Source organism: Kitasatospora sp. NPDC057015 (assembly GCF_042673745.1).
Lineage (GTDB): Bacteria > Actinomycetota > Actinomycetes > Streptomycetales > Streptomycetaceae > Kitasatospora.
The window spans coordinates 14,206-71,876 of record NZ_JBHUSG010000034.1; the positions used below are offsets into that span (position 1 = coordinate 14,206).

Consider the following 57,671-nt stretch of genomic DNA (forward strand, 5'->3'; position numbering starts at 1 on the left):
CCGACCCGGCCCACCCCCCGCGGGCCCCCCCGCGCGCCCGCCCCGCCCCGCGCCCCCGCGGCCCCGGCGGCGCCCCCCCCGCGGCCCCCCCGCCCCCCGGGCCCCGCCGCGTCCGCCAGTCGGTGCCTGCGCACCCGACCGGTCAGCGCTTGCGCTTGCTCACGTAGTCGAACATGTTCTTCGCCTGGGCCTGCAGCGACGGGCCGGCCATCCAGGCGGCCGGCTTCGGGCCGATCGAGTTGACGCTGATCAGCGCCGGCTTGCCGTCCTTGGTGACGAACCAGCCGCCACCGCTGGAGCCGGGGGTCATCGTGCAGCCGATCGCGTACATGGTGGGACGGGCCGCGTCGAAGGACAGCTTGGCCGGCTTGATCGTGGAGTCGCAGTGCTCCAGCTCCCGGCCGTCGAACGGCGCGGCCGAGGGGTAGCCGTACGCGAAGGCCGAGCCGATCTGCTCGCGCGGGGCGTTGAACCAGACCGGGACGGAGCTGCCGACGGTCTCCTCCAACGACTTCCCGTCGCCGTTCATGTTGTGCACGTGGATCATCCCGAAGTCGTACTGGCTGACCGGACCGCCGTCGTGGCCGCCCTCCGCCGCCCACTGCGGGCTCACGTAGGCCTCGTCGGCCGCCCACCAGCCGTACGGGGCCAGCTCGGCCTCGCCGGCCTTCTTCCCGTTGCTGTAGGCCCCGCTCTTGTTGAAGGACGGGACGAAGGTCATCTTCTTGAAGAACGTGCCGCCCTTGCCCTCGTGCAGGCAGTGCGAGGCGGTGTACACCAGGTTGCTGCGGCCCGGGTTCGCCGGATCGCTCACCACGGTGGCGGAGCAGTAGCCGCCGCCGCCCTTGCCGTCCTCCAGGAACAGCTTGCCGAGCACCGCGGTCGCGGCGCTGTACGGGTGGGCCTGGGGCTTCGCCGGTATCGGGTTCGGCAGCTGGGGGTCGGTCTCGTTCTGGGCCGTCGCGCTCTGGGTGGTGAACTCGGGAGTGTCCCGGCCGGCGGCCGCCTCCATCTTCGCGGTGTCCCAGAAGCCCTTGACGACGTCGTTCTTCAGGATGTTGTCGTTGGCGAACTTCGCCCAGTCGTCCAGGCTCCAGTTCGCGAGGTCGGCGAGGCTGGTGGGCAGGCCGAGGCCCGGCTTGGCCGCCGCGGTCGTCGCCGTGGCGGCGCCCGCGGGGGCCGGACCCGCGTCGGTACTGCCGTTCTCCGGACCGCAGGCGGTCGCGGTGAGCGAGAGGGCGGCCAGGACCGCGGCGGACGCCAGGACGGCACGGCCGCGGAGCGGGCTTCGGCGGACGGTGTTCGACATGCTGTGGGTTCCCCGTTGTCGTCGTGTGTGGTGGTGGTGCGGGCAGGGGCCGGCCCGGCGCCGGGCCGAGGCCCCCGCCCACGCCCCGGAGTCGGCTACTTCTTGGAGATGTAGTCCAGCGCCTGCTTGGCGACGGTCTCCAGGTACGGGCCGCTCAGCGAGGTGTGCTCCTGGGTGCCGATCGAGGTGTTGCTGATCAGCGCGGTCCGCCCGTCCGGCATGGTGGCGAACCAGCCGCCGCCGCTCGACCCCTGGGTCATGTTGCAGCCGATGGTCATCATCGACGGGCGCTTGGGGTCGAAGGTCAGCCGGGACGGCTTGCCGCCGTCGCACCGGTACAGCTCCTGGCCGTCGAAGGGCTTGACGAGCGGGTAGCCCCAGGCCGCGACGGCGAGCGTCTCGCGCGGGGCGTCGAACCAGACCGGAACGGCCGAACCGACCGTCTCCTCCAGCGACTTGCCGCCGCCGTTCTGGTTGTGCACCCGCATCACGGCGAAGTCGTACTGGTTCGCCGCGTCGCCCGTGCCGCCGCCCTCGGCCGTCCACTGCGGGGAGGGCACGACCTTGTCGGCCCACCAGGTGCCCAGCGGTGCGAGCTGGTCCAGCGGGGCCTTCTTCCCGCCGCTGGAGGCACCGGAGTCGTTGTACGCGGGAACGAAGACCAGGTCCTTGTAGAAGCCGCCGCCCTTGCCCTGGTGGACGCAGTGGCCGGCGGTCCACACCAGGTTGCTCTTGCCCGGGTGGGCCGGGTCGGCGATCACGGTGGCCGAGCAGTTGCCCCGACCGCCCTCGGCGCTGAAGAAGACCTTGCCCGACGGCTGCTTGGTGTAGGGGCGGGCCACCGGGGTGGCCTTGACCACGGGCGGCTCGGGGTCGTTGGCCCCGCTGCCGGCGGCCGGCGGCGTGGCCGGCGGGGCCGGGTCGGCCGGCTTGGAGTCGCCCATCTTGTCCGGGTTCCAGAAGTCCTTGACCACGGGGTTGTTGAAGACGTGCTGGTTGGCCCAGTTGTCCCAGTCCTCGAACTTCCACTTCTTCAGGTCGTCCCAGGTCTTCGGCAGCCCGTCGAGCAGGCCGGACGGCAGCCCCGTGGGGAGCGTCAGCCCGCCGATCACTCCGCCGCCGCCCGCCGCGTTGGTGGCGGTCGACGGCGCGGCGGCCTTGTCATCGGAGCCGGAGCCGGGGCCGCAGGCGCAGGCGCCGACGAGGAGGGCCACCGCGAGGGCCGCGCCGACGGCGCTGCGGCGCGGCCGGCCCGGCCGGGCGGCCGCCCCGGACGTGCGGTCGGCGGATCGGCGGATCGGTGACATGGGCTTGGCTCCCCCTGTGGTGCGCGGTCCGGCGCCGACGACCGGCCGCCGGTGGTGCGCGACCGCCGGACCGCGGCCGCGTCGCGGGCATGGTGGAGTCTTCCACCGGCCATCAGGACGGTGGTGGCCGCCCCCCGGTTGCGGACCATGATGGAAGGTCACCGTTCCGTGACACAGCGCTCGCAGGGCCGCCCGGGCACCGGCCGCCGGTACCCCGCCGGCGAGCGGCGCGGCCCGTCCGGACGCACGGTCGCGACCTCGGGAGACGTCCCGCGGAGACAGCAGGAACTCCCCCCTGAGGGTGAGTAACCGCCGGTCTTCACCCCAACGAGTGATCCTTTCTTGTGATCACCCCTCAGGGATAGGTAACCCTTACCTGAAGCACGGTGAGAGGTGCCCGCCAGACATCCCCGACAGTGCCGCGCCCGGAGTCACCCCGCGCCCCAAGGAGCAGCCTTGAGCACCGCCCTCACCGGAGCCCCGACCGCAGTCCCGTACCTGCCGCAGCAGGCGACGGGCGACCAGGCCGGGGCGGAGCCGGCCGGCCAGGAACAGGCCGGCCCGGAGCGGGCGGCACCGGACCGGCCCGAAGCACGGCCCGAGCCCGCCGCGGCCCGCGACGCCGCCGAGCCTGACCGGCTGCTGCACCGGGATCCGGCCGTGGCCGCCGAACAGGCGGCGCTGGAGGCCCTGCTGCGCTGCTGGGCGCGGGAGACGGGGGCGAGCCCCGGCCCCGACGGCCTGCTGCGGATCGCCGTCCTCGGCGGCGCGGCCCGGCTCACCGTCCCGGTCCGCCACTGGTCGGCCTGCGGCTGGCACCGGTTCGGTGCGGCCACCCTCGACGGGCCGGCCCCGCTCGGGCCGGCCCCGCTCGGGCCGGCCCTGGCCGCGACCGTGCCCGGCACCCCGGCCGGGCCCGGTGCCGGCGAGACCCCCGTCGACGCGGTCACGGCCGCCGCCCTGCTCGCCGCGGCCGCCGCCGACCGGCCCGACCCCGGCCGGATCGCCGACCTCGCCGCCCGGGTCGCCGACTCCGTGACCCGCACCGCCGACATCCTCGCCCACCGGCGCGAGGCCCCCGCCCCGCCCGCCGGGCAACCCGCCTCGCCGTTCCTCGCGGCGGAGCAGGACCTGCTGCTCGGCCACCCGCTGCACCCCACCCCGAAGAGCCGCGACGGCCTCGGCCCGGCCCAGAGCGCCGCCTACTCGCCCGAGCTGCGCGGCTCCTTCCCGCTGCACTGGTACGCCGTGGACCGCGACCTGCTCGCCGCCGGATCCGCGCTGACCGAGAGCGCCGAACAGCTCACCGAAGGCCTGCTGGGCGCCCCGGGCCTGCTCCCGCCCGGCACCGCCGCCCTGCCGCTGCACCCCTGGCAGGCCCGCGAATTGGCACTGCGCCCGGCCGTCGCCGCGCTGCTCGCCGAGGGGCGCCTGCACGACCTCGGCCCGCACGGCGACCCGTGGTACCCGACCTCCTCCGTCCGGACCGTCTGCCGCCCGGGCACCCCCTGGATGCTCAAGCTCTCGCTGGGCCTGCGGATCACCAACTCCCGCCGGGAGAACCTCCGCAAGGAACTCCACCGGGGCCTGGAGGTGCACCGCCTGCTGGAGAGCGGCCTCGGTGACGAGTGGCGCGCCGCCCACCCCGGCTTCGACATCGTCCGGGACCCGGCCTGGATCGGGGTGGACCTGCCCGCCGCCCCCGGGCAGGACGGCCCCGCCGACCCCGGCGGCCTGGACACCGTGCTGCGCCGCCAGCCCTTCGGCCCCGACCAGCGCGCGCTCTGCGTGGCCGGCCTCGTCGCCGAGCAGCCGCTCGGTCAGGACGGCCCGGTCCGCTCCCGGCTGGGCGACCTCCTGCGGACGCTCTCCGGGCGCTGCGGCCGGCCGCTCCGGACGGTGGCCACCGAGTGGTTCCTCCGCTACCTCGACGCCGTCGTGCTGCCCGCGCTCTGGCTGGACGGCCGGGCCGGCATCGCCCTGGAGGCCCACCAGCAGAACAGCCTCGTCCTGCTGGACACCGCCGGCTGGCCGGTCGGCGGCCGCTACCGCGACAACCAGGGCTACTACTTCCGCGCCTCGCACGCCGAGCGGCTGCACGCCCGACTGCCCGGCCTGGGCGAGGCCAGCGACACCTTCGTCGCCGACGCCACCGCGGACGAGCGCTTCGCCTACTACCTCGGCATCAACCACGTGCTCGGCCTGATCGGCGCCCTGGGATCCCAGCGGCTCGCCGACGAACGGGTGCTGCTGGCCGCGCTGCGCCGGTTCCTGTCCGGCCCCCGGGCCCGCGCCACCGGCTCCACACTGCCCGCGCACCTGCTCGAATCGCCCACCCTGCGCTGCAAGGCCAACCTGCTGACCCGGTTGAACGGGCTCGACGAACTGGTCGGCCCGGTCGAGACCCAGTCGGTGTACGTGGACATCGCCAACCCGGTGGCCGCCGCATGACGGCCGCCTCCCGTACAGGGGCACCCGGGCGGTTCGCGCCCCCGGCGCCGCGCGCCCCCGCCGACCTGCTCGACGGCATCGCCCGCTGGGGCACCATGCCCACCGACGCGGGGGACTTCCGGCTGCGCCCCGTCCGGCTCGCCGCCGACCTGGAACTGCTCGCCGGCTGGATGAACGACCCCGAGGTGGCCGCCTTCTGGGAGCTCGACGGACCGCCCGCCACCACCGAGCAGCACCTGCGCGGGCAACTGGAGGGCGACGGCCGCAGCGTGCCCTGCATGGGCCTGCTGGACGGCAGCCCGATGAGCTATTGGGAGGTCTACCGGGCCGATCTCGACCCGCTCGCCCGGCACTACCCCGTCCGCCCCCACGACACCGGCATCCACCTGCTGCTCGGCCCCTCCCGGGCCCGCGGCCGGGGCCTGGGCACGCTGCTCCTGACGGCCCTGGCCGACCGCATCCTCCAGGTCCGGCCGCGCTGCCACCGGGTGGTCGCCGAACCCGACGTGCGCAACCTGCCGTCCGTACGCGCCTTCGAGCGGGCCGGGTTCGAGCTCGCCGCCGAACTGGACCTGCCCACCAAGCGCGCCGCCCTGATGATCCGCCAACGCCCGCCCGGCCGCCCGGCCCACGAGCCGCTGCCCCTCCCCTAGGACACCTCCTCCTCCATGGAAACGCCCACCCCCGACCCCTACGACCTGCTCGGCGTCGGCATCGGCCCGTTCAACCTCTCGCTCGCGGCGCTGGCGGAGCGCGTCGACGGCCTGCGCACGCTGTTCTGCGAGGCGCGGCCGGAGTTCCGCTGGCACCCGGGGATGCTGGTCGACGGCGCCCGGATGCAGGTGCCCTTCCTGGCCGACCTGGTCTCGCTGGTCGACCCGACCAGCCCCTGGTCCTTCCTCAACTACCTGCGCGAGCAGGACCGGCTCTTCCCGTTCTACTTCGCCGAGCGCTTCCAACTGCCCCGCCGCGAGTACGACCACTACTGCCGCTGGGCCGCCGAACGCCTCACCGCCTGCCGCTTCGGCACCGAGGTCACCGCACTGCACTGGTCCGACGGCCTGTTCCGGGCCGAACTCACCGACACCGCCACCGGGGAGCGGAGCACCGCGCTCGCCCGCAACGTCGTCCTCGGCGTCGGCACCCGCCCGGTCCTGCCGGAGGCCTTCGCCGCCCTCGAAGGGCATCCGCTGGTCTGGCACTCCGCCGACTACCTGGAGCGCCGCGCGGCCCTGGACGCGGCCCGCGACATCACGGTCGTCGGCTCCGGCCAGTCCGGCGCGGAGGTGTTCCTCGACCTGCTGCGCCGGCACGAGCAGGACGGCACCCGGCTGCGCTGGCTCACCCGCACCCGCGCGCTGGCCCCGATGGAGTACTCCAAGCTCGGCCTGGAGCACTTCACCCCGGACTACACCCGCTACTTCCACGGCCTGCCCGCCGACGCCCGCGACCGGCTGGTCGCCGCCCAGTGGCAGCTGCACAAGGCCGCCAGCGCGGAGACGCTCGCCGAGATCCACGACCACCTGTACGAGCGCACCATCGGCCGCCCGATCGACTCCGTCGCGGTGGAGATCACCCCCGGCACCGCCGTGGTCGAAGCCCAGGCCGGCCCCTGCGGGGGGCTTGAACTGCACTGCCGGCACGTCGACTCGGCGGTCGAGCACGTCCTGCGCACCGACGCGGTGGTGCTCGCCACCGGGTACCGGGCGGCGCGGCCGGCCGCCCTCGAACCGCTGGCCGCCCTGATCGACTGGGACGGCTCCGGGCGCTACCGCGTCGGGCTCGACCACCGTGTCGCCACCCTCCCGGAGTTGACCGGCGGCCTGTACGTTCAGAACGCCGAACTGCACACCCACGGCGTCGGCGCCCCCGACCTCGGGCTCGGCGCCCACCGGGCCGCCGTGATCCTCAACGCCGTCGCCGGGCGGACCGTCCACCGACTGCCCGGCCGCACCGCCTGGACCGGCTTCGCCCCACCCGGATCCGCGCCGCACGCCCCGGCGGCCGGCGCCGGTGCCGCCGCCCCGACCACCGCAGGCTTCCCGCGACCCCAGGAGTGGACCCGTGCCGCAGCAGCCAGCCGCTGAGCCGCCGCTGTACCTGCCCCCGCAGCTCACCCCGGAGCACTGGCAGCGGGCCCGCCGGGCGATGCTGGCCAAGATGCTCGGCGAGTTCGCGTACGAGGAGCTGATCACCCCGGTCGCGGAGGGCGACGGCGCGCACCGGCTCACCCTGTCCGGCGCCGTCACGTACCGGTTCACCGCCCGCCGCGGCGCGTACGGCAGCTGGCAGGTCGACCCGACCGGCCTGCACTGTTCGCACGACCCGGAGCTCGATCCGCTGCGCTTCCTCCAGTACGCCCGGCACGACCTCGGCCTCGGCGGCGACACCATCGGCCACCTGGTCCGCGAGCTCACCGCGACGCTGGTCGCCGACGCCCACCAGATCGCCACCGCGCCGACCGCCGCCGAGCTGGCCGACCTCGGCCACACCGAGCTGGAGGGCCGCCAGGGCGGGCACCCGTGGATCGTCCCCAACAAGGGCCGGCTGGGCTTCTCCGCCGCGGACGCCGCCCGCTGGGCGCCGGAGGCCCGCACACCCCGGCCGCTGCCCTGGATCGCGGTGCACAAGCGGCTCGCCACCTACCGCGGCACCCCGGGGCTGGAGCGGCCGGAGGAGCTCTACCGCGCCGAGCTGGACGACCCGGCGGCCCTGCGGTCGGTGCTCGGCGACCGGGCGGAGGACTACCTGCTGCTGCCCGTCCACCCCTGGCAGTGGGACGAGACGGTGGTGCCGCTGTTCGCCCCCTGGATCGCCAGCGGGGAGATCGTCCCGCTGCCCTCGGACGGCGACCTGCGGCTGCCCCAGCAGTCCATCCGCTCCTTCTTCAACGTCACCCGCCCCGAGCGCTGCACCGTGAAGCTGCCGCTCGCCATCCTCAACACCCTGGTCTGGCGCGGCCTGCCCACCGAGCGCACGCTGGTCGCACCGGCCGTGACCCGCTGGATCCACGGGCTGCGGGACGGCGACGCGTTCCTCCGGGACGAGTGCCGGGTGATCCTGCTCGGCGAGATCGCCTCCGTCACCGTGGACCACCCGGTCTACCGCGAGCTGCCCGAAGTCCCCTACCAGTACAAGGAGCTGCTCGGCGCGATCTGGCGCGAGCCGCTCGGCCCCTTCCTCGCCGAGGGGGAGCGGGCCCGGACGCTGGCCGCGCTGTTGCAGTGCGGCTCCGACGGCCGGGCGCTCAGCGCCGAGCTGATCGCCCGCTCGGGGCTGACCCCGGCGCAGTGGGTGGGCCGCCTGTTCGGCGCGATGCTGCCGCCGCTGCTGCACTTCCTCTACCGGTACGGCACCGTGTTCTCCCCGCACGGCGAGAACGCCATCGTGGTCTTCGACGCGGACGACGTGCCGGTCCGCCTGGCGGTGAAGGACTTCGTCGACGACGTCAACCTCAGCGACCAGGACCTGCCCGAGCTGCGCGGGATCCCCGCGGAGATCGGCGAGGTGCTGCTGCGGGACCGGCCGGACTACCTCTGCCAGTTCCTGCACTCCGGCCTGTTCATCGGCGTCTACCGCTACCTGGCGCCGCTGCTCGACGAGCAGCTCGGGCTGCCCGAGGCCGAGTTCTGGGCGCTGCTGCGGGCGGAGATCCTGCGCTACCAGGCGCGCTTCCCCGAGCTGGGCGAGCGCTTCGCGCTCTTCGACCTGTTCCGTCCGGCGATCGACCGGCTCTGCCTCAACCGCAACCGGCTCCTGCTGGACGGCTACCGGGACCGGCCCGAGCGCCCGCACGCCGCCGTCCACGGCGAGGTGCCCAACGTGCTGCACCCCGGTGTCCTGGCGGCGCTGCCCGGGCAGCGCACCCGGATTGTCAGTGCCGCGCCGTAGGGTGGGGGCGCGATGACGAACGACTCCGAACCCCAGCCCCTGCCCGGTGAAGACGACGCCGAGCCCGCCGCCCAGCCCGCGGTGAAGCGCTCGCGGCTTCCGGACCTGCTGCACGCGGCCGTCGCCGCGGTCGGCGGTGTGGAGCGCCCCGGCCAGGTCCGGATGGCCGAGGCCGTGGCCGACGCCGTCGACCACGGCGAGCACCTGCTCGTCCAGGCCGGCACCGGCACCGGCAAGTCCCTCGCCTACCTGGTTCCGGCGCTGGCCCACGGCGACAAGGTGGTCGTCGCCACGGCCACCCTCGCGCTCCAGCGCCAGCTGGTGGAGCGGGACTTGCCGCGGACGGTCGAGGCACTCCACCCGGTGCTCCGCCGCCGGCCGGAGTTCGCGATGCTCAAGGGGCGCTCGAACTACCTCTGCCTGCACCGGGCGCACGAGGGCACCCCCGGCGAGGAGGGCGAGGGCCTGTTCGACCCGGTCGAGGCGCTCGGCGGCCCCACCGGCAAGCTCGGCCGGGACGTCCTGCGGCTGCGCGAGTGGGCCGACGAGACCGAGACCGGTGACCGCGACGACCTCACCCCCGGCGTCTCGGACAAGGCCTGGGCCCAGCTCGCGGTCACCTCCAAGGAGTGCCTGGGCGCCACCAGGTGCGCGTACGGCCAGGAGTGCTTCGCCGAGAAGGCCCGCGAACGGGCCAAGCTGGCGGACGTCGTGGTCACCAACCACGCGATGCTGGCGATCGACGCCATCGAGGGCGCGCCGGTGCTGCCCGAGCACGCGATGCTGATCGTCGACGAGGCGCACGAGCTGGTGAACCGGGTGACGGGCGCCGCCACCGCCGAGCTGACGGTCGGCGCCGTCAACCGGGCGGTGAAGCGGGCCGCCAGGCTCGCCAACGAGAAGTCGGTGGACGCCCTGCAGGCCGCCGCCGAGAGCTACCACGGGCTGATGGAGACCGCGCAGCCCGGCCGGGTCGAGGAACTGCCCGAGTACCTCTCCTACGCGGTGTCGGCGATCCGGGACGCCGCCCGCCAGGTCATCACCTCACTGGGGGAGACCAGGGACAAGGCCCTCAGTGACGAGGACGCCGTGCGCAAGCAGGCGATGGCCTCCGCCGAGACCCTGCACGAGACGGCGGAGCGGCTGCTCGCGGAGTCCGAGTACGACGTGGTGTGGATCGAGCGCTCCGACCGGTTCGGGCCGGGCACCGCCTCGCTGCGGGTGGCCCCGCTGAACGTCGCCGGGCTGCTGCGGGAGAACCTCTACAAGGAGCGGTCGGTCGTCCTCACCTCGGCCACCCTCAAGCTCGGCGGCGACTTCAACGGCGTGGCCGGCTCGCTCGGCCTGCCCGGCGAGGGCCGGCTGGCGGACGTCCGCACCCCGCAGGACCCGGAGCTGGAGTTCGGCGAGGACACCCCGCCGTACTGGCGCGGGATCGACGTCGGCTCGCCCTTCGACTACCCCAGGCAGGGCATCCTGTACGTCGCCAGGCACCTGCCGCCGCCGGGCCGCGAGCCCGACCGGCCGGAGATGCTGGCCGAGCTGGAGGAGCTGATCGGCGCGGCCGGCGGCCGCACCCTCGGGCTGTTCTCCTCGATGCGGGCGGCGCAGGCGGCGGCGGAGGCGATGCGGGAGCGGCTCGACAACCGGATTCTGCTGCAGGGCGAGGACACCCTCGGCGAGTTGATCCGGGAGTTCGCCTCCGAACCGGAGGCCTGCCTGTTCGGCACCCTCTCGCTCTGGCAGGGCGTCGACGTCCCGGGGTCGGCCTGCCAGTTGGTGGTGATGGACCGGATTCCGTTCCCCCGTCCGGACGACCCGCTGATGAGTGCCCGGCAGAAGGCGGTGGAGGAGGCCGGCGGCAACGGATTCATGGCCGTCGCGGCCAACCACGCGGCGCTGCTGATGGCGCAGGGCGCCGGCCGGCTGGTGCGCGCGGCGGAGGACCGGGGCGTGGTGGCGGTGCTGGACCCGCGGCTGGCGACGGCCCGCTACGGCGGTTACTTCCGCTCGTCGATGCCGGAGTTCTGGTACACCACCGACCGCAACCAGGTGCGCCGGTCGCTGGCGGCCATCGACAAGTCGGCGCCCGAGCCGCGCCCGGTCGCGAAGCGCGGCTGAACGGCCCCTCCGGGCCCGTACCGGGCCGTCCTCGGCCGGGCGCGACCCGGGATCGGCCCACCGGTACGGCGGAGCGGCCACCGGCATGACCCACTGGCATGACAGAGGGGGCTCCGGCTGCGACCGGAGCCCCCTTCATCTGCAGTCGGGCTTCATCTGCACTCGGGCCCGAGGTGCTCGGCCGCGGGCCGGGCGGTTCCGCCGTCGGCGGGTCAGAGCCGGCGCAGCACCGCCACGACCTTGCCCAGGATGGTCGCGTTGTCACCGGGGATCGGGTCGTACGCGGCGTTGTGCGGCATCAGCCAGATCCGGCCGTCCTCGCGCTTGAGGCGCTTGACGGTGGCTTCGCCGTCGATCATCGCGGCCACGATGTCGCCGTTCTCGGCGACCGGCTGGCGGCGGACGGTGACCCAGTCCCCGTCGCAGATGGCGGCCTCGATCATCGAGTCGCCGCGCACGGTGAGGGCGAAGAGCTCGCCCTCACCGACCAGCTGACGGGGGAGCGGGAAGACGTCCTCGACGGTCTGCTCGGCGAGGATCGGGCCACCGGCGGCGATCCGGCCGACCAGCGGCACGTAGGAGGTGGAGGGCCGGCCGGCCGTCTCGGCGGTGTTGGGGCGGGCGACCTCGACCCCGCGCACCTCGTAGGCACGCGGGCGGTGCGGGTCCCGGCGGAGGAATCCCTTGCGCTCCAGGGCCATCAGCTGGTGGGCCACCGAGGAGGTGCTGGACAGGCCGACGGCCTGGCCGATCTCCCGCATGCTCGGCGGGTAGCCGCGGCGCTGGACGGAGTCCCTGATGACCTCGATGACGCGGCGCTGGCGTTCGGTCAGCCCCGCCTCGTCGGTGCGGATGCCGGGCGGGCGGCCCGGGAGCGAGCGGGTGGGTGCCGGGTGGCCGAGAGCGGCGTCCTGCGCGGAGGCGTGCTCGATCGGCTGGTCGGGGACGCGGCTCGTACTGGTGATGGCCGGGCCGGCGTGGCGGTGGTCTTCGCTACGGTCCATGCTGTGGTCCACACTCTGCTGGTTCGTGGTGCGCTGCCCCACCTTGAGCTGGGTGTGTTCCTGCACCGGGATGGTGTTGCTTTCGATCGTGTTCACGGCGGCCCCTCTCGACGGATGTCCTCCCCTTTTCCAGCCCAACGGCACCACCTATCGAAAGGTTGCGCCAAACACACGTTCGAGTGAATTATTCGAGAGTTGGCACATCCGATCAAGGCTTTGTTGTACATCGATTAAATGTTCGACTTCATCAGTCTAATCCGGGACGACACGCCAAGGGGGCAGGATCCCCCGGAGACCTAGATCTAGTGGCTACTGTCCTCCTCGGTCCCACAAGTTGTGGTCGGACCCGCCGCATCGCGTAGACTGGTCGGGGTCCGCACGTCATGCCAGGGAGGGAATCCTCAGGTGCACTGCCCCTTCTGTAGGCACTCCGACAGTCGCGTCGTCGACAGCCGCACCACCGACGACGGCAGCTCGATCCGCCGTCGCCGCCAGTGCCCCGACTGCAGCCGCCGCTTCACCACGGTGGAAACGGCCGCGCTGATGGTCATCAAGCGCAGCGGCGTCACCGAGCCGTTCAGCCGGGAGAAGGTCATCTCCGGAGTCCGCAAGGCCTGTCAGGGCCGCCCGGTCACCGAGGACGCCCTGGCCCAGCTCGGCCAGCGGGTCGAGGAGTGCCTGCGGGCCAGCGGCAGCGCCGAGCTCTCGACACACGACGTCGGGCTCGCCATACTCGGTCCGCTCAAGGACCTCGACGTGGTGGCCTACCTGCGCTTCGCCAGCGTCTACCGGGCCTACGACGGACTTGAGGACTTCGAGGCCGCCATCGCGGAACTCCGCGCCGAGCGGCCCTTCGCCCTGGAGGACGGCGCCCCGGTGCCGGCCCCCGCCGCCGCGTCCTGACCGGCGGGCACCGCACGACCCGTACCGGTGCGTCCTTCGACGCAGCGGCGTAACACCGACGTACTACAACCGTACCGACCGGCCCCCCGGGGCTGACGCGTGCCCGAAATCTGGGCACAGAACACCACAAACCGTGCGTGAACAGCCGGCGACCGGCTGTCCGCACACCAGGAGAAGCGAACCAGCGGCACCCCGGAAGCAATGGGGCGCCGAGGGCGTTTGCCCAGGAGGAGGAGCGAGAAGTGACAGACACGACGAGCGGTTCCGCACGCGGGTCCAAGTCCGAGAAGGCTGCCAGGAGCACCGCCGGCAAGGCGCCGAAGGGCGGCCTGCGGATCGAGCGCATCCACACCACCCCTGGCGTACACCCCTACGACGAGGTCACCTGGGAGCGCCGCGACGTCGTCATGACCAACTGGCGTGACGGCTCGATCAACTTCGAGCAGCGCGGCGTCGAGTTCCCCGACTCCTGGTCCGTGAACGCCGTGAACATCGTCACCTCCAAGTACTTCCGCGGCGCGGTGGGCACCCCGCAGCGCGAGTGGAGCCTCAAGCAGATCATCGACCGCGTGGTGCTCACCTACCGCGCCGCGGGCGAGAAGAACGGCTACTTCTCCGCCCCGGACGACGCCGAGATCTTCGAGCACGAGCTGACCTACGCGCTCCTCCACCAGGTGTTCAGCTTCAACTCGCCGGTCTGGTTCAACGTCGGCACCAAGCAGCCCCAGCAGGTCTCCGCCTGCTTCATCCTGGCCGTCGACGACTCCATGGAGTCGATCCTCGACTGGTACAAGGAAGAGGGCATGATCTTCAAGGGCGGCTCCGGCGCCGGCCTGAACCTCTCCCGGATCCGCTCCTCCAAGGAGCTGCTGTCCTCCGGCGGCAACGCCTCCGGCCCGGTCTCCTTCATGCGCGGCGCGGACGCCTCCGCCGGCACCATCAAGTCGGGCGGCGCCACCCGCCGCGCGGCCAAGATGGTCGTGCTGGACGTCGACCACCCGGACGTCGAGGCCTTCATCGAGACCAAGGTGAAGGAGGAGGAGAAGATCCGCGCGCTGCGCGACGCGGGCTTCGACATGGACCTCGGCGGGGACGACATCACCTCCGTCCAGTACCAGAACGCCAACAACTCGGTCCGCGTCTCCGACGAGTTCATGACCGCGGTCGAGAACGGCACCGAGTTCGGCCTGCGCGCCCGGATGACCGGCGAGGTCATCGAGACCGTCGACGCCAAGAAGCTCTTCCGCAAGATGGCCGAGGCGGCCTGGGCCTGCGCCGACCCCGGCATCCAGTACGACTCGACGATCAACCACTGGCACACCTGCCCGGAGTCCGGCCGCATCAACGCGTCCAACCCCTGCTCCGAGTACATGCACCTGGACAACTCCAGCTGCAACCTCGCCTCGCTGAACCTGATGAAGTTCCTCCGCGACGACGACACCTTCGACGCCGAGCGCTTCGCCAAGGTCGTCGAGCTGGTCATCACCGCGATGGACATCTCCATCTGCTTCGCCGACTTCCCGACCGAGAAGATCGGCGAGACCACCCGCGCCTACCGCCAGCTCGGCATCGGCTACGCCAACCTCGGCGCCCTGCTGATGGCCACCGGCCACGCGTACGACTCCGTGGGCGGCCGGGCCCTGGCCGGCTCCATCACCTCGCTGATGACCGGCACCGCCTACCGTCGCGGCGCCGAACTCGCCGGCGTGGTCGGCCCGTACGACGGCTACGCCCGCAACGCCGCCCCGCACCAGCGGGTGATGAAGCAGCACGCGGACGCCAACGCCGCCGCCGTGGCCGTCGACGACCTGGACGCCCCGATCTGGGCAGCGGCCACCGAGACCTGGCAGGACGTGCTGCGGATCGGCGCGCAGAACGGATTCCGCAACGCCCAGGCGTCGGTGCTCGCCCCGACCGGCACCATCGGCCTGATGATGGACTGCGACACCACCGGCGTCGAGCCCGACCTCGCCCTGGTCAAGTTCAAGAAGCTGGTCGGCGGCGGCTCGATGCAGATCGTCAACGGCACCGTGCCGCGCGCCCTCAAGCGCCTCGGCTACCAGCCGGAGCAGGTCGAGGCGGTCGTCGCCCACATCGCCGAGCACGGCAACGTGGTCGACGCCCCGAGCCTGAAGCCCGAGCACTACGAGGTCTTCGACTGCGCCATGGGCGAGCGGGTCATCTCGGCGATGGGCCACGTGCGGATGATGGCGGCGATCCAGCCGTGGATCTCCGGCGCCATCTCCAAGACGGTGAACATGCCCGAGGTCGCCACCGTCGAGGAGATCGAGGAGATCTACTTCGAGGCGTGGAAGCTCGGCGTCAAGGCCCTCGCGATCTACCGCGACAACTGCAAGGTCGGCCAGCCGCTCTCGGCCAAGACCAAGGCCCCGGCCGCCACCGAGGCGCCGAAGGCCGAGGCCGCCCCGGTGGTCGAGAAGGTCGTCGAGTACCGCCCCGTCCGCAAGCGCCTCCCCAAGGGCCGCCCGGGCATCACCACCTCCTTCACGGTGGGCGGCGCCGAGGGCTACATGACGGCCAACTCGTACCCGGACGACGGCCTCGGCGAGGTCTTCCTCAAGATGTCCAAGCAGGGCTCGACCCTCGCGGGCATGATGGACGCCTTCTCCATCGCCGTCTCGGTCGGCCTGCAGTACGGCGTCCCGCTGGAGACCTACGTCTCGAAGTTCACCAACATGCGCTTCGAGCCGGCCGGCCTCACGGACGACCCGGACGTGCGGATGGCGCAGTCGATCGTCGACTACATCTTCCGCCGCCTGGCGCTGGACTTCCTGCCCTTCGAGACCCGCTCCGCGCTGGGCATCCACTCGGTCGAGGAGCGTCAGCGGCACCTGGACACCGGCTCGTACGAGCCGCTGGAGGCCGACGACCTGGACGTCGAGGGCCTGGCGCAGTCCGCGCCGCGGGCCGCCGAACCGGTGGCACCCGCCAAGCCGGTGGCCGTCGAGGCGCCGAAGGCCGCACCGGCCCAGGCACACAACTCCACCGAACTGATGGAGATCCAGCTCGGCCTGAACGCCGACGCGCCGCTCTGCTTCTCCTGCGGCACCAAGATGCGCCGCGCCGGCAGCTGCTACCTCTGCGAGGGCTGCGGCTCGACCAGCGGCTGCAGCTGAGTCCGACCGTCCGCCGCGTGTGCCTCCGTCGCCCGTCGGGCTGAACCCCGGGCGGCGCACCGGCCGATGACACGGTGGACGGATCGTGTGTCCCCTCGAAGCCCGACGGCTTCGGGGGGACACACTGCGTTCCGGGCTCCTCGGACCGGCGGCGGCGCCCCCTCGGGCCGCCGCCGGACGGCGGGACCGAAGCCGATGTCACGTTCCGGCGGGCCTGTCCGGTCGTTCTCCTGATGGCGGACGAGAGAAGGGCAGGCCTGTGATGAAGCCGATTCTGGTGACCGGCGGTACCGGCACGCTGGGCCGGGTGGTGGTGCGGTCGCTGCTCGCGCGCGGGTACGAGGTGCGGGTGCTGAGCCGGCGGGAGCGTACGGGGGGCGGCGCGTCCTGGGTGGTGGGCGACCTCACCACGGGGGCGGGGCTGGCGGCGGCGGTGGCCGGGGTGTCGGTGGTGGTGGACTGCGCCACCACCCAGGGCAGGGCGGACGTCACCGCCACCGCGAACCTGGTGGCCGCGGTGCGCCGGGCCGGCGTCCCGCACCTGGTGTACGTGTCGATCGTCGGCGTGGACCGGGTGCCGCTCGGGTACTACCGGGCGAAGCTGGCGGCCGAGCGGCTGGTGCGGGAGTCGGGGGTGGGCTGGACGATCCTGCGGGCCACCCAGTTCCACGATCTGCTGCTGTCGCTGATGAGGGTCACCGCCAGGTCGCCGGTGGTGCCGGTCGCGGCGGGGGTGAGCTTCCAGCCGGTGGACGTCCGGGAGGTGGCGCAGCGGCTGGTGGAGCTGGCGCTCGGGGAGCCGGCCGGGTTCGCGCCGGAGCTGGGCGGGCCGCGGGTGATCGGACACCGGGAGCTGGCCCGGGAGTACCTGGCGGCGGCGGGGCTGCGCCGGTTGCTGGTGCCGGTCCGGCTGCCGGGGGAGACCTTCCGCGGGTTGCGGGCGGGCGGCAACCTCACGCCGGGGCATGCGGACGGGCGCGGGACCTTCGAGGAGGCGTTGGCGGCGCGGTTCCACCGGCGGGCCGAGGATGTCAACCTGGGTTGACAGTCGGGGCCTGTCAATCTAAGTTGACAGTATGAGCGACAGCAGAGAGCTCGCGGCGGCCGCGAGCAGCCGTGACCCCGCCGTGGGGCTGAGGTCGGTCCGCGCGCTGCGCGACCTGGCGGACCGGCTGGAGGACCTCCAGGTGGGCAACGCCCGTGGTCTGGGCTGGTCCTGGCAGGACATCGCGGTCTGCCTCGGGGTGAGCCGCCAGGCCGTCCACAAGAAGTACGGCAGGCGTGGTTTCGGTACCGGCGACAAGGACGGAGGCTGAGATGTTCGAGCGATTCACCGTGGCCGCGCGCGACACGGTCGTGCGGGCCCAGGAGGAGGCGGTCGAGCTGCGGCACGACCGGGTCGGCACCGAGCACCTGCTGCTCGGGGTGCTGCGGCAGGCCGGGGATCCGGCCGCCGGGGTGCTGCTCGCCGCCGGGCTCGACCTGCCGACCGCGCGGGCCGCCGTGGTCGGACTGCTCGGCACCGGCGGCGACGCGCAGGCGCTGGCCGCGATCGGAGTGGACCTGGACGCCGTACGGGACGCGGTCGAAGCCGCCTTCGGGGAGGGCGCGTTGGACGGGCCGGGCCCGGAGCGGGAGCGGCGCGGGCGGGGCTGGTTCAAGGGAGGAGGGCGGGTCCCGTTCACCGGCCGGGCGAAGAAGGTGCTGGAGCTTTCGCTGCGGGAGTCGTTGCGGCTGAAGTCCGGCGAGATCGCGGTCGGGCACATCGTGCTGGGCCTGCTCCGGGAGGGGGAGGGGCTCGGCGCCCGGGTGATCGCGGATCACGGGCTGGACTTCGCGGCGGTCCGCGAGGCCGTCGAGGCCCGGCTCTCCGCGCCCGCCCGCTGAACGCCCCGGCGGTGGGCGGGTGCCGATGCGCCCGACCCGCCGCCGGTTCACCCCGGGCGTACGGCGAGGTGCTCGGCCCGCCGCCGGTCCGCCGCCGGCTGTCCCGGAACGGCGGGTGGGCCGTCCCGGGGAGCCGCGGATCGGGCCGGAGCCGTGGATCGAGCCGGTGCGTCCCGCCGGTTCCGGGCTTCGCCTGTCAGTCCCTCGGCGGTCCGAGACCGTCCGTCAACTGGCCGGTTGAGTAGATCAAATGAATGGATATGATCTGCCGACCGCGTGAACTGATTATTCCGCCCGGAGGCCACGTCATCGTGCCCGCCGGGCGGTTGCACGCCGTCGCCCTGCCGTCGACGCCTGCAGCCGAGGATCGGACTGATGAGAGCACGCACGAGACCCGCAGGTGAGCCCCGCCTGCGCCCGGCCCCGCGCACCATCGCCCTGACGGCCGCCGCCTGGCTGCTGGCCGCGGTCGCCGGCCCGGTCGCCGTCGCCAGGGCGGGCGCCGCGCACCAGCCGCTCACCGTCGCCGCCGTCTGCGCCGTCGTCGCCCTGTGGTGCATCGTCGTCGGCCTCGCCGCCGGCGCCACCGAACGCGCCCGCCGCCTCACCGCCGAACTGGCCGCCCGCCAGGACGAGCTGACCGCCGCCCAGGCCGAGACCGACACCGCCCGGGCCCGGACCACCGAGGCCCGGGCCGCCGCCGAGGCCTTCCGCCGGGAGCGCGACAGCGCCCTCGCCGCCGGCGCCGTGGCCCGGGACGAACTGGCCAGGGCCGAGAAGGAGGCCGAGCAGCGCAGGGCGGAGCGGCGCGAACTCTTCAAGCTGACCGACGAGATCCTCCCCGCCGTGGTCGAACGCCTGCGCACCGGCGCCTCGGTGGACACCGCGCTCGCCGAGCACCGGCGCCACCCGCAGATCGCCGTCCTGCGCACCCTCGCCGAGCAGGTCGGCCGGGGCGAGCGCGAGCGGGCCGCCGCCCTGGCGGTCTGCGCCACCGCCGCCGGGCGCGTGCAGGCCCTCGCCACCAGCATGCACGCCGACCTGCGCGAGATGCAGCACCGGCACGACGAGGACGTCCTCGGCGACCTGCTCCGCCTCGACCACTCCACGGCCCAGGCGGGCCGGTTGGCCGACAGCATCGCCGTCCTCACCGGCGCCCGCTCCGGGCGGCGGTGGACCAAACCGATCGGCGTGGAGTCCGTCCTGCGCGGCGCGCTCGGCCGGATCGGCGCCTACCAGCGGGTGCGGCTGCACAACGCCAGCACGGCGGCCGTCGCCGGCCACGCGGCCGAGGGCGTGATGCACGCGCTGGCGGAACTGCTCGACAACGCGGCCAACTTCTCCGCCCCGCCGGCCGAGGTGCACGTGTACGTGGAGGAGGTGCACGCCGGGCTGGTGATCACCGTCGAGGACGGCGGGCTCGGCCTCGGCGACAGCTGGCTGCGCCGCGCCGAGCGGGCGGTGTCCGCCGAACCGCTCGACCTCAGCGCGCTGTCCGCGGGGACCCGGATCGGGCTCGCGGTGGTCGGCTCGCTGGCCCGCAAGCACGGGCTGACGATCTCGTTCCGGCCCTCGGCGCGGGGCGGCACCGGCGTGGTGATGCTGATCCCGCAGCAGTTGGTGACGCACCCGACCAGCGCCCATTCGACCAGCGCCCACCCGACCACCACCCACCCGACCAGCACCCCGCCCGCGCCGACCGCCCCCGTTTCCGCCCCCGCGCCGGCCCGGGTCGCCCCCGCCCCCGCCGGGGCCGTGCCCGGGTTCGGGCCGGGAGCCGAGCCGGGGGTCGACGGCCTCCCGCAGCGCCGGCGCGGCCAGACCCTGGCGGCCGCGACCCGACCTGCTCCGCCGGCCGCCGGGCCGGCCCCCGCCGATCCGCCCGCGACCGTCGACCCGGTGCGGGCCGCCCGGTTCGGGGCCTTCCGCAAGGCCCTGCAGGGCCAGGACACACCCGACGATTCCCCCGCATCCCCGAAGGACGACTCCTGATGAGCAGCGCGACCGCCCGTGACCTCGACTGGCTGTTGGAGAACCTGCTGGCCGCGACGCCGGGGGCCAGGCACGCCCTGGTGCTGTCCGCCGACGGTCTGAAGCTCTGCCACACCGGCGCGCTGGGCACCGACCAGGCGGACCAGCTCGCCGCGATCGCCTCCGGGATCCAGAGCCTGGCCCACGGCGCCTCGATCGAGTTCGGCGACGCCACCGGCGGAGTGCGGCAGTCGATGACCGAGTTCCACGGCGGCGTCCTGTGCATCGTCGCGGCCGGCGAGGGCGCGCACCTGGCCCTGGTCACCGACGAGGACGCGGACGTTGGCGTGGTGGGGCACAACATGCACGGTCTGATCGAGCAGATCGGCACCCACCTGAGCGCGCCGCCGCGGGAGCAGGACGACGACGTCGACGCCGCCGGCCCGGTATGAGCGGGTGGCCGGCGCCGGCGGGCCTCGGCGACGACCCGGACCGCCTCTACACCGTCACCCGCGGTCGCAGCCGCGCGCCGGAGAACGCCTTCGACCTGGTCACCCTGATCGTCGCGGAGGGTGAGCCGGTCCCCGGCATGCAGTCCGAGCTGGCCCGGATCCTGCGGATCTGCGCGGCTCCGACGGCGGTGGTGGAGATCGCCGCCGACCTGGGGATGCCGGTGTCCGTGGTGAAGATCCTGCTCGGTGACCTGCTGGAGGCGGGCCGGATCACCGCCCGCCACCCCCGGTTCTCCCCGGCCCGGCGCCCCGGCGCCGCCCGGTTGCCCGACCTCGACACGTTGAAGCAGGTGCTCCATGGACTCCAGCAGCTCTGACACCGCGCCCCCCGCGTCCCGCGCCCCGCTGCGCGGGACCGCCGAGAACGGCATGAAGATCGTCGTGGTGGGCGGTTTCGCGGTCGGCAAGACCACCCTGGTGGGCGCGGTCAGCGAGATCCGTCCGCTGAACACCGAGGAGACCATGACCCGGGCGGGGGTGGGGATCGACGACCCGTCGGCCGCCCCGGGCAAGACCTCGACCACGGTGGCCTTCGACTTCGGCCGGATCACCCTCTCGGACGAGAACGTGCTGTACCTGTTCGGTGCGCCCGGGCAGGAGCGGTTCTGGTTCCTCTGGGACCGGCTGTTCAGCGGGGCGCTGGGCGCGGTGGTGCTGGTGGACACCCGGCGCCTGGAGGAGTCCTGGTACACGATCGACCGCCTGGAGCACCACGGCACGCCGTTCATCGTCGCCCGCAACAACTTCGGCGAGCCGACGCACAGCCTGGAGCAGGTCCGCAGCGCGCTCGACCTGCCGGCGGACGTCCCGCTGGTGGACTGCGACGCCCGGGACCGCGAGTCCGCCAAGCAGGTGCTGATCGAACTCGTCCGCCACCTGCACACCCGCGTCGAGGCCTCCCGGCGGGAGGCCCCGGTCGAAGAGGAGACCGCCCCGTGACCGAGCCCGCCCCGATCCCGCCGCCGGGCTGCCCGGCGCACGCCGCCGCCCCGCTGTACGGGCCGCGGTTCCAGACCGACCCGGCCCAGGTGTACCGGGAGCTGCGCGCCGCGCACGGTCCGGTGGCGCCGATCGAGCTGGCCGGGGGAGTGCCGGGCTGGCTGGTGATCGGCTACCGGGAGCTGCAGCAGGTGACCTCCCGCCCGCAGCTGTTCGGCCGGGACTCGACGCGGTGGAACGCCTGGCCCACGATCCCCGCGGACTGGCCGCTGAAGCCGATGATGGCGCCGGTGCCGTCCATCCTCTACGCCGAGGGCGCCGAGCACCGCCGCCGGTCCGCCGCCGTCACGGAGGCGCTGGCCGCGGTGGACCAGTACGAGCTGAGGAAGTACTGCGAGGAGGTCGCCGACCGGTTGATCGACGACTTCGCCGGGCGCGGCGAGGCCGACCTGGTCGCCGAGTACGCGCACCGGATGCCGCTGCTGGTGCTCTGCCGGCTGTTCGGGCTGGGCGAGCAGGAGGCGCCGGAGCTGATCCGGGGCCTGCTGGCGATGCTCGACGGCGGCTCCGACGCGCAGGCGGGGGCGCAGCGGCTGCTGACCGGGATGGCCGCGCTGGTGGCGGAGAAGCACGAGTGGCCCGGGGCGGACATCCCGTCCCGGATGATGGCGCACGAGGCCGGGCTGAGCGACGAGGAGGTCGTGCGGGACCTCCGGGTGCTGCTGATCGCCGGCCACCAGCCCTGCGCGTACTGGATCTCCAACGCGCTGCGGCTGATGCTGACCGACGGGCGGTTCGCGGCCTCGCTCTCCGGCGGGCGGCGCAGCGTCAGCCAGGCGCTGAACGAGGCGCTCTGGGAGGACACCCCGACGCAGGTCTTCGCCGGCCGCTGGGCGACCCGGGACACCGAACTGGGCGGGCAGCGGATCGCGGCCGGCGACCTGGTGCTGCTGGGCCTGGCCGGCGCCAACGCCGACCCGGCGGTACGCCCGGACGGGGGTGCGCCGGCCGAGGGCAACCGGGCGCACCTGAGCTACTCGCACGGCGAGCACGGCTGCCCGTCCCCGGCGCAGGAGGTGGCCGAGGTGATCGCCACCACGGCGATCGAGGTGCTGCTGGACCGGCTGCCCGACCTGCGGCTGGCGGCGGCCGAGCACGCCCTGGTGTGGCGCCCCTCGGCGTGGGTGCGCGGCCTGGTCGCCCTGCCGGTGGCGTTCACCCCCGGGTACGTGACCGGATGAGGGCGGTCCCTCCCGGGCGCCGGGCGCACCGCCGCGTACCCCCGACGACCCGAATCGAAGGAGCATGCCGATGACCGCACCTGTCGTCCTGGACCCGCTGGCGCGGGACAACGCCGCCGAGGGCGCGCTGCTGCGCGCGGCCGGGCCGGTGGTGGCCGTGGAGCTGCCCGGCGGGGTGGCCGCGTGGGCGGTGACGCGGCACGCGCAGGCGCGGGAGCTGCTGACGGATCCGCGGCTGGTGAAGGACGCCGCGCACTGGGCGGCGTTCCGGCGCGGGGAGGTGCCGCGGACCTGGCCGCTGATCGGGCTGGCGGTGCCGGGCCCGAGCATGGTGACCACGGACGGCGCGGCGCACCGGCGGCTGCGCGCGCTGGTGGCGCAGGCCTTCACGCCCCGCCGGGTGGAGCTGATGCGTCCGCGGGTGGAGGCGATCACGGCGAGGCTGCTGGACGCCCTGGCGGCGGGCCCGCGGGAGGTGGACCTGAAGACGGAGTTCGCGTTCCCGCTGCCGATGACGGTGATCGGCACGCTGCTCGGCGTGGACGAGGCGGACCACGCCCACCTGCGCGAGCTGTACGAGCGGTTCTTCGGGAGCCGGCCCGACCCGGACGGCATCCAGGCGACCATCGCGGCGCTCAACGCCTTCGTCGGCGACGTGGTGGCGCGGCGCCGGGCGGCGCCCGGGGACGACCTGGCCAGTGCCCTGCTGGCGGCGGACGTCGAGGGCGGCGCGCTGAGCGACGCCGAGGCGGCGGCGACCCTGCGGGTGATCATCGCGGCGGGCCACGAGACGACCGTCAACCTGATCACCAACGCCGTCCGTGCGCTGCTCACCCATCCGGATCAGCTGGCGTTGGTCCGATCGGGCGAGGCCGGGTGGTCGGCCGTGGTCGAGGAGTCGCTCCGCTGGACCCCGCCGACCAGCAACTTCCTGTTCCGCTTCACCACCGAGGAGGTCGCGGTGGGCGGGGTGGTGATCCCCCGCGGCGAGCCCGTGCTGATCTCGTACAACGCGATCGGGCGCGATCCGGAGCGGCACGGGGTCACCGCCGAGCTGTTCGACGTCACCCGGGAGCCGGCGCGGCACCTCTCCTTCGGGCACGGCCCGCACGTCTGCCCGGGTTCGCCGCTGGCCCGGCTGGAGGCGGCGGTGGCGCTGCCGGCGCTGTTCGAACGGTTCCCGGAGCTGGCGCTGGCGGTGCCGGACGGGGAGCTGTCGCCCAGCCCCTCGGTGGTGGTGAACAGTCTGAAGGCGCTGCCGGTCAGGTTCTGAGCCGGCCGCGAGTACGGTTGCGGCGGGGCGCCCCGCTGGCCGGGGGCGCCCCGCTGGCCGGGGGCGTCCGGCCGGCGCCGCCCCCGGCGCCGCTCTCCAGCACGGGTCGGTTACGACTGTGCCTCTGGCCGATGAAGGTCGAACGGACACCTTGGCGCGAGGTTGCCGTTACGTTAACGTCTTCAAGCCAGCTACCGCTGGGTACGGACCACTTCTCGTGTACAGCGCAGTGTTGCTCCGCCATACCGACGTTGCTCGAAGCCCTGGCCTGGAGGACGCTTTGACCCTCACCCTGACCGCTACCGAGGTGTGCCGATGAACGTCAGCCGACGCCTGCTGGTGGCCCCGGCCGTCCTGGCCCTGGCGCTCACCGCAGCCTGCTCCAACAGTTCCGGCGGTTCGGGCGGCGGCTCGGGGTCGACGGCGGCCCTCACCGGCGACTGCGCGCAGTTCCAGCCCTACGCGGGGCACTCGGGGACGAAGGTGACGATGTTCGCCTCGATCCTGAGCCCGGAGTCGGACAACCTGGAGAAGTCCTGGGCCGACTTCAGCAAGTGTACGGGCATCAAGATCAGCTACGAGGGCTCCAACGACTTCGAGTCCCAGCTGCCCGTCCGCGTGACCGGCGGGAACGCGCCCGACTTCGCGATCATCCCGCAGCCCGGGCTGCTGGCCCAGATGGTGAAGACCGGCAAGGTCGTGAAGCCGCCGGCGGGCACGGTCGCCAACGAGGACAAGTGGAGCCCGGTCTGGAAGTCCTACGGCTCGGTGAACGGCACCTTCTACGCGGCGCCGATGAGCGCCAACATGAAGTCGCTGGTCTGGTACTCGCCGAAGACCTTCAAGGACGCCGGCATCGAGGTGCCGAAGACCTGGGCCGACCTGATGGCCGCCAGTGACAAGCTCGCCAAGGCCGGCGGCGCCAAGCCGTGGTGCGGCGGCATCGGCTCCGGCACGGCCACCGGCTGGCCCGCCACCGACTGGCTGGAGGAGATCGTCCTCGGCTCGTACGGCGGCGAGGTCTACGACCAGTGGGTCGAGCACAAGGTCAAGTTCAGCGACGAGAAGATCACCACCGCCATGCAGACGCTGGCCGGCTGGATGCAGAACCCGGCCTGGGTGAACGGCGGCATCGGCGACGTGAAGTCGATCGCCACCACCACCTTCCAGGACGCCGGTGCGCCGATCCTGGCGGGCAAGTGCGCGATGCTCCAGCAGGCGTCCTTCTACGAGGCGCAGTGGCCCAAGGGCACCAAGGTCGCCGCGGACGGCGACGTGTTCGCCTTCCACCTGCCGGCGGTGAACCCGACCGTTCCGAACCCGGTCGAGGGCGGCGGCGAGTTCCTCGCGGCCTTCTCCGACCGCCCCGAGGTGCAGGCGGTGCAGAACTACCTGTCCAGCTCGGAGTGGGCCAGCAGCCGGGTGAAGACCGCCTCCGGCTGGGTCTCGGCCAACCAGGGCGTGGACAAGAGCCTCTACACCGACCCGATCGACCAGCTCTCCGCCTCCAAGCTGACCGACCCCACCGCCACCTTCCGCTTCGACGCCTCCGACCTGATGCCGGCCGCCGTCGGCTCCGGGCAGGAGTGGAAGTCGCTGACCGCCTGGTTCGCCGAGGGCCAGTCCATCCAGCGGGTCACCGCCGACATCGACGGCGCCTGGCCCCAGTAGCGGGCCTTTCGGCACTGGGCCGGTCCGCCGGTCGACGTCAACAATTGAACGGGCAGCCCGCCGGTGCTCACCGGCGGGCCGCTCGGCCGAGACCACCTGCCGAGGGCGGTGCGGGGCCACCCACCCGCACCGCCCGCCCCTCATCACCCACCCCTCATCACCCACCGGCGCCACCCTGCCGACCGTCACCACCCCCTGCCCCGCCCGAGCCCCGCCGGGGATCCCGGGGGACTCCAGGAAGGACGAACAGTCATGTCCGTCACCAGGGCACTGCTCGCCGACGGCGCGTGGACCGACGCGAGCATCAAGCTCGGCAACAGCCTGGGAGCCATCGCCGGCTTCCTGGGCATCCTGCTGGTGGTCTTCTTCGTCGCGGGTCGCGCGTCCGGGCGGATCAGCCGTCCGATCGCCGTCGGGGTCTTCCTCGGCCCCGCCGTCCTGCTGCTGATCGTCGGACTGGTCGCACCCCTGGTGCGGACCGTCTACCTGAGCTTCTACAACGACGACAGCAGCAGGTTCCTCGGCGGCGCCAACTACGGCTGGGCACTGACCAACACCTCCGTGCAGCACGTCCTGCTGAACACCCTGCTCTGGCTGGCGGTCGCGCCGCTGGCCGCCACCGGCCTCGGGCTGCTGCTCGCACTCCTGGTGGACCGGCTCCGCGGGCAGGCGATCTACAAGTCGCTGATCTTCATGCCGATGGCGATCTCGCTGGTCGGCGCGAGCATCATCTTCAAGTTCGTCTACGAGGCCAGGGACGCCTCCCAGCCGCAGATCGGCCTGCTGAGCCAGCTGGCCATCTCGTTCGGGTGGCAGCACCCGCCGAACTGGATGCTCTCCCAGCCGCTGAACACCTTCCTGCTGATGGCGGTGATGGTCTGGGTGCAGACGGGCTTCGCCATGGTGGTGCTGTCCGCGGCGATCAAGGCGATCCCGGACGAGGTCACCGAGGCGGCCCGGCTGGACGGCGCGGCCGGGGTGAAGCTGTTCTGGTTCGTCACGGTGCCGATGATCCGCACCACCCTGGTGGTGGTGCTCACCACCGTGATGATCACCACGCTGAAGGCCTTCGACATCGTCCGCACGATGACCGGCGGCAACTTCGGCACCCAGGTGCTCGCCAACGAGATGTACTCGCAGTCGTTCGTGCAGTTCAACACCGGCCGGGGCAGCGCCCTCGCGGTGATCCTCTTCCTCGCGGTGCTGCCGCTGGTTGCCTACAACATCGTCCAGCTGCGCAAGGAGCGTGCCGTCCGATGAACGAGACCGGCGCGGCCCCGGCCGCCAAGCCCGCTCCCGTCGCCTCCGCCTCCGGCTCCGCCACGCTGCCGGCGCCCGCCCCGGGTCCCGTCCGCAAGGCGTTCAGCAGCCCGCTCGCCTCGGTGTTCGTGATCGCCGTGACGGTGCTGTGGACCATCCCGACCCTCGGTCTGCTGGCCACCTCGCTGCGCCCCAAGAAGGCCGTCGCCGAGAGCGGCTGGTGGACCGTTTTCACCCACCCCGACCTGGGGTTCTCCAACTACCACACGGTGCTCTTCGAGGGCGGGTTCGGCGTCAGCGGCGGCCTGCTGCCCTACCTGGTCAACTCGCTGGCGATCAGCATCCCGGCGACGGTCTTCCCGCTGCTGCTGGCCGCGATGGCGGCGTACGCGCTGTCCTGGATGCGGTTCCGGGGCAGTGACACCGTCTTCTTCGTGATCTTCGCCCTCCAGGTGGTGCCGCTGCAGATGGCGCTGATCCCGCTGCTGCAGCTGTTCTCGGGCGGCGCGCACCTGGGCTCGCTGACGGTGGTCCCGGCCTTCGACCTGAGCGGGACGTACGCGCCGGTCTGGCTGGCGCACACCATGTTCGCGCTGCCGCTGGCGATCTTCCTGCTGCACAACTTCATCTCGCAGCTGCCGCGCGACCTGATGGAGGCGGCGGTGGTGGACGGCGCCTCGCACTTCAAGATCTTCCGCTCGATCGTCCTCCCGCTCTGCACCCCGGCGCTGGCCTCCTTCGCGATCTTCCAGTTCCTCTGGGTCTGGAACGACCTGCTGGTCGCGCTGACCTTCGCCGGCGGCACCCCCGAGGTCGCGCCGATGACGGTCCGACTGGCCCAGCTGTCCGGCTCCTTCGGCGGTCGCTGGGAGCTGCTGACGGCGGGCGCCTTCCTGTCGATCATCATCCCGCTGGTGGTCTTCTTCAGCCTCCAGCGCTACTTCGTCCGCGGGCTGCTGGCGGGGTCGGTGAAGGGCTGAGCCCGCTGCCGGGACCCCGCCGGCAGCCCGCGGAGCCCCGGAACGGGCCGTGCCGACCCGGCACCCGGCCCCGTGCGATGGCCCGGTGGACGCCCCTGAGCGGCGTCCACCGGGCTTTCGCATGGGCGCGGCCGTTGTGTCACAACTCGGCGACACAAGCCCTCCCCGGTTGATTTGAACTTGTTCAGAATGATCGACCTCCCTAAAGTCTGGGTCATGTCGCGGCGCCACTCCTGCGCCTGCCGGCGGACTGCCCCGTGGGCGGATTCCGCATGCCGCCGTACCAGCTGAGGGGGACTCATGTCCGAATCGTCCATACCCGAGCCGCCGCCGGGCACGCAGCCGCCTTCCGGAACCCCGTCCGGCGCTGAGGCCGGAACCCCGTCCGGAACCCCGTCCGGCGCCGCGTCCGGAACCCCGGCGTCCTCGGAGAGCCCCTACGGCGCGCCGCCGTACGCGGGGCCGCCGCCGGTGGCCCCGGCACCCGCAGGGCCGGCGCCCGCCGACGACCCGTTCCGACCCTTCGGGCCCCCGTACGGTGCCCAGCCCTTCAAGCCGCAGTCGGCGCCGCCCAGCCGACTGATGACCGAGACCGCCCCCGCACGACGCGCCCAGGCCACGCCGGCGGTGGTGGCGGCGGCCCTCGCCGCCGGGCTCGTCAGCTCCTGGCTGCTGCACGAGGGGCTCGGGGCCAACCTGCTGATCTGCGCCCTCGCCGCCGCCACGACGGCCGGGTTCGCGGCCAGGGCGGCCGGCCGGACGGTGCGGCCCTGGACGGTGGTGTGGAGCGTCCTCGCGACCGCCATGCTGGTGGTCCCCGCCCTCTCCGACGCCGGCTGGCCGATCACCCTGGCCGTCTGCTCCGCGCTGGCGCTGGCCTCGCTCGCGTTGCACGGCGGGCGCCGCTGGATCGGTGTGGCGCTGGCGCTGCCCGGCTTCCTCTGGCACCTCGTGCCCTCGCTCAACTGGGCCCTGCAGGCCCTGCGCGGTCGCGACTACCCCGCGAGGGGCAAGGTGGTGTCGATCCTCAAGGCGACCGCCGTGGCCGTCGTCCTGCTGGTCGTCTTCGGCGCGCTGTTCGCCAGCGCCGACGTCGCGATGGGTGACGTCCTGTCGAGCCTGATGCCCACCATCGACCTCGACGACCTTCCCGCCCGGTTCGTCCTGCTCGTCCTCGGCGTCGTCGTCGCCCTCGGGTTCGCGCACCTCGCGGCCGGGCCGCGGATCTGGGACCGCGCCACCACCAAGCCCGGGCGCGAGCGCGGCCGCCTGGAGTGGGCGCTCCCGCTGGCGGCGCTCGACCTGATGTTCGCCACCTTCACCGTGATCCAGGTCGTGGTGCTGGCCGGCGGCCGTGACGCGATCACCAGGAACACCGGGATGAGCCGTTCCGAGTACGCCCGGCAGGGCTTCTGGCAGCTCATGGTGATCACCGTCCTCACCCTGGGCGTGGTGGCGCTGGCCAAGCGCTGGGCCCCCCGCTCGACCCCCGCGGACCACCGGCTGACCCGCGCACTGCTCGGCACCCTCTGCCTGCTGACCCTGGTCGTGGTCGGCTCGGCGCTGCTGCGGATGTCCTACTACGTGGACGCCTCCGGCCTGACCACCCTGCGCCTGTGGGTGCTGGTCGTGGAGATCTGGCTCGGCGTGGTCTTCCTGCTGGTCATCGCGGCCGGCGTGCTGCGCTCCGCCTCCTGGCTGCCGCGCGCGGTCGTCCTCAGTGCGGCCGTCGCCGCCGCCGTGTACGGGCTGATGGGGCCGGACGCCATCGTCGCCGCGCAGAACGTGGACCGCTACCAGAGCTCCGCCGGCCACCCGATCGACCTGCGCAACGTCCGGAGCCTGTCCCTGGACGCCGTGCCGGCCCTCGACCGGCTGCCCGAGCCGCTGCGGACCTGCGCGCTGGAGCGGATCGCCGACTCCCTCGACGACGGCCCGGCGCCCTGGTACGCGACCAGCCTGGCCGAGTCCCGGGCGCGGGACATCCTGCACAGCCGTCCGATCGGGGGCCGCCCCGCCGCCGCCTGCAAGGCCGCCGGGTACCAGTACCGCGACGAGTACGACTACTGACCGCCGGCCCGGCCGCACGGGCGACGGGAACGGCGCCGTACCGGGAGCGGGTGCTCCCGGTACGGCGCCGTCGTCATGCCGGCCCGCCGGATCGGCGGTCGCCGCGGGTCAGAGGATCGCGCCCGGCGTCTCGCCGGTCGGCAGGTCGCTCGCCTTGGCCTTGACCACGAAGACCGCGATCAGCAGGGCGACGCCGGCCAGCACGGCACCCACGATGAAGCCCCGCGAGATGCCGTACGTCAGCACCTCGTTGCCCATCGCCGCGATCTGCTCCTTGGTCGGAACCGCGTCCTTCGGTGCGGCGGCCGAGAGTTCGGCCGTCTTGTCGGCGGCGGCGGTGGCGAAGACCGTGGTGAGGATCGACAGCCCGAGCGAGCCGCCGATCTGCTGCATCGAGTTGAGCAGGCCCGAGGCGGCACCGGTGTCCTGCTCGGCGACGCCCGCCACCGAGAGCAGCATCACCGGGACGAAGATCAGGCCCATGCCGAAGCCGAAGACGACGGTCGGGATCAGGACGCCGTCGATGTAGCCGTTGTCGGTGCTCAGCGTCGTCAGCCAGGTGAGCCCGACGGCCACCAGGGCGGCGCCGCCGGCCATGAACGGCTTGGGGCCGAGCTTGGCCTGGAAGCTGGAGGCGAGCTGCGCCGCGATGATGATCGCCACGCTGATCGGCAGGAAGGCGAATCCGGCCTGCAGCGGGCTGTAGCCCAGCGGGCCCTGCACGAACAGCGTGATGTAGAAGAAGATGCCGAACATGGCCGCGGCCAGGCAGAGCATCATCGCCAGGCCGCCGGTGCGGTTGCGGTCGGCGAAGAGGTGCAGCGGGGTGATCGGCTGCGCGGTGGTCCGCTCGATGACCACGAACGCGGCCACCAGGATCACTCCGAGGGCGAAGGAGCCCAGCGTGATCGGGTCCGACCAGCCGTCGGCCGCCGCCCGGATGAACCCGTAGACGAGCGCGACCAGTCCGACGGTCGAGGTGAGTGCGCCCGGGATGTCGAAGCGGCCGGTCTGGCGCTCGGACTCGGCGATGTAGCGCGGGGCGGCGAGCGCGATCAGGCCCGCGATCGGCACGTTGACGAAGAACACCCAGCGCCAGTCGAGGTACTCGGTGAGCAGGCCGCCGGCCAGCAGGCCGATCGCGGCCCCGGAGCCGGCCACCGCCGAGAAGACGCCGAACGCCTTGTTGCGCTCCGGACCCTCCTCGAAGTTGGTGGCGATCAGGGCGAAGGCGGTCGGCGAGCAGATCGCGCCGCCGATGCCCTGCAGGGCGCGCGCGGCCAGCAGCATGCCGCTGTCCTGCGCGAAGCCGCCGAGCAGCGAGGCGAAGCCGAAGAGCAGCGTGCCGATGATGAACACCCGGCGGCGGCCGAGGATGTCGCCGGCCCGGCCGCCGAGCAGCAGCAGCCCGCCGAAGGTGAGGGTGTAGGCGTTGATGACCCAGGACAGGTCGGTGGTGGAGAACTGCAGCGCGTCCCGGATCTGCGGCAGTGCGATGTTCACGATGGTGGCGTCGAGCACCACCATCAGCTGGGTCGCGGCGATCACGGCGAGCGTGATGCCGGTGCCCCGGCTCTGTCCGAGTGGCGGAGAGTTCTTGCTGAGTGTGTCGGAGATAGCCAAGATTGTGCCCCCTGCTGGCTACTGCTTCGTGGCGTGGCGGTGGTCCGCGAGGCCGGGCGGTGGCCCGGACGTGGCTCGGCGCACGGCCGTGGCTGTGGGCCGTACCGGTGCGCAGGGACGTGTCTCGCGGGCTATGAAGGAACGGCAGCGTTCACTACGCTGGACGATAGTCGGTGCGTGTTTGTGAACGCAAGCGTTCTCTAAGGTTGGTGGCGATGGATCAGGTGGCGCGACGAAAGGCGGCGGACGGACCCGCCGCCGGGCCGGTCCCCTCCGGCTACGCGCGGGTCGTCGGCTGCGCGGTGGCCGCGGCCGACGCGCTCGCCCGGCCGGCCCGCCGGCGTGGCGCCGCGCTGGAACAGGCGATCTTCGAAGCCGTCCTCGACCAACTCACCTCCGGCGGGTACGCACGACTGACGATGGAGGGCGTCGCCGGCGCGGCGCGCACCGGCAAGGCTGCGCTCTACCGACGCTGGGCGTCGAAGGTCGACCTCGTGCTCGACACCCTGCGCTCCACTCTCCCACCCCCTACCGACATCCCCGACCTCGGGTCCGCCCGAAGCGAATTGCTGCTGCTCATCGACCACTTCGGGGTCGCCCTGGAGTCCCGGGCCGGCGGTGCGGTCAACGCGGTGATGAACGAGCTCGACCACGACCAGGCCCAGATCTTCAAGGAGTTCCTCGCGGAGCGGGTGATCGAGCCGACCAAGGCGGCCACCCTCTCGATCCTGCGGCGCGGCGAGGACCGCGGTGACGTCCGGCCCGGCGCCGCCAACCAGCTGGTCGCCGACGTCGCCCCCGCGATGCTGATGTACCGGGTGAAGGTCTGCGGCGGCAGGCTCGGCCCCGGCTACGGGACGGAACTCGTGGACGAGGTGCTGCTGCCGATGGTCCGATGCCAGCGCCGGCCGCCCGCGGTCTCCACCGAACTCCCGCCGGAGCCCGACCCGGCGGGCTCCCGGCCGGGGTGACCGCCCGGCCCGGGGCCGCCGGCGGGTGACCGAGGGCCGCGGCGGGCGCCGTAACCTGGAGGGAACCCCCCGTCGAAACGGATGTCCCGATGCCTGTCGTTCCCCCGACCCACTCCGTGGAGCGCTCACTGCGCCGGGCCGGCGCCCAGCTGGTCGTCGGCCTCGACGAGGTCGGCCGCGGATCCTGGGCGGGCCCGGTCACCGTCGGCGCGGCCGTCACCGGGCTGCGCAAGCCGCCGGAGGGCCTGACCGACTCCAAGCTGCTCACCGAGCGCCGCCGCACCGCCCTGGCCCCGCTGCTCGCGGACTGGGTCACCGCGTACGCACTGGGGCACGCCTCGGCCCGGGAGTGCGACGAACTCGGCATGACGGCCGCGCTGCGGCTGGCCGCCGTCCGGGCCCTGGAGGCCCTGCCGGTGCGCCCCGACGCGGTGATCCTGGACGGGAAGCACGACTACCTCGGCGGCCGCTGGCGGGTGCGGACGGTGATCAAGGGGGACCAGTCCTGCATCTGCGTCTCGGCGGCCTCGGTGCTCGCGAAGGTCCACCGGGACGGCCTGATGGCCGAGATCGGCGAGAGCCACCCCGCGTACGGCTTCGCCGACAACGCCGGGTACCCCTCCCCGGTGCACCGCGCCGCGCTGGAGGAGCTCGGCCCGACCGAGCACCACCGCCTCTCCTGGTCCTACCTCGACGCGCTGCCCAAGTGGCGCCACCTGAAGCGGGAGAGGCTGTCCGCCGACGCGGACGAGCAGCTCACGCTGGGTTTCTGACGCCGGATCCGCCGCCCGCGCGGGCTCCGGGCGGGCCCGGTCGGCGGCGCGGGCCGCGGGCGCCCGGTGTTCAAGGGGTGGGGTGCCCGTGCGCGGCGGACCGGCATTTGATAGATATCCGGGTATGCCTGTCTTCCCCGAGGAGCCGGAGATTCACGAGAGCATCCCGGGCCCCGGCGTTCCCTTCCCCCGCGAGTCGGACGCACAAGCCCCCCGTACGCCTGCCGCCGGCAGCGCGTCCCCTGCCGCCAATCCCGCCGGCGCCCGCACCGCGGCCGCCACCGTGCCCGCCGTGCCGGGGCCCCGACCCGGTCCGCCGCGACCGGCGCCTCCCCGGGCGGTGAAGCCCGGGCCCCCGCCCCGGCCCGCCCGTACCCCCAAGCCCGGTGCCGCCCCGCGCCCCGCCGGGCCCGCCGTGCAGTACGTTCCCGCCTCCGTGGCCGAGGCCCTGGAGCGGGCGGACGACACGGTGGACCGACTGCTGGAGTCCGGCCGCCGGCCGGGCGACGTCCTGGTCCTGACCGTGGGCGAACCGCACCCGTGGCAGCAGCACGAACTCTCCTTCGGGGAGGGGCGCTACTGGGCGCAGCTCACCGAGGGCGACGACGTGTTCTACGCGGACGCGGCACTGACCCGCCCGGCCCGCCGGGACGTGGTGGTGCTCGTCGTCAACGGGACCCCCGCCCACCGGGCCGAGCCCGCGTTCCAGCAGGCGCTCGGCCGTGCGGGCGCACTGCTGGTGGTGTGCGGCGAGGCCGATCTGGTGGGTGCCCCCGGCACTCCGGAGAGCCGGCCGGCCCTGGCCTGATCCCGCGTCGGCCCGACCGTCCACCCGCCGGCCGGGTACCGACCCGCCGCAGTCCCCCCTTCCGCCCGTTGAGGCCCAGGCCTCAACGGGCGGCCGCGCGTCTGGCGGGCTCGATGGGCGCCACCTTCGCCGGCTCCCAGGAGCCTCCCGCGGCGCGTTCCTCGCGGGCGGACCGCGGGGGGAGCTCGGTGACGGTGTGCACCGGCCCGTCGGCCCAGGAGCCGGAGTGCGGGCTGCGCCCGCTGCGGCCGTCGCCGAGGGACTGCCAGCCCCCCGGGGTCAGCGTGAGGTAGGACCCGCAGCGGAGCCCGTGCAGGGCCGCCGCGTCGCGCAGGGCCCACATCCAGGCGCCGTCCTGCTCCGTCCACCCGGGCGCGCCGTCGCGGCAGCGGAGCAGGATGGCGGTCCGGGCCGGGGCGGCTCGCCGCAGGTCGTGCGGGGTCACCTGGCGCAGGTGGGCGAGCAGGGCGTTGCGGTGCTGCCAGCCGTCGCGGACGTGCGGTCGGGGGGTGAAGGAGGCCGAAGCGGTGACCCGGTGCAGCCCGTCCAGGACACTGATCACGACCGTGCCGGGCTGGGGGAGGTGCCGCTGGTGCAGCTCGGTCACGAACTCGCGCGGATCACGCAGCAGCGGGACGCCGGACGCGGTCCAGCTCTCCAGGTCCAGATTGCGTCTGCCCTCCGCACTCCGGGTAAAGGGATTCTGACCTCGGTCGATACCGTTGATCACGATCCTCCTTCCCTGCCCCGTCGGGTGTGCGGGTACGCGCGTACGCCGAAACCCGGTCCGTCGGACCAGGTAGTGGGGTACGGTCCGATTCTCACGGTAAACGGGTCAGACCGGCAATGATGAAATGATGAACGCCGCCCGAAAGTCGACGTTCTGTCGGATATATTCCACCGGCACGGTGACGCCATTCGGGTGAGGCCGCAGCTGTTGGGCGGCGAAGGCGGGAACCCGGCCGGCCGCCCGTCCACGCGGCCCGCGTCCGCGACGCCCCTCACGTCCCCTGCCTCACGTGCGCCTCCTCGGTCTCTCCGGTGTCCGGCCCTTCCTCTGCTCGCCTCGTTGCTTTCGATGATCTCGCCGTACGGGTGTCCCGCGCGCTCCGGGCCGGCGGCGCGGGCACCCGCCCCGGCCGGTGTCACCCCTGGACGGCCAGCACCAGCGGCAGCACCGCGCTCGCCCCGGCGCGGCGCAGGAGCCGGGCGGCCACCGTGACCGTCCAGCCCGAGTCGACCAGGTCGTCGATCAGCAGGACCGGCCCGCCCGCCCCGGCCAGTGCCTCCTCCAGCTCCGGCGCCAGCACCAGCGCACCGGCCAGCGAGTGCAGGCGCTGGGCGCTGTTGCTGCGCCCACCCTGCGGTGCGTGCCCCGCGCCGTACTCGATCCGGCCGAGCAGCGGCAGCCGGCCGATCGACGCGATCTTCGCCCCGAGGCTCCCGACGAGCTGGGGCCGCCCGGCCGAGGCCATCGTGACCACCCCCACCGGCCGGTCGAGCCGGCCGCCTTCGGCGGTCGCGGCCCCGGCCCAGCCGCCGGGGCCGCGCGCCCAGTCGGCGAGCACCGAGACCAGGGCGTCGACCATGTCGTCCGGCACGGGCGCGTCCGGCGTCTGGTCGGCCAGCAGGGCCCGCAGCCGGTTGCCCCAGCCGATGTCCGAGAGCCGGCCGAGCGCCCGGCCGGTCTCGGCCTGTTCACCCGCCGGGATCCTGCCCTTGAGCGGCACCCCGAGCGCGTCCATCCCGGTCGGCCAGAGCCGCCTGGGCTCGAAGCTCACGCCCGGGCGTCCGAGCGCCGCACGGGCGGCGTCCAGCGCTCCGGAGGAGACGTCCGCGGTGTGCCGCGGGCCCGCGCAGTTGTCACAGCGCCCGCAGGGCACGGCCTGTTCGTCGTCCAGCTGCCGGCGCAGGAACTCCATCCGGCACCCGGAGGTCGTGGCGTACTCGCGCATCGCGCGCTGCTCGGCCTCGCGGGACGCCGCGACCTTGGCGTACCGGGCCGTGTCGTACGCCCAGGCCTGCCCGGTGGCCGTCCAGCCGCCCTTGACCCGGCGTACGGCGCCGTCCACGTCCAGCACCTTGAGCATCGTCTCCAGGCGGGCCCGCCGCAGGTCCACCCGGGGCTCCAGGGCGGCGGTGGAGAGCGGCCGGCCGGCCTCGGCCAGCGCGTCGATGGTGCGCCGGACCTGCTCCTCCGGCGGGAAGGCCAGCGAGGCGAAGTAGCGCCAGATCGCCTCGTCCTCGCGCCCGGGGAGCAGCAGCACCTCGGCCCGGTCCACGCCACGGCCCGCCCGGCCGACCTGCTGGTAGTAGGCGATCGGGGAGCTGGGCGAGCCCAGGTGCACCACGAACCCGAGGTCGGGCTTGTCGAAGCCCATCCCCAGGGCGGAGGTCGCGACCAGGGCCTTGACCCGGTTGGCCAGCAGGTCCGCCTCCGCGCTGCGGCGCTCCGCGTCCTCGGTGCGCCCCGAGTAGGAGGCCACCGCGAAGCCGCGCTCGCGCAGGAAGGCGGTGACCTCGTCGGCCGCGGCCACCGTGAGCGTGTAGACGATGCCGGAGCCGGGCAGCCGGTCGAGGTGGTCGGCCAGCCAGGCCAGGCGGTGGGCCGGGTCCGGCAGCGCCAGGACGCCGAGGGTCAGGCTCTCCCGGTCCAGGGGGCCGCGCAGGACGAGTGCCAGCTCGTCCGCGGCGCCGGTGCCCAACTGCTCGGCGACGTCGGCGGTGACCCGGGCGTTGGCGGTCGCCGTGGTGGCCAGCACCGGGACGCCGGGCGAGAGGTCCGCGAGCATGGTGCGCAGCCTGCGGTAGTCGGGGCGGAAGTCGTGGCCCCAGTCGGAGATGCAGTGCGCCTCGTCGACCACCAGGAGGCCGGTGGACGCGGCCAGCTTGGGCAGCACCTGGTCGCGGAAGTCGGGGTTGTTCAGCCGCTCGGGGCTGACCAGCAGGATGTCCACCGCCCCGGCGGCCACCTCGGCCTGGATCTCGTCCCACTCCTCGGTGTTGGCCGAGTTGATGGTGCGGGCCCTGATACCGGCCTTGGCGGCCGAGTCCACCTGGTTGCGCATCAGCGCCAGCAGCGGGGAGACGATCACGGTGGGGCCCGCGCCGCGGCCGCGCAGCAGCGCGGTGGCGATGAAGTAGACCGCGGACTTGCCCCAGCCGGTGCGCTGGACGACCAGCGCGCGGCGGTGGTCGACCACGAGTGCCTCGATCGCCAGCCACTGGTCCTCCCGCAGGGTGGCGGCGGGCCCGGCCAGCTCCCGGAGGACCTGCTCGGCCCGGGCCCGGACCTCGGCCCGCTCGGCGGGCGTGGCGCCCGACGGCGCGCCGGGGGCCGGCGCCCCGCCGGGGGTGGGGGTGTCGGAGGTGTCGGCCGTCGGGCTGGAGTGGGTCTCGGGCTGATCCATGCGTCCATGTAACAGTGCCGGGCCGACAAACCGCGAACGGTCCTGCCCGGTGGCCGGGCGGAGCATCGCCGGGATGGTCGTTTCGGTAAACTGACCCGGTGTCAAATCTCGCTCATGTGAGTGATTTCCCCGCGGGCCGAACGGGTGACGGATATCCACAGGCGGGAGTTGTCCACAGGGAAAGGACATTTCCGGGCGAGCGGATATCCCCGGGGCCATTCTTCCGTCCATGAACGAGGAACGCACCACACTGCCCCCGGACCCGGCCCCCGGCCACCTGCCGGTCAGGATGCGCGGCCCCGCCGACATGGCCGAACTGCTCCCGTACCTGCTGGGCTTCTTCCCCGACGACAGCATCGTGGCGGTCGGCCTGCAGGGCGCGGACCTGCAGCAGGGCGGGGTGATCCGGATCGACATCCCCGAAGCGCCCGCGGACTGGCCGCGGGCCGCCGCCGAGACGGCGGAGTTGCTGATCGGGCTCTCCGAACAGCGCGACCACAGGCCGGCGCAGGTGCTGCTCTACCTGTGCCGTGATCCCGAGGAGGGGGACACCCAGCCGGTCCTCGCCCGGTTGGGGCCGCTCGCGGAGGACCTGCGCGCGGCCTTCGAGGCCACGGGGGTGGGCGTCAAGGAGTCGCTGTGCGTCTCGGACGGCCGGTGGTGGTCCTTCCTCTGCCGCCGGGCCGGTTGCTGCGAGCCGTCCGGCAACCCCATCCACCGGGCCCAGGGCCCCGGCCCGGTGGTCGCCGCGGCGACCTTCGCCGGCCTCGCGCCGCGCGGCAGCCGCAAGGCGATCGCCGCCGGGCTGGCGCCGATCGGCGAGCCGGGGGCGCAGGTTCAACGGCTGGCCGTCGAGCGGGTGCTGGCCGGGCCGGGTTATGACGGCGAGGCGGCCCACGAGCGGTTCGGGGAGCTGCTCCACGAGGTGATGGCGGAGTTCCTCGTGGGCGCTCGGGAGGTCGACGAGGGCCGGGCGGCCCTGCTGCTGGTGGGCCTGCAGGACAAGCTCCTGCGGGACCGCGCCGCCGAGTACGCCGAACCGGCCGAGTTGAAGGCCGCCCAGCGCTTGTGGCGGTTCCTCGCGCAGCGCTGCGTGATCCCCTTCGACGGCTACGCGGCGGCTCCGCTGACCCTGCTGGCGTGGACGTCCTGGCTCGCGGACGACACCGCGACCGCCCGGGTGGTGCTGGCCCGGGTGCTCCGGCTGGACCCGTACTACCTGCTGGCCCAGCTGCTCTACGAGTCGCTGAACGGCGGCCTCGCCCCCGAGGCCCTGCTGGAGGGGGTACGGGCCCAACGGGCCCAACGGGCCCAACGGGCCCGGCGAGCGGCTCGCGGGCCGACGGGCACGGCCGGGGGAGCGGTCGACCCGCCGAGGCCTCCCGGCACCCCGGGGCCGGGGCCGGGGGGCGAGGAGCCGGCCGCCCCACCCGGGTCGGACGGACCGCACGGGTCGGCGGCGGGCCCCTCGGAGAGCGCCGGTCCGACGCTCTCCGGTCCCCTGGCGCCTCCCGGGCGGGCGCCTGCCGGGCGGGCCCGGGCGGCGCGACGGTCGAGGCGGGCCGTCGGTGCGCCGCCCGGCGCGGAGGACACCGCGGCCGGCTTCCCGGACGGGTTCGGCGTCCGGTACCGCGCCCGGCGACGGCGCGCGGTCCGCGGCACGACGACGGGAGCCTGAGATGCGAGCAGCAGGACCAGCCGCCCCGACACCACGGGCCCGGACATCCCGCGCCCCGACATCCCGTACCCCGGCCGAACGCCGCGGCGGTCCGACCCGCCGCGGGCCCGCCGGGAGGGCCCGGCGGGCCGGTCGCCCGACCGCCGGCCCCCCTCACGTCACCGGGTGGCCGCGGTCCGCCCCGGCAGCCCGCGGCCGGGCCCGGCGGAGAACGGCGCTACAGCTCTCCGCGCGCCATCCTGATGAGGTGGTCGAGCACCTTGCCGCCGCTCGCCCGCACCCCGTCGTGCTCCCACTCGTTGGTGATCCACGGCCGCAGACCGCGCACCGCCCGCGCGGTCGCCAGCGAGTCGGCGGTGTCCACGTACATGTCGTCGTGGTAGACGGCGGCCACCACCGGCACCTCGTTGGCGGCCAGCCGCTCGGGGCTGTACAGGTCGGGCCAGTCGGTGCGCGCGGCGAGCAGCTGGGCGGTCTCCCGCAGCGGGCGCAGGGCGGGGTCGGTCTCGAACATCCAGGGGTAGATCATCTCGCCGGTGAACCGCACCGGCGCCTCGGAGTCGAGCGCGGCCCGGGCGTCGAAGGCCGGGAACTCCTTGCGGACGCGCTCGGCCGCCCACTCGGTCCCCGCCGGGTCCACCGAGCGCTGGCCGTAGATCGACTCGTGCAGCACCGCGTACAGCGGATTCTGCGCGAACGAGAGCTTGGCCTGGGCCTCGGCCAGGAAGGTGTCCGAGAGCTCCGGCCCGGCCGGCCCCTCGACCCAGGCCTCCTCCAACAGGTAGTGCAGCACGTGCGAGCCCGTGCCCGTGCCGAGCAGCATGCCCAGGGACTGGAAGGCCTCGACCGTCAGCAGCCCGCCGTCCGGGAGGGCGGCGGGGGAGTCGGCCAGGTGCGCGGCGATCCGCCGCACGGCGGCGACGTCCCCCGGGTAGCGGGCGTAGTGCGCCTCGTTCTTGCCGACCACCCGGGGGTAGGCCGCCCGGTACACGTCGTCGGCGGAGCTGCGCAGACCCGCCAGGCCGCCGGTCACGAACACCTCCCGCAGGCCCTCGGGGGCCAGCGAGAGGTAGGTCAGGGCGCAGAAGCCGCCGAAGCTCTGCCCGAGCAGGCTCCACCGCCGCTCCTCGCCGATCAGCAGACGCCGGATCAGCTCGGCGTCGCGGACGATGGAGTCCGCCCGGAAGTGCGCAAGGTAGTCGGCCTGGGCCTGCGGGCCGCCGCGGCGGCCCAGGGTCTGGCGCGTGGCCGGCGTGGAACGGCCGGTCCCGCGCTGGTCCAGCAGCAGCACCCGGTAGTCGTCGAGCGCCCGCACCAGCCAGCCGTCGCGTCCCAGCGGCCGAGCGGCCTTGCCACCCGGGCCGCCCTGGAGGAAGAGCAGCCAGGGCAGGTCGTCGGCCTCGCGGCCGGAGGCGACCACCTCCCGGGCGTACACCTCGATCCGCTCACCCTGGGGTACGGCGTGGTCGAGCGGCAGGTGGAAGACGTGGTCGGTCGTGACGATCCCGGGCAGCCGGCTGGCGGTGGACATACAACTCCTCGGTATGTGCTGGTCACAGCTGTCATGGCCACCACCCACGGAGTTGCCGGTGCGGATGCCGTGACCGTCGCACCGTATCCTGGCGGCGGCCGCGCACCGGCCCGGAGACCGCTCCACATCGGTTCCCGGCACCGGAGCAGGGCCGAGCACATCCGTTCCCGCCCGACCCGATGCTCCGGCTTCGCCGCCGGGCCACCGGTGACCGGCCGGATCGCACCATCGGAGCACTCCGACGGACAGTCGGGACGAACCGGTGGCGTGACCTGTCGAGGGTCCACGGCGTTTCATCCTGGGGAACGCCGGCGCGGGGGCGGTCGGCGGCACGGCCGGCGGTACACGGCCCCGGGCATGACCGGGCGGCGAAGGCAGGGGGGCGGCCGCCCGGGCGGTCGGCGGGAGCAGGGGACTCGACGGCGAGTCACCGGCCCGGCCACGGCGGACAGACCGCCCCGGCCGGCCGGCCGACCGGAGCGGTAGATCGGGCCAGCCGGGACGTCCGGCGCAGGGTGGCGGGGCGGAAACGCGGTCCGGCGCCCCGGCGGGACGAAGCGGTCCGGCACGAGGAGCGGTCCGGCACGGCACGGTGCACGAAGCAGTGCGGCACAGGGCAGTGCCCGAACAAGCACAGGGCAGTGCCAGAACAAGCAGTCCGACAGAAAGCAGTCCGGCCGCCGGGCGGAGCAACGACCGCCGGCACCGGACGCACCAGAACGCGATCGAACACGCTCGCGGCCGACCGGCCCAGGCCGGCGGACCGTCGAGGGGAGGAGGAGTCCGGTGACCGCCACGAGGCCACCCCAGGCCGCGCCGGCCGAGAGCGTGGTCGGCGCACCGCGACCCGCAGGCCGGCCCGACCACGCACCGGGCGGTCCGCCCAGGCCGGCCCCCGGGCCGGCCCGCCCGCAGCCGGCGGCCACCCACCACGCGGTGGTCTGCGTGAACGCACCCGCCATGGCGGCCTCCGGGCCGGACGGCCAGCTGCGCGGCCACGGCCTGCACGGCTTCTACCGCTCGGGCATCCGCGTCCTCGCCCGCCTGGAGCTGCGCCTCGGCGGCATCGAGCCGCTGCCGCTCCAGGGCACCCTCACGTCGGCCGCCGAGGCACGCTTCCTCGGCGCGATCCGTCTCCCCGGCGACCCCGACCCGGACCCGGCGCTGACCGTCGAACGGCTGCGCCACGCCGACGGGGTGGAGACCGTCACCGTCCGGAACACCGGCACCCGTCCCGCCCGGCTTCCGCTGGAGCTGGCGATGGGCACCGACCTCGGACCGATGGCCGAGATCGCCGCCGGGCTCCGCGCCTCGGACCTCCCCAGCCAGGTGCAGTCCGCCGGACTGCGCTGGTCCGGCCCGACGCACAGCGCCACCGTCACGGCCAAGCCCTCCCCGCACGCCGTGCTCGCCGGGGCCGGCGTGCTGCGCTGGGACCTCGAAGTCCAGCCCGGAGCCCGCTGGTCGGTGGAGCTCCGTACCGAGCTGGAGAGCTCCGTTCCCGGCCCGCGTCCGCCGGGCGGGCGCGGGACGGGTGTGCCGCTGCCGTGGGCCGAGACCGAGGTGCGCTGCGACGACGCGCGCGCCGAACTGCTCGTTCCCCGCTCGCTCGACGCCCTGGGCAGCCTGCTGCTCGCCGACCCCGACCGCCCCACCGACCTGTACGCCGCCTCCGGTGCCCCCTGGCGCTTCGGCCTCGCCCCGGCGGACGCGCTCTGGGCGGCCAGGCTGACCCTGCCGCTCGGCACCCGGCTGGCGGCCGGCACGCTCCGGGCGCTGGCCCGGCGTCAGCAACCCGCGGCCGGTCCCGGCGGGCGGCCGGAGGGGCTGCTGCCCGGCTCCCTGCGGCACGCGGGCCCCGAACTGCCCCCCTCCTGCACCGCCACCGAGGCCACGCTGCTGTTCGTCACCGTGCTGGCCGAGGCCTGGCGCTGGGGGCTGCCCCGACAGGAGGTGGCCGAGTTGCTGCCGGCAGCGGAGCGCGCCCTCGGCACGCTGCGCACCGGTCTGGTCGACGGCTTCGTGACGGACCTCAGCCGCCCGGTCGAGGAGCGAACGGTGAACCCCCCGGCGGCCCGGAGCGAGGTGCAGGCACAGGCCCTGCGCGCCGCCCTGCACGGCGCGGAACTACTGGAGGCCTTCGGCCGGCCGGGCGCCGAGGAGTGGCGGGACTGGGCGGCGGCCCTGCGATCACGCTTCCGCGAGCGGTTCTGGATCGACGACCTCTCCGGCGGCCGGCCCGCTGCCGCGCTCGCCGCCGGCGGGCGTCCGCTACCTGCCGTCTCCTCCATGCTCGTCCACCTGCTGGATCTGGGGCTCTCCGCCGACGGCGGCCGGCACGAGGGGCTGCTCGACCGCGAGCAGGCCCGGATGCTGGCGCAGCGCCTCACCGCACCGGAGTTGGACTGCGGCTGGGGGCTGCGCACGCTCAGTGCCAAGTCGGCCCGCTTCAACCCGCTCGGCCACCGCAGCGGCGCCGTGCGCGTGCATGAGACCGCCCTGGCGATCGCCGGGCTGGCCGAGGCCGGTTTCGAACGGGAGGCCGGCGCACTGCTGGAGGGCATGCTGGGCGCCTCCGCCTACCTGGAGGGCCGGCTCCCCGAGATGTACGCGGGCGAGCAGCGGATCGCCGGCTGCCCACCGGTGCCGCACCCGGCGGCCTGCCGGCCGGCGGCCGTCTCGGCGGCGGGTGCGGTGCACGCCGTCCTCGCGCTGGCGGGGGTGCGCCCCGACGTCCCGGCCGGCCGGGTGCTCGTCAGGCCGGCCAGTACGGCGCCGCTCGGCGAGCTGCAGCTCACCGGCCTGCGGGTGGCGGGGGAGCCGTTCTCGGTCCGGGTGAGCCGGATCGGCGTCGCCGTCGTCGAGGAGGCATCGGCCGAACTCCAGCTGGGTGCCCGCTGAGCCTGCGGATCCCACCCGCCGTCCGGGCCCGCCGCACCGCAGGGTGCCCGCAGCCGGCCCGGACGGCCGGGGCGGGGGCCCGGCCGCTCCACCGGGCCCCGGCCGTCGTCCCCGGCCGGACTCGCACCGGCGCACCGGCCGGCCGGGCCGGGGAACGGTGCCGCGGACCGGTCGACGGTGGCACTCGCCGGGGCCTGTGCTTATCGTCAGAGAGACGACTATGATCGTCCGCATGTCGCGTTATGACCCGTCGGCCTTCCCCCCGTTCGCTGTCACGGTCGACCTGGTGGTGCTGACGGTGCGGGACCACGCGCTCTGCGCCCTGCTGGTACGACGGGGCGAGCCGCCCTTCCAGGGGTACTGGGCGCTGCCCGGCGGTTTCGTGCGCCTGGACGAGGGCCTTGCCGAGGCGGCCTCCCGGGAGCTGGCCGAGGAGACCGGCCTGCGGGCCCACTCCGCGCCGGAGCACGGCACCGCCGGGGCACACCTGGAGCAGCTCGCGACCTACGGGCATCCGCAGCGCGACCCCCGGATGCGGGTGGTCAGCGTCGCGTACCTGGTCCTCGCACCCGACCTGCCCACGCCCCGTCCGGGCGGCGACGCCAGCAGCGCCCGCTGGGCACCGGTGGCGGAACTGCTCGGCGCGAACCCGAGCGAGGGCGTACCGCTGGCGTTCGACCACGGGCTGATCCTGGCGGACGGGGTCGAGCGCGCCCGCTCCAAGATCGAGTACTCCTCGCTCGCCACCGCCTTCTGCTCGACCGAGTTCACCGTCGGCGAGCTGCGCCGCGTCTACGAGGCCGTCTGGGGCGTCTCCCTGGACCCGCGGAACTTCCACCGCAAGGTCACCGGCACCCCGGGGTTCCTGCTGCCCTCCGGCGGCACGACGACCCGTCAGGGGGGCCGCCCGGCACAGCTGTTCACCTCCGGCGCGGCGACCGACCTGAACCCGCCGATGCTCCGGCCGGAGTCCTGACCCTGGAGCGCTGGCCCTGGAGTGCCGGCCCCCGAATCCCGGCCCCGGAGCCCTGGTCTGTAGCTCCCACCCCGAGGCTCCGACTCCGAAGTCCTGCTTCCGAAGCCCTGCCTCCCAGTTCGTCGGTCGAAAGTCCTGACCCCGCGTCACGTGTGGCTTCCCGGGCTGCTTCCGGGGCGCTCCAGGGTGCCATCGGAGCGGCGGCAGAGGTCGGATTGTCCCCTGATCGGGTGAGGTGTGCGGACTTGTGTCCGTCATCGCTCCCGTAATGCCCGAAATATCCATGTCCGGCGCCTAGGGTGCTGGCGCGGGGACGTCCCGGGCAGGTCCGTGCCGCGCACACCCGGCCGGCCGAGGGAATGGGAGCAGCCAGCCATGATCCAGATCACCGGACTGACCAAGGTCCACCGCCGCGGCCGGCCACCGGCTCTGCTCGACCTCACCTTCGACGTCCGCCCCGGCATGGTCACCGCGCTGCTCGGCCCGGAGGACTCGGGCAAGAGCACCGCCGTGCGGCTCATGCTCGAACTCGAACGCGGTCAGGGCGTCACCCTCTTCGGCGGCCGCACCTACCGCCGCCTGCGCCGGCCGGAGCGCGAGGTGGGCGTCGTCCTGCCGACCGTCGGGTCGATGGCGGGTCACCCGGGCCGGACCGCCCGGGGGCACCTGCGGATGCTCGCGGCCGCCGCCGGCGTGCCGACGAGCCGGGCCGACGAACTGCTGGAGCAGACCCGGCTCGCCACGGTCGCCGGTCACCGGCTGCGCGCCTTCTCGTCGGGCATGAACCGCCGCCTGTTGCTCGCAGGGGCCCTCCTGGGTGACCCGGGCACCCTGGTGCTGGACGCTCCGACCGAGGAGTTGTCACCTCGCAACGTCGAGTGGTTCCACTCCTTCCTGAGGTCCTTCGGTGTCGCGGGCGGCACGGTCCTCCTCACCACCCGAACCCCGCAGGAGGCCGCCCAGGTCGCCGACCGGGTGGTCACCCTCGACCAGGGTCGGCTGGTCGCGGACCAGTCCGTCGCCGACTTCCGCAACACCCGCCTCCGCCCCGAGGTGTCCGTGCGGGGGCCGCAGATGGCCCGCCTGGCCGATCTCCTGCTCGGCCAGGGCGCCCTGGTCCGCCGCGACGGCGCGGTGGGCCTGGCGGTGGCCGGGATCGACCGCACGGAGATCGGCGAACTCGCCTACCGGCACGGCATCCTGCTGCACGAGCTGGCCGATCGGGTGGTCGAGCAGCCGGCGCCGCGGGCCGTCCTGCCGGCGTCGTCGGGCCGGTCCGGTCAGGTGCGGCTCCAGCAGCCCCGGTCGGAGGTTCAGGGCTCCGAGGCCCCGCAGCGCGCCGCCATCCCGCAGGCCGCGCAGGGTTCGCAGGCGCCACCGGCCCGGCAGGACGCACACGGCTCCCACGACTCGCAGGGCGCGCAGACCGCACAGGCCGCACACGCCCCGGAGGCCGTAGGGACGACACGGACGGCACAGGCCCCGCAGTTCTCCCAGGCCCTGCCCGTGCTGCAGGGTGCATCGGGCTCGCCACAGTTGCCGAGCCGACCTGCCCCGTCTGCCCCGTCGAGAACACCCGCCGTCCAGCCCGTCCAGCCCGTGCAGGCCCTCCAGCCCGTCCAAGCCGTCCGGCCCGTGCAGCCCCTACAGACCCTCCAGCCCGTCCAGCAGGTCCAGCCCGTCCAGCAGGTCCCGCCGGGGCGGCAGGAGGCTGCCCCCGGGTACGCCGTGCACCCCGCCCCCGCGAGCCTCACCGGGGCGAGTGCCCTGTCGCGGTCCGCCGCCGTGCCGGGGGACCCGGCCGCCCATCCCGTGCCCGCCGTCGGGCCCGACCACCGGAGCGAATGACCGTGCACGTACTCGCCTACGAGGCACGCCGGCTGAGCGGCCTGCGTTCGACCTGGATCGTCCTCGGCACCGTCCTGCTCTGCGACGCCGCGGTGGCCGCCGTACTGGCCCACCAGGTGGAGCCCGGCCGGCTGACGGTCGCGGCCGCCGTCCGATCGGTGACCGCCGCGGTGCCCCTCCTGCCGCTCCCGATCGCCGCCATCGGCGCCGGGGTGCTGGGCGCGCTCTCGTACGGCCACGAGGTTCGCCACCCGGGGCTGGCGGCGTCCCAGGTGGGCTATGCGCGCAGGGTCCGGCTGCTGTTCGGCAAGCTGGTGGTGATCGGGGCCCTGTCGGCCCTGCTGGCCACCGTGACGGTCCTGCTGGACGCGGTGGTGACGCGGCTGGCCTTCGGCCCGGGCGTGGACGCCTCCGGGGTCTTCGCCCCGGGGGTCCTCGCTGCGGGCGGCCGACTGCCGTCGGCGCTCGCGGTGTTCGCCCTGCTGGTGGTCGCGGCCGGCGGAGCCGGGGTGCTGACCGCCTCGCTCACCCGCAGCGCCTCGGCCGGGATCCTGCTGCTGTGCGCCCTGCCCGTGCTGCTGGAGGCGGGGCTGGCCCTGTTCCTGCGGCAGACCGGCGCGGCCCGCGCCGACGTCGCGGACGAGGTGCTGCCGCTGCAGTACGGCTTCGACTGGGTCCGGGCGGGGGCCGGTCCGGCCGTGGGCGGCCCGCTGGATCTGGCCGATCCGATGCTGCTCGGCGTACTGGCCTCACCTGCGGTGCTGCTGGTGCTGCTCTGCCTGGTGGTGCAGGTGCGTCGCCGCTCGCTCTGAGTCGCCCGCCGGACTCAAGTCACCCACTGGACCTGCTGGACCCGAGTCGCCCAGAGGGAGCCCAGGGGGCTGCCGAGCGTTCGAGGGAGCGCACCATGACAATCCGTCAATTGATGACCGGAATGCAACAGTCGTCCTGATAAGAAGTCAATTATCCAGTCACGGGCGATCACCCTTTCGTGTGCTTTTCACGAGAATTCTCAAGCTGGGCCCGCCGATCGCCGACAAAGGACCTGTGAGTACCCTTGCGCACCCCACCATGACCGCCGCCCGCCCCGCCGACGGCGCCGCCTCCGGCCCCGGTGAGCTGGACCGCTTCTCCTATGCCGATCGGCCGACCCCGCCCGCGCCCCGTTGGGAGGGCGTCGACTCCGACCTCGTCCGGGTCGGCCGCAAGACCACCAGCAGCCGTGGCCGCGGTCTGCACGGCCAGCTCGTCCAGCAGCTGGGCCAGATGATCGTCTCCGGCGACCTCGGTGCCGACCGCCCGCTCGTCCCCGAGGAGATCGGCCAGCGGTTCGAGGTCTCCCGTACGGTCGTGCGGGAGTCGCTCCGCGTGCTGGAGGCGAAGGGCCTCGTCAGCGCCCGGCCCAACGTCGGCACCCGGGTCCGCCCGGTCGCGGACTGGAACCTGCTGGACCCCGACATCATCGAGTGGCGCGCCTTCGGGCCGCAGCGCGACGAGCAGCGCCGCGAGCTGTTCGAGCTCCGCTGGGCGATCGAGCCGCTGGCCGCCCGACTGGCCGCCGGCCACGGCCGCGAGGACGTCCAGCAGCGCCTGGTCGAGCTGACCGAGATCATGGCCCACGCGGCCGCCCAGGCCGATCAGGTCACCTTCGCCCGCGCCGACGGCGAGCTGCACGCGCTGGTCCTGCAGATGGCCGGCAACCGGATGCTGGAGCACCTCTCCGGCATCATCTCCTGTGCCCTCCAGGTCTCCGGCGGCCCGACCACCTCCTGCGAGCGTCCGTCGGACTCCTCGGTCAGCCTGCACATCCGGCTGGTGGACGCGCTCGGCACCGGCGACGGCACGGCCGGCGAGGCCGCGATCCGGGCCCTGCTCACCGTGCACCCGGAGATCGAGCCCTCCGTCCCGGCACCGCGCGAGCACTGAGCGCGAGCACTGAACGCGACCCGACGAGCGACACGATCTCGACGAGCGACACGATCCCGACGAACGACGAGAACCCGAACGACGAGAACCCGAACGACGAGAACCCGACGAACGACGAGATATCGACGAACGGTGTGAGGACGCGGTCCCACGGCCCGCCGGCCGCCCTGTAGAGCGACCGGAGGGCCGTGCCCGGGTGCGGACGGCCACGTACGGGCCGTCGGCAGGAGGCCCGCGGCGGTCGGCCGGCGCAGCGTGGGAGCGGCCCCGGGGGCGGCCGCCGAGGCCGGCACGGAGGGGTCGCCGGAGCGGCCCGGGCGGGGCCCTGGCGACAGCCCCGGGGAGCCCGCCGGAGGGGGCCTGCGGGGCGGATCGGGAGACGGATCGGAAAAAAGGAGAACCGCAGGTGGGGGCGCGATCGGGACGGGCATCGGACCCCGTGGCCCGGAGGGTGTGACCCGCGCCACCAACGACATGCGTAACACTTGACGGGTGGCAGCGATGTGTACGGAGCGGAAGCAGCTCCGGAATACCACCAACATGTCAGAATGCTGTGTTGGTCTGCGGCGCTGCTGCCGTCCTGCAAACCCAGTCCTCAAGCCCGAGTCGGTCGGAATCGACGCCGCGTGCTGTCACGCGTGATCCTTCCCCGCCCGCTCGGGCGGCCCGGTACGGGTTCGAGTCCACTCATCGTCCGAGAGGTTGTTCGTGTCGGCCAGCACATCCCGTTCGCTCCCCCCCGAGATCGCCGAGTCCGCGGCTCTGCTGGCGCTCATCGAGCGGGGCAAGGCCCAGGGGCAGATCGCCGGTGACGACGTGCGTCAGGCTTTCGAGGCGGACCAGATCCCGGTCACCAAGTGGAAGAACGTCATGCGCAGCCTCAATCAGGTCCTGATTGAGGAAGGCGTGGACCTCATGGTCAGCGCGGCCGAGCCGGCCGCCGCCAAGCGCAAGAGTGTCGCGGCCAAGAGCACCACCAAGCGCACCGCCACCAAGGCCGTCACCACTCGGACGCCGTCCGCCCCCACCAAGCCCCCGGTCCGGATCGCGCCCGGTGCACCCGTGGCCCCGCCCGTTCCGGCCGCCGTGGCGGTCGTCTCGGCCGACGGCCCGGTGGTGGCCGTCTCGGTCGACGAGGCGAAGGCGGCGGTGGCGAAGAAGGCCGCCGCGCCCGCCAAGAAGGCCGTCGCGAAGAAGGCCGCCGCGCCCGCGAAGAAGACCGCCGCCAAGAAGACCGCCGCCAAGGCGGGCAAGGGCGACGAGGAGCTGCTCGGCGACGAGGAGCTGGTCGAGGACGCGGCGCCGGGTGCCAAGACCGAGGAGGCGGAGCCCGAGGAGGAGTCGCAGGGCTTCGTGCTCTCCGACGACGACGAGGACGACGCGCCGGCCCAGCAGGTCGCCGTCGCCGGTGCCACCGCGGACCCGGTCAAGGACTACCTGAAGCAGATCGGCAAGGTCCCGCTGCTCAACGCCGAGCAGGAGGTCGAGCTCGCCAAGCGGATCGAGGCCGGCCTCTTCGCCGAGGACAAGCTCAGCGCCGCCGACAAGCTGGCCCCCAAGCTCAAGCGCGAGCTGGAGATCATCGCCGAGGACGGCCGCCGCGCCAAGAACCACCTGCTGGAGGCCAACCTCCGCCTGGTGGTCTCGCTGGCCAAGCGCTACACCGGCCGCGGCATGCTGTTCCTGGACCTCATCCAGGAGGGCAACCTCGGTCTGATCCGTGCGGTCGAGAAGTTCGACTACACCAAGGGCTACAAGTTCTCCACCTACGCGACGTGGTGGATCCGCCAGGCGATCACCCGCGCGATGGCCGACCAGGCCCGCACCATCCGCATCCCGGTGCACATGGTCGAGGTCATCAACAAGCTGGCCCGCGTCCAGCGCCAGATGCTCCAGGACCTGGGCCGCGAGCCCACCCCGGAGGAGCTGGCCAAGGAACTCGACATGACCCCCGAGAAGGTCATCGAGGTCCAGAAGTACGGCCGCGAGCCGATCTCCCTGCACACCCCGCTGGGCGAGGACGGCGACAGCGAGTTCGGTGACCTGATCGAGGACTCCGAGGCGGTCGTCCCGGCCGACGCGGTCAGCTTCACCCTGCTCCAGGAGCAGCTGCACTCGGTGCTGGACACGCTCAGCGAGCGCGAGGCCGGTGTGGTCTCGATGCGCTTCGGCCTCACCGACGGCCAGCCGAAGACGCTGGACGAGATCGGCAAGGTCTACGGGGTCACCCGCGAGCGGATCCGCCAGATCGAGTCCAAGACGATGTCCAAGCTGCGTCACCCGTCGCGCTCCCAGGTGCTGCGCGACTACCTGGACTAGCAGACGTCACGGCCGCCCGGGACCCGTCGGTTCCGGGCAGGCCGCCCGAGGAGGCCCGGAGCACACCGCTCCGGGCCTCCTCGCGTTCGCCTGGACGGGCCTCCTCGCGCGTGCCGGGGACCCGGGGTCGGGGACCGGCGCCGCCCGGGGCCGGGCGGTCGGTCGTGCCGCGCGGTGCGGTGCGGTCGGCCGTGCCGCCGGGGAGCCGCGTCACCCCTGTGCCGCCTTCCGTCGCTCGTCCGGGTGTTCCGCGCCGCGCGTCGGTGGCTCACCGTGCCCGGTCGACTACGCTGTGCCGGTTGCCTGCCGCCGATTCAACCTGGAGACACGGTGCTGCCCAACCAGGACATGCCGGACACGCGGGACGTTCCGCCGGACGCCACCAGCCGGGCCGGTGCGATGCCGGGCGTCCCCGCCGGTGGGCGCCGGCGTCGGCGGACGGCCCTGCTGGCCCTGCTGGTCGCGTTGCCCGCGCCCCTGGTCGCCTTCGGCCCGGCTGCCTCGGCCGAGCCGCAGCGCCGGATCGTCGGCGGCTCCGCGACCGTCACCGGGGAGCATCCCTGGGTGGTCGCCCTGGCCAGCCGGCAGCAGTTCGGCACCGGTCGCTCCGGCCAGTTCTGCGGTGGCGCGCTGGTCACGCCCACCAAGGTGGTGACGGCCGCGCACTGCTTCTACGACGAGTCCAGGGGCCGGCGGGTGGACCGCCCGGGGCTGCGCGTCCTGGTCGGGCGGGACGACCTGCGGGGCACGTCGGGCCGTGAGGTGGACGTCCAGAACGTCTGGCTCCACCCCGACTACTCCTTCGCCGCCAACATGAACGACGTCGCGGTCCTCACCCTCGCCACGCCGCAGACCGACCGCCCGGTGATCGAGCTGCTGGGCCAGGGCGAGACGGAGCCGTACGCCCCCGGCACCCCCGCGCAGGTCTTCGGCTGGGGCGACACCGTGGGCGACGGTCACTACTCGCCCACGCTCCGTGGCGTGGAGGTGCCGATCGTGGCGGACGAGACCTGCGCCCACGCCTATCCGGGCGGGCCGGACGGGCACTTCGACGCCCGCGGCATGGTGTGCGCGGGTGAGGCGGAGGGCGGTCGGGACGCCTGCCAGGGCGACAGCGGGGGGCCGCTGGTGGTCGCCGGCCGGCTGGCCGGCCTGGTCTCGTGGGGGACGGGCTGCGCCGAGGCGGCCCATCCGGGCGTCTACACCAGGATCTCGGCGGTGTCCGACGCGGTGCGGAGCCGGTTGTGAGCACCGGGTGACGACGGTCGGGTGCCCGTGGCGCGCACCCGACCGGCCGGTGCCCGGCGGGCCCGGCTCAGGGCGCCCGGCGGCGCGGTGGTGACGAGTCGGTCACCGTCCGACGCCACGTCAGAACGTAGTCGCCGCATCACTCGGGGTTCGCGGTCGGGTGCCGGTGGGCGGCGCGGGCCCGGGAACGTCAAAGCCGGACGACCGGCCCCTGGCTGGGGCCTGTCGTCCGGCTCATCGGATCCGTCCGGTCGGAGCGGTCCGATGCGGTTCGTCGGTGGAGCGCCGGTCAGCGCTCGTCGTCGGAAGCCGTGGCGGTGGCCGTGGTCGTGAGACGACCGCTCTCGTCCTGTATCTCAACGGCGATCTTCTTGAGCTCAGGCTCGAACTTCCGCCCGTGGTGGGCGCAGAAGAGCAGCTCTCCGCCGCTCGCGAGTACGACGCGCAGGTAGGCCTGGGCGCCGCAGCGGTCGCAGCGGTCAGCCGCGGTCAGCGGGCTCGCAGGTGTCAGAACAGTAGTCACGTCGCCTCTTCTCTAGCTCGACGAGCTGTCGTACCAGGGTCAACATCCAACCAGGCCGAAAACGTTCCCGCTCGTGGCTTTTCTTCTTTGAGGATTCTGCTTGTGTTGATGAGGACGTGCCCCGAGCGCCGGTGGTTCATGCGTACCGGTTCCCAGGATCCGTCCGTGGCTCGAACGTCCGATCGGGCCGGGGTTCGAGGTCCGCGTAGCATAATCCTCTGCTGGGTTGGAGCATAAGCCCCGTCCCGGCCACCGGTAGCCTGCATCTCGGCAGTTCCAGAGCCTGTGCTCCGTCCCACGGTCCGCCAGGGCCGGTGAAATCGGGAGGAGATGGCGCTCCGCTGCTCTGTATTCGCCGGACGTCGTGTTCGCGCAGCGCGTACAGGCTGCGCGGACCGGGCCCGGCGTGCAGTGGTCCCGAATACGGGGCGTGTGCGCACCGAGCGGGGCTGGGTGTGCACGGAGAGGAACGGCTGTCGGTCCGGTGTGATGCACTGGCCGGGCCCGGATGTGACCGACGAGACAGAACTTCACCGAGGAGAGCACCGCGTGAGCGAGCGGAGCGAGCGAACCAGCAACAGGTGTGCGTTGCGGCAGGCGCCTGCCCAGGCCGTCGGGGTGCGGGCATGAGCGCCGGGAAGAGCACGTCGTCCGCCCTGCTGTCCGGCGACGACGGATCCAACTACACCGCTCGGCATCTGCTCGTCCTTGAGGGCCTGGAAGCGGTGCGCAAGCGCCCTGGCATGTACATCGGATCGACGGACAGTCGTGGTCTGATGCACTGTCTGTGGGAGATCATCGACAACTCGGTCGACGAGGCCCTCGGCGGCCACTGCGACCGCATCGAGGTGGTCCTGCACGACGACTCCTCGGTGGAGGTCCGCGACAACGGCCGCGGCATCCCGGTCGACGTGGAGCCGAAGACCGGCCTGTCCGGCGTCGAGGTCGTGATGACCAAGCTGCACGCCGGCGGGAAGTTCGGCGGCGGCTCCTACGCGGCCTCCGGCGGTCTGCACGGTGTCGGCGCCTCGGTGGTCAACGCCCTCTCCGCCCGGCTCGACGTCGAGGTGGACCGCGGCGGCCACACCCACGCCATCAGCTTCCGCCGGGGCACCCCCGGCATCTTCACGGAGCTCAGCCCGGACGCGCCGTTCGAGCCCGCGAACGGCCTCACCAAGTCCCGCAAGGTGCCCAAGGCCCGCACCGGCACCCGCATCCGCTACTGGGCCGACCGGCAGATCTTCCTCAAGGAGGCCAAGCTCTCGCTGGAGGGCCTGCACAGCCGGGCCCGCCAGACCGCCTTCCTCGTCCCCGGCCTCACCATCGTGGTCCGTGACGAGCGCTTGACGGAGAGTGAGAAGGTCGAGGAGTCGACCTTCCGCTACGACGGCGGCATCGGCGAGTTCTGCGAGTTCCTGGCCCCGGACAAGCCGGTCTGCGACGTGCTGCGGTTGCAGGGCGAGGGCACCTTCAAGGAGACCGTCCCCGTCCTGGACGAGCTCGGTCACATGACGCCCACCGAGGTCACCCGCCAGCTCGGCGTGGACATCGCGCTGCGCTGGGGCGCCGGCTACGACACCACCCTGCGCTCCTTCGTCAACATCATCGCCACCCCCAAGGGCGGCACGCACGTGACGGGCTTCGAGCGGTCGCTCGCGAAGACGGTCAACGAGGCGCTGCGCTCGGCGAAGCTGCTGCGCGTGGCGGAGGACGACGTCACCAAGGACGACGCCACCGAGGGCCTGACCGCGGTGGTCACCGTCCGGCTGGCCGAGCCGCAGTTCGAGGGGCAGACCAAGGAGGTGCTGGGCACCTCGGCCGCCAACCGGATCGTGGCCGCGGTCGTCGCCAAGGAGCTCAAGAACTTCCTCACCTCCGCGAAGAAGGACGAGAAGCTCCAGGCCCGCGCCGTCCTGGAGAAGGTCGTCGCGGCCGCCCGGACGCGGGTCGCGGCCCGGCAGCACAAGGAGGCCCAGCGTCGGAAGACCGCGCTGGAGACCTCCTCGCTGCCCGCCAAGCTCGCCGACTGCCGCAGCGACGACGTCGAGCGCAGCGAACTCTTCATCGTCGAGGGCGACTCCGCGCTCGGCACCGCCAAGCTGGCCCGCAACTCCGAGTTCCAGGCGCTGCTGCCGATCCGCGGCAAGATCCTGAACGTCCAGAAGGCCTCGGTCTCGGACATGCTCAAGAACGCCGAGTGCGCCGCCATCATCCAGGTCATAGGGGCCGGTTCGGGGCGGACCTTCGAGATCGACCAGGCCCGGTACGGCCGGGTCATCTTCATGGCCGACGCCGATGTGGACGGATCGCACATCCGCTGCCTGCTGCTGACGCTCTTCCAGCGCTACATGCGGCCGATGGTCGAGCAGGGCCGGGTCTTCGCGGCCGTCCCGCCGCTGCACCGGATCGAGCTCACCAATCCCAAGCGCGGTCAGGAGAAGTACCACTACACCTACTCCGACGCCGAGTTGCGCAGCACCCTGCTGGAGTTCCAGCGCAAGGGCCAGCGCTGGAAGGACCCGGTCCAGCGGTACAAGGGCCTCGGTGAGATGGACGCCGACCAGCTGGCGGAGACCACCATGGACCCGCGCCACCGCACCCTGCGCCGGATCAACCTCGGTGACCTGGAGCAGGCGGAGCGGATCTTCGACCTGCTGATGGGCAACGACGTCGCCCCGCGCAAGGAGTTCATCGTCGACTCCGCGGCCACCCTGGACCGCTCGCGGATCGACGCCTGAGCCGACGGCTCCGCCGGCTGCTCCGGTCACCGGCCACGCCGGTCCGACCGCAGCGGCACCCGCACGGCGCGGGGCTCTCCACCCCCGGGTGGAGAGCCCCGCGCCGTGTTTCAACCCCGGCTCCGATCTCCCCGGGCCGCCCGCTCCGTAGCGTCGGAGAGGTCAGCAGACCTCCCCCGAGCGGCTACGGAGCGACCGATGAGCGGCCTCGTCAACATCCTCGTGATCATCGCGGTACTGGCCCTGGTGGTCCGCCGCCAGCTGCGCCCGCAACGGATCGACACCGAGCGCCGCTTCTGGGTGGTGCCCGCGGTACTGGCGGTGATCGCCGTGCGCGACCCGGACTTGCTGGACCCGGCCCACCGGGCCGGGGCGATCGCCCTGCTGGCCGGGTCGCTGCTGGTGGTGGTGGCGATGGGCACGGTCTGGGGCTGGACGGTCCGGATCACCCGGGAGCCCGACGGCGGCGTTTGGGTGCGCGGCACCAAGGCCACCGCGGCCGCCTGGGGTGGCATGATCGCCGCCCGGCTGGGCCTGTTCGGCCTCGCGGCCGCCCTGCACATCCACCAGGGCACCGACGCGCTGCTGCTCAGCCTCGCCGTCCTGCTGCTGGTCAGGGGTGTCGTGGTGAACTGGAGGGCGCGCGACCTGGAGCCCGCCCGGGGCGTCCCGACGGTGGGCTGACCGGCACACCGCGCGGGCCGCGTCCCGCCACCGGCCCCGCGCCCGCCGGGGCCCCACCCGAGCCGCGAACCGGGACGACCGGTCCGGCACCCGAACAGGAAGGCCGGCCGTTGCGCCCGGAGACCTGGACCCGCTGGCCGGCCCGCGAAGGGCCGGCCGGGGAGCCGTCGACGCCCGCCCGCAGGGCGCTCTCGCTGATCGGCCGGACGGTCCTGGTCGGGGTGCTGGTCTGGGGCACCTTCGTACCCGGTGACCAGCACGGGTGGGGGGTGGTCGCCGCCGCTCTCGGCCTGGTCGCGGCGCTCGCCCAGGCCGCCGCCTTCCTGCGGGCCGGCCGCGAGCAGTGGCTGCGGTCCTCGCTGGCCCTGGCGGCGACCCTCCTGGCCACGGCCTGGGCGGCCGACCTCGGGCACGCCCACCTGCTGGCGAACTTCCTCTGGTGCGGCCTCGGGCTGACCGCCCTGATCCGGCTGCCGCTGGCGGCCGCCCTGCCGGTGGCGGCGCTGAGCCTCGGCTCCTACGCGCTGGCGAGCGGGGACGGCTGGCCGGCCGTCTCGGCCACGGTCGGCGGCCTCGCGCTGTTCGGCTACCTGCTGCGACTGGACGGTGAGGCCAAGGGCGCCGCGGTCCGGCTGCTCGGGCAGGAGCGCGCGGCTCGGGCGGCCGAGGCGGAGAGCGCCGCGCTCGCCGAGCGGGCCAGGATCGCCCGGGAGATCCACGACGTGCTGGCGCACAGCCTCTCCGCGCAGCTCGTGCACCTGGAGGCGGCCCGGCTGATGCTGGACGGCGGTGCCGACCGGGCCCGGGTGCGGGAGCGGGTGGTGGCCGCCCGGCGGATGGCCCAGGACGGGCTGACCGAGACCAGGCAGGCGCTCTCCGCCCTGCGCGGGGAGTTCACGCCGGTCGGCGAGTACCTGGTCGGGCTGGCCGAGGGTGAACGCGCCGGCCTCACCGTCACGGGTACGCCCCGGCCGCTCGCCGCGGAGGCCGGCCAGGCGGTTCGCCGTACGGCGCAGGAGGCGCTCACCAACGTCCGCAAGCACGCGCCCGGCGCCCGGTGCACCCTCGAACTGCGCTACCTGGAGGGCGTGGTGGAGCTGGAGGTCCGCAACACGGCGTCCAGGGCGGTGCGCGCCGAGCAGCGCTCGGGCCGGGCCCCGGCGCCGGCTCCCGGCCCGGGTGCGGGGGAGGGCGCCGGGCCGCGCGTCGAGCCGGTCGCCGGGCTGGCGGAGAGCGGCAGCGGGTACGGTCTGCTGGGGATGCGCGAACGCGCCGAACTGCTCGGCGGCACCCTGCTGGCGGGCCCCGACGAGGGAGGATGGCGCGTGCTGCTGCGGATGCCCGGATGACGGACGACGCCTTCGGTCGGGATGGCGGGGACCGGCCGGCCGGCGGCACCGGGCCGGCCGGTCGGCCGACGCGGGTGCTGGTGGCGGACGACCAGACGGTGGTGCGCGAGGGGATCGTGATGCTGCTGGGGTTGCTGCCGGGCATCGAGGTGGTGGGAGCCGCCGCCGACGGCGAGGAGGCCGTCCGGCTGGTCGCGCGGCACGAGCCGGACGTCGTCCTGATGGACCTTCGGATGCCGCGCTGCGACGGCGTCGAGGCGACCCGGCGGATCCGAGCCGAGCACCCCGCCACCGAGGTGGTGATCCTGACCACCTACGCCGACGACGAGTCGCTCTTCCCCGCGCTGCAGGCCGGCGCCCGGGGCTACCTCACCAAGGACGCCGGCGGCGAGGAGATCGCGCGGGCCGTCGCCGACGTGCGTTCGGGCGCGGCCGGGC

43 protein-coding genes (1 of these 43 running past the window's edge) are annotated in these 57,671 nt (G+C 73.8%); 35 read left to right on the top strand and 8 right to left on the bottom strand.

The genetic code is table 11. The annotated features are described in order from the left end of the window. Nucleotides 1–142 precede the first annotated feature (142 nt). Both ACFTWP_RS27070 and ACFTWP_RS27075 read right to left on the bottom strand, forming a co-directional pair. On the bottom strand, nt 143–1,309 hold the full coding sequence (locus tag ACFTWP_RS27070) for a trypsin-like serine peptidase (RefSeq protein ID WP_380267480.1): 1,167 nt from the start codon (nt 1,307–1,309) through the stop codon (nt 143–145). A gap of 95 nt (nt 1,310–1,404) precedes the next feature. Continuing rightward, nucleotides 1,405–2,616 carry a trypsin-like serine peptidase gene (locus ACFTWP_RS27075; RefSeq protein ID WP_380267481.1) on the bottom strand — a complete coding sequence of 404 codons (1,212 nt, stop codon included), beginning with the start codon at nt 2,614–2,616 and terminating at the stop codon, nt 1,405–1,407. Between the two features lie 456 nt (nt 2,617–3,072). On the opposite strand from ACFTWP_RS27075, the gene ACFTWP_RS27080 reads away from it, so the two are divergent. The 5 genes from ACFTWP_RS27080 to ACFTWP_RS27100 are packed head-to-tail and all read left to right on the top strand — an operon-like array spanning nt 3,073 to nt 11,079. Next, complete coding sequence (locus tag ACFTWP_RS27080; protein WP_380267482.1) at nt 3,073–5,067, top strand: IucA/IucC family protein; 1,995 nt, start codon at nt 3,073–3,075, stop codon at nt 5,065–5,067. Further along, entirely contained in the window at nt 5,064–5,720 is a 657-nt protein-coding gene (locus ACFTWP_RS27085; protein WP_380267483.1) for a GNAT family N-acetyltransferase, read from the top strand. Before ACFTWP_RS27080 ends, ACFTWP_RS27085 begins: the two co-directional genes overlap by 4 nt. Before the next feature lie 15 nt (nt 5,721–5,735). Then, nucleotides 5,736–7,154, top strand: a complete 1,419-nt coding sequence (locus ACFTWP_RS27090) for a lysine N(6)-hydroxylase/L-ornithine N(5)-oxygenase family protein (protein WP_380267484.1) — start codon at nt 5,736–5,738, stop codon at nt 7,152–7,154. Next, nucleotides 7,132–8,958: an IucA/IucC family protein gene (locus ACFTWP_RS27095; RefSeq protein WP_380267485.1), complete on the top strand. Its 1,827-nt coding sequence runs from the start codon at nt 7,132–7,134 to the stop codon at nt 8,956–8,958. The genes ACFTWP_RS27090 and ACFTWP_RS27095 overlap by 23 nt, the downstream gene beginning before the upstream one ends. Before the next feature lie 12 nt (nt 8,959–8,970). After that, nucleotides 8,971–11,079, top strand: coding sequence for an ATP-dependent DNA helicase (locus ACFTWP_RS27100; RefSeq protein WP_380267486.1), 2,109 nt, complete (start codon nt 8,971–8,973; stop codon nt 11,077–11,079). Between the two features lie 212 nt (nt 11,080–11,291). On the opposite strand, the gene lexA is transcribed toward ACFTWP_RS27100, so the two are convergent. Next, nucleotides 11,292–12,083: a transcriptional repressor LexA gene (gene lexA / locus ACFTWP_RS27105; RefSeq protein WP_380267557.1), complete on the bottom strand. Its 792-nt coding sequence runs from the start codon at nt 12,081–12,083 to the stop codon at nt 11,292–11,294. Nucleotides 12,084–12,488: 405 nt separating this feature from the next. Here lexA and nrdR point away from each other — a divergent pair, with 405 nt between their 5' ends. From nrdR to ACFTWP_RS27180, 15 genes are all read left to right on the top strand, one after another. Beyond that, a complete protein-coding gene (nrdR, locus tag ACFTWP_RS27110; protein WP_380267487.1) occupies nt 12,489–12,986 on the top strand; it encodes a transcriptional regulator NrdR in 498 nt (165 codons plus the stop codon). A 242-nt stretch (nt 12,987–13,228) separates the two neighbouring features. Beyond that, nucleotides 13,229–16,123: a vitamin B12-dependent ribonucleotide reductase gene (locus ACFTWP_RS27115; protein WP_380267489.1), complete on the top strand. Its 2,895-nt coding sequence runs from the start codon at nt 13,229–13,231 to the stop codon at nt 16,121–16,123. A 262-nt stretch (nt 16,124–16,385) separates the two neighbouring features. After that, a complete protein-coding gene (locus ACFTWP_RS27120; protein WP_380267490.1) occupies nt 16,386–17,168 on the top strand; it encodes an SDR family oxidoreductase in 783 nt (260 codons plus the stop codon). A 31-nt stretch (nt 17,169–17,199) separates the two neighbouring features. Next, on the top strand, nt 17,200–17,439 hold the full coding sequence (locus ACFTWP_RS27125; protein ID WP_380267491.1) for an RNA polymerase subunit sigma-70: 240 nt from the start codon (nt 17,200–17,202) through the stop codon (nt 17,437–17,439). Nucleotide 17,440: 1 nt separating this feature from the next. Then, nucleotides 17,441–18,010 carry a Clp protease N-terminal domain-containing protein gene (locus ACFTWP_RS27130; protein WP_380267492.1) on the top strand — a complete coding sequence of 190 codons (570 nt, stop codon included), beginning with the start codon at nt 17,441–17,443 and terminating at the stop codon, nt 18,008–18,010. A 375-nt stretch (nt 18,011–18,385) separates the two neighbouring features. After that, nucleotides 18,386–20,002, top strand: coding sequence for a sensor histidine kinase (locus ACFTWP_RS27135; protein WP_380267493.1), 1,617 nt, complete (start codon nt 18,386–18,388; stop codon nt 20,000–20,002). Next, nucleotides 20,002–20,433: a roadblock/LC7 domain-containing protein gene (locus tag ACFTWP_RS27140; RefSeq protein WP_380267494.1), complete on the top strand. Its 432-nt coding sequence runs from the start codon at nt 20,002–20,004 to the stop codon at nt 20,431–20,433. The genes ACFTWP_RS27135 and ACFTWP_RS27140 overlap by 1 nt, the downstream gene beginning before the upstream one ends. Next, nucleotides 20,430–20,810 carry a DUF742 domain-containing protein gene (locus tag ACFTWP_RS27145; RefSeq protein WP_380267495.1) on the top strand — a complete coding sequence of 127 codons (381 nt, stop codon included), beginning with the start codon at nt 20,430–20,432 and terminating at the stop codon, nt 20,808–20,810. The genes ACFTWP_RS27140 and ACFTWP_RS27145 overlap by 4 nt, the downstream gene beginning before the upstream one ends. Continuing rightward, nucleotides 20,791–21,432, top strand: coding sequence for an ATP/GTP-binding protein (locus ACFTWP_RS27150; protein ID WP_380267496.1), 642 nt, complete (start codon nt 20,791–20,793; stop codon nt 21,430–21,432). The genes ACFTWP_RS27145 and ACFTWP_RS27150 overlap by 20 nt, the downstream gene beginning before the upstream one ends. Further along, nucleotides 21,429–22,673 (top strand): cytochrome P450, encoded by a 1,245-nt coding sequence (locus ACFTWP_RS27155; protein WP_380267497.1) that lies wholly within the window; start codon nt 21,429–21,431, stop codon nt 22,671–22,673. The genes ACFTWP_RS27150 and ACFTWP_RS27155 overlap by 4 nt, the downstream gene beginning before the upstream one ends. Nucleotides 22,674–22,743: 70 nt before the next feature. Continuing rightward, nucleotides 22,744–23,946 (top strand): cytochrome P450, encoded by a 1,203-nt coding sequence (locus ACFTWP_RS27160; RefSeq protein WP_380267498.1) that lies wholly within the window; start codon nt 22,744–22,746, stop codon nt 23,944–23,946. A 315-nt stretch (nt 23,947–24,261) separates the two neighbouring features. Next, on the top strand, nt 24,262–25,617 hold the full coding sequence (locus ACFTWP_RS27165) for an ABC transporter substrate-binding protein (protein WP_380267499.1): 1,356 nt from the start codon (nt 24,262–24,264) through the stop codon (nt 25,615–25,617). A gap of 252 nt (nt 25,618–25,869) precedes the next feature. Then, nucleotides 25,870–26,877 carry a carbohydrate ABC transporter permease gene (locus ACFTWP_RS27170; RefSeq protein WP_380267500.1) on the top strand — a complete coding sequence of 336 codons (1,008 nt, stop codon included), beginning with the start codon at nt 25,870–25,872 and terminating at the stop codon, nt 26,875–26,877. Beyond that, nucleotides 26,874–27,857, top strand: coding sequence for a carbohydrate ABC transporter permease (locus ACFTWP_RS27175; protein ID WP_380267501.1), 984 nt, complete (start codon nt 26,874–26,876; stop codon nt 27,855–27,857). The genes ACFTWP_RS27170 and ACFTWP_RS27175 overlap by 4 nt, the downstream gene beginning before the upstream one ends. A gap of 582 nt (nt 27,858–28,439) precedes the next feature. Further along, nucleotides 28,440–29,927 (top strand): DUF4153 domain-containing protein, encoded by a 1,488-nt coding sequence (locus tag ACFTWP_RS27180; protein WP_380267502.1) that lies wholly within the window; start codon nt 28,440–28,442, stop codon nt 29,925–29,927. 108 nt (nt 29,928–30,035) lie between these two features. On the opposite strand, the gene ACFTWP_RS27185 is transcribed toward ACFTWP_RS27180, so the two are convergent. Next, nucleotides 30,036–31,550, bottom strand: a complete 1,515-nt coding sequence (locus ACFTWP_RS27185) for an MFS transporter (RefSeq protein ID WP_380267503.1) — start codon at nt 31,548–31,550, stop codon at nt 30,036–30,038. 215 nt (nt 31,551–31,765) lie between these two features. Between ACFTWP_RS27185 and ACFTWP_RS27190 the strand changes: the two genes are divergently transcribed. From ACFTWP_RS27190 to ACFTWP_RS27200, 3 genes are all read left to right on the top strand, one after another. After that, entirely contained in the window at nt 31,766–32,521 is a 756-nt protein-coding gene (locus tag ACFTWP_RS27190) for a TetR/AcrR family transcriptional regulator (protein ID WP_380267504.1), read from the top strand. Between the two features lie 89 nt (nt 32,522–32,610). Further along, nucleotides 32,611–33,294: a ribonuclease HII gene (locus tag ACFTWP_RS27195; protein ID WP_380267505.1), complete on the top strand. Its 684-nt coding sequence runs from the start codon at nt 32,611–32,613 to the stop codon at nt 33,292–33,294. 436 nt (nt 33,295–33,730) lie between these two features. Then, nucleotides 33,731–34,102: a hypothetical protein gene (locus tag ACFTWP_RS27200; RefSeq protein WP_380267506.1), complete on the top strand. Its 372-nt coding sequence runs from the start codon at nt 33,731–33,733 to the stop codon at nt 34,100–34,102. An 82-nt stretch (nt 34,103–34,184) separates the two neighbouring features. Here ACFTWP_RS27200 and ACFTWP_RS27205 read toward each other — a convergent pair whose 3' ends face one another. Both ACFTWP_RS27205 and ACFTWP_RS27210 read right to left on the bottom strand, forming a co-directional pair. Beyond that, the gene (locus ACFTWP_RS27205; RefSeq protein WP_380267507.1) at nt 34,185–34,832 is read right to left on the bottom strand and encodes a hypothetical protein; all 648 of its coding nucleotides are present in this window, start codon (nt 34,830–34,832) and stop codon (nt 34,185–34,187) included. 415 nt (nt 34,833–35,247) lie between these two features. Further along, nucleotides 35,248–37,512 carry a RecQ family ATP-dependent DNA helicase gene (locus tag ACFTWP_RS27210; RefSeq protein ID WP_380267508.1) on the bottom strand — a complete coding sequence of 755 codons (2,265 nt, stop codon included), beginning with the start codon at nt 37,510–37,512 and terminating at the stop codon, nt 35,248–35,250. Nucleotides 37,513–37,741: 229 nt separating this feature from the next. Between ACFTWP_RS27210 and ACFTWP_RS27215 the strand changes: the two genes are divergently transcribed. Next, nucleotides 37,742–39,190: a DUF4192 domain-containing protein gene (locus tag ACFTWP_RS27215; RefSeq protein ID WP_380267509.1), complete on the top strand. Its 1,449-nt coding sequence runs from the start codon at nt 37,742–37,744 to the stop codon at nt 39,188–39,190. Between the two features lie 217 nt (nt 39,191–39,407). On the opposite strand, the gene ACFTWP_RS27220 is transcribed toward ACFTWP_RS27215, so the two are convergent. Further along, nucleotides 39,408–40,721, bottom strand: coding sequence for an alpha/beta fold hydrolase (locus ACFTWP_RS27220; RefSeq protein WP_380267510.1), 1,314 nt, complete (start codon nt 40,719–40,721; stop codon nt 39,408–39,410). A gap of 786 nt (nt 40,722–41,507) precedes the next feature. Here ACFTWP_RS27220 and ACFTWP_RS27225 point away from each other — a divergent pair. From ACFTWP_RS27225 to ACFTWP_RS27255, 7 genes are all read left to right on the top strand, one after another. Further along, nucleotides 41,508–43,622 carry a glycogen debranching N-terminal domain-containing protein gene (locus tag ACFTWP_RS27225; RefSeq protein ID WP_380267511.1) on the top strand — a complete coding sequence of 705 codons (2,115 nt, stop codon included), beginning with the start codon at nt 41,508–41,510 and terminating at the stop codon, nt 43,620–43,622. A gap of 232 nt (nt 43,623–43,854) precedes the next feature. Continuing rightward, nucleotides 43,855–44,598, top strand: a complete 744-nt coding sequence (locus ACFTWP_RS27230) for an NUDIX domain-containing protein (protein WP_380267512.1) — start codon at nt 43,855–43,857, stop codon at nt 44,596–44,598. A gap of 375 nt (nt 44,599–44,973) precedes the next feature. Beyond that, a complete protein-coding gene (locus ACFTWP_RS27235) occupies nt 44,974–46,446 on the top strand; it encodes an ATP-binding cassette domain-containing protein (RefSeq protein WP_380267513.1) in 1,473 nt (490 codons plus the stop codon). Beyond that, nucleotides 46,443–47,258 (top strand): hypothetical protein, encoded by an 816-nt coding sequence (locus ACFTWP_RS27240; protein ID WP_380267514.1) that lies wholly within the window; start codon nt 46,443–46,445, stop codon nt 47,256–47,258. The genes ACFTWP_RS27235 and ACFTWP_RS27240 overlap by 4 nt, the downstream gene beginning before the upstream one ends. A 235-nt stretch (nt 47,259–47,493) precedes the next feature. Next, nucleotides 47,494–48,372: a FadR/GntR family transcriptional regulator gene (locus tag ACFTWP_RS27245; RefSeq protein WP_380267515.1), complete on the top strand. Its 879-nt coding sequence runs from the start codon at nt 47,494–47,496 to the stop codon at nt 48,370–48,372. A 702-nt stretch (nt 48,373–49,074) separates the two neighbouring features. Further along, nucleotides 49,075–50,691 carry an RNA polymerase sigma factor gene (locus ACFTWP_RS27250; RefSeq protein ID WP_380267516.1) on the top strand — a complete coding sequence of 539 codons (1,617 nt, stop codon included), beginning with the start codon at nt 49,075–49,077 and terminating at the stop codon, nt 50,689–50,691. A 330-nt stretch (nt 50,692–51,021) separates the two neighbouring features. Then, nucleotides 51,022–51,939: a S1 family peptidase gene (locus tag ACFTWP_RS27255; RefSeq protein WP_380267517.1), complete on the top strand. Its 918-nt coding sequence runs from the start codon at nt 51,022–51,024 to the stop codon at nt 51,937–51,939. 289 nt (nt 51,940–52,228) lie between these two features. Here ACFTWP_RS27255 and ACFTWP_RS27260 read toward each other — a convergent pair whose 3' ends face one another. Continuing rightward, entirely contained in the window at nt 52,229–52,462 is a 234-nt protein-coding gene (locus tag ACFTWP_RS27260) for a hypothetical protein (protein WP_073924858.1), read from the bottom strand. A gap of 626 nt (nt 52,463–53,088) precedes the next feature. Here ACFTWP_RS27260 and ACFTWP_RS27265 point away from each other — a divergent pair. The 4 genes from ACFTWP_RS27265 to ACFTWP_RS27280 all read left to right on the top strand — a co-directional run. After that, a complete protein-coding gene (locus ACFTWP_RS27265; protein WP_380267518.1) occupies nt 53,089–55,200 on the top strand; it encodes a type IIA DNA topoisomerase subunit B in 2,112 nt (703 codons plus the stop codon). A 198-nt stretch (nt 55,201–55,398) separates the two neighbouring features. Further along, nucleotides 55,399–55,884 carry a DUF1453 domain-containing protein gene (locus tag ACFTWP_RS27270; protein ID WP_380267519.1) on the top strand — a complete coding sequence of 162 codons (486 nt, stop codon included), beginning with the start codon at nt 55,399–55,401 and terminating at the stop codon, nt 55,882–55,884. A gap of 110 nt (nt 55,885–55,994) precedes the next feature. Then, nucleotides 55,995–57,233 (top strand): sensor histidine kinase, encoded by a 1,239-nt coding sequence (locus ACFTWP_RS27275; protein ID WP_380267520.1) that lies wholly within the window; start codon nt 55,995–55,997, stop codon nt 57,231–57,233. Continuing rightward, nucleotides 57,230–57,671, top strand: the 5' portion of a protein-coding gene (locus ACFTWP_RS27280) for a response regulator (RefSeq protein WP_380267521.1). It continues 308 nt past the right edge of the window; the window shows 442 of its 750 coding nt (coding positions 1–442); its start codon is at nt 57,230–57,232; its stop codon lies beyond the right edge, outside the window. Before ACFTWP_RS27275 ends, ACFTWP_RS27280 begins: the two co-directional genes overlap by 4 nt.

Excerpts from the sequence above, each read along its gene's own strand:
- ACFTWP_RS27175 (WP_380267501.1), top strand. The coding sequence starts at position 26,874 with ATGAACGAGACCGGCGCGGCCCCGGCCGCCAAGCCCGCTCCCGTCGCC.
- lexA (WP_380267557.1), bottom strand. The coding sequence starts at position 12,083 with ATGGACCGTAGCGAAGACCACCGCCACGCCGGCCCGGCCATCACCAGT.
- ACFTWP_RS27270 (WP_380267519.1), top strand. The coding sequence starts at position 55,399 with ATGAGCGGCCTCGTCAACATCCTCGTGATCATCGCGGTACTGGCCCTG.
- ACFTWP_RS27215 (WP_380267509.1), top strand. The coding sequence starts at position 37,742 with ATGAACGAGGAACGCACCACACTGCCCCCGGACCCGGCCCCCGGCCAC.
- ACFTWP_RS27220 (WP_380267510.1), bottom strand. The coding sequence starts at position 40,721 with ATGTCCACCGCCAGCCGGCTGCCCGGGATCGTCACGACCGACCACGTC.
- ACFTWP_RS27195 (WP_380267505.1), top strand. The coding sequence starts at position 32,611 with ATGCCTGTCGTTCCCCCGACCCACTCCGTGGAGCGCTCACTGCGCCGG.
- ACFTWP_RS27070 (WP_380267480.1), bottom strand. The coding sequence starts at position 1,309 with ATGTCGAACACCGTCCGCCGAAGCCCGCTCCGCGGCCGTGCCGTCCTG.
- ACFTWP_RS27210 (WP_380267508.1), bottom strand. The coding sequence starts at position 37,512 with ATGGATCAGCCCGAGACCCACTCCAGCCCGACGGCCGACACCTCCGAC.
- ACFTWP_RS27135 (WP_380267493.1), top strand. The coding sequence starts at position 18,386 with ATGAGAGCACGCACGAGACCCGCAGGTGAGCCCCGCCTGCGCCCGGCC.
- ACFTWP_RS27145 (WP_380267495.1), top strand. The coding sequence starts at position 20,430 with ATGAGCGGGTGGCCGGCGCCGGCGGGCCTCGGCGACGACCCGGACCGC.
- ACFTWP_RS27140 (WP_380267494.1), top strand. The coding sequence starts at position 20,002 with ATGAGCAGCGCGACCGCCCGTGACCTCGACTGGCTGTTGGAGAACCTG.
- ACFTWP_RS27160 (WP_380267498.1), top strand. The coding sequence starts at position 22,744 with ATGACCGCACCTGTCGTCCTGGACCCGCTGGCGCGGGACAACGCCGCC.
- ACFTWP_RS27130 (WP_380267492.1), top strand. The coding sequence starts at position 17,441 with ATGTTCGAGCGATTCACCGTGGCCGCGCGCGACACGGTCGTGCGGGCC.
- ACFTWP_RS27265 (WP_380267518.1), top strand. The coding sequence starts at position 53,089 with ATGAGCGCCGGGAAGAGCACGTCGTCCGCCCTGCTGTCCGGCGACGAC.
- ACFTWP_RS27165 (WP_380267499.1), top strand. The coding sequence starts at position 24,262 with ATGAACGTCAGCCGACGCCTGCTGGTGGCCCCGGCCGTCCTGGCCCTG.
- ACFTWP_RS27075 (WP_380267481.1), bottom strand. The coding sequence starts at position 2,616 with ATGTCACCGATCCGCCGATCCGCCGACCGCACGTCCGGGGCGGCCGCC.
- ACFTWP_RS27180 (WP_380267502.1), top strand. The coding sequence starts at position 28,440 with ATGACCGAGACCGCCCCCGCACGACGCGCCCAGGCCACGCCGGCGGTG.
- ACFTWP_RS27100 (WP_380267486.1), top strand. The coding sequence starts at position 8,971 with ATGACGAACGACTCCGAACCCCAGCCCCTGCCCGGTGAAGACGACGCC.
- ACFTWP_RS27125 (WP_380267491.1), top strand. The coding sequence starts at position 17,200 with ATGAGCGACAGCAGAGAGCTCGCGGCGGCCGCGAGCAGCCGTGACCCC.
- ACFTWP_RS27230 (WP_380267512.1), top strand. The coding sequence starts at position 43,855 with ATGTCGCGTTATGACCCGTCGGCCTTCCCCCCGTTCGCTGTCACGGTC.
- ACFTWP_RS27170 (WP_380267500.1), top strand. The coding sequence starts at position 25,870 with ATGTCCGTCACCAGGGCACTGCTCGCCGACGGCGCGTGGACCGACGCG.
- ACFTWP_RS27120 (WP_380267490.1), top strand. The coding sequence starts at position 16,386 with ATGAAGCCGATTCTGGTGACCGGCGGTACCGGCACGCTGGGCCGGGTG.
- ACFTWP_RS27090 (WP_380267484.1), top strand. The coding sequence starts at position 5,736 with ATGGAAACGCCCACCCCCGACCCCTACGACCTGCTCGGCGTCGGCATC.
- ACFTWP_RS27240 (WP_380267514.1), top strand. The coding sequence starts at position 46,443 with ATGACCGTGCACGTACTCGCCTACGAGGCACGCCGGCTGAGCGGCCTG.
- ACFTWP_RS27190 (WP_380267504.1), top strand. The coding sequence starts at position 31,766 with ATGGATCAGGTGGCGCGACGAAAGGCGGCGGACGGACCCGCCGCCGGG.
- ACFTWP_RS27085 (WP_380267483.1), top strand. The coding sequence starts at position 5,064 with ATGACGGCCGCCTCCCGTACAGGGGCACCCGGGCGGTTCGCGCCCCCG.
- ACFTWP_RS27150 (WP_380267496.1), top strand. The coding sequence starts at position 20,791 with ATGGACTCCAGCAGCTCTGACACCGCGCCCCCCGCGTCCCGCGCCCCG.
- ACFTWP_RS27235 (WP_380267513.1), top strand. The coding sequence starts at position 44,974 with ATGATCCAGATCACCGGACTGACCAAGGTCCACCGCCGCGGCCGGCCA.